Genomic DNA, 57,671 nt, shown 5'->3' on the forward strand with positions numbered 1-57,671 from the left:
GCGCCACCCCCGCAGACCATCACCCTGGAGATCCCCACCCCGGTGCCGGTTCCGCAGGAAGAAGCGCCGCCGGACCAGCAGGCACCGGGCGGTCCGCAGCCGCCCGGCCCGCCGGGGCCACCGCCCCCGCCCGGGGTGCCCGCGCCCGGTCCCGCGGCCGCCGGCGCCCGCCTCGACACCGTGTCGCCGGGCTCCTACACCGGCGGGGCTCGGGGGGTCGGAGTCGATCACACCGCGGTGCCGCCCGCGGCGCCCCCGCTGGCGCCCCCGGGCGATGCCGACGCCTTCAACGGCGTGGCCCCCGACGCCGAGCTGATCTCCATTCGTCAGTCCAGCGGTGCGTTCGCCCCCAAGGATGCGTTCGGCGACGAAGACCCCCAGGTGCGCAAGAAGGTCGACAACATGCGGACGATGGCCCGGGCCATCGTGCACGCCGCCGACCTGGGGGCACGGGTGATCAACGTGTCGATGGTGACGTGCATGGACACCCGCAACCTGATCAACGTGCCCGAACTGGGGGCGGCGGTGCAGTACGCGGCGATCGAGAAGGACTCGGTCATCGTCGTGTCCTCAGGTGACACGACGCTGACCGACTGCAAGCAGAACCCGCCGCACGATCCCCTGCAGCCCAACGACCCTCGCGATTGGAACAGTGTGAACACGGTGGTTACCCCGGCGTGGTTCGATAATCTCGTGCTGACGGTGGGAGCGGTGAACTCCGACGGTGTGCCACTGAAGGACCTCAGCGTGGCCGGGCCGTGGGTCTCGATCGCCGCGCCCGGGACCGACATCGTCGGGTTGTCCAACCGCGACGACGGCCTCGTCAACGCGATCGACGGCCCGGACAACACCCAACTGGTGCCGGCCGGACCCGCTTTCTCGGCGGCGATCGTCTCCGGCGTCGCGGCGCTGGTCCGGGCCAAGTATCCGCACCTGACCGCGCATCAGATCATCAACCGCCTGACCAGCACCGCCCGACCGCCCGCGCGCGGCGTCGACAACCAGGTCGGTTACGGCGTCGTCGACCCGGTGGCGGCGCTCACCTGGGACGTCCCCGACGGCCCGGCGCGGCCACCGGAGCGGTTGTCCGCACCGCTGGAGTTACCGCCCCCGGAGACCCCGCGCGACATGACCCCGGTGTGGGTCGCTGCGGCGGGTCTGGCCGGTGCGCTGGTGTTGGCCGGCGCCGTCCTCGGCGGCACCGCCATGGTGCGGCGGGCCGGGTGGCGCCGATGAAGGCGCAGAGCCCGCTGGGGCTGGCCCTGTCCTGGCTGCGACTGGTGGTGGTCTTCCTGCTCGCCGTGGCCGTTATGGCCGTCGTCAGCAACTGGCCGGACGCCTGGCGGCGCGACATCGCCTGGTGGAGCGGGATCGGAGTGGTCGCGGCCATCGCGGTGCTGGCCCTGATCACGTTCCGGGGCATGCCGTTGGCCACCCTGATCGCGCGGTGGTTCGGGAACTTCTTCCGGGATGCGGAGACGGAGCTGACCGCCGGACGCACCGCGGCCATCGACCATCGGCACCGGTTCGGCCATGCCACGGTCGGCGTGCGCGAGCACGACGGAATGCTGGTCGCGGCCGTGGCGGTGGGCGCGCCCGGGGAGAACACCGACGGTGCACTGCCGGTGCGGGCCATCGCCGCCGGGCTGCGCCAATTCGATGTCCGTCTCGACGGGATCGACATCGTCTCGGTCAACACCACCGCGCCGCCGGCGGTCGAGAACGGCATCGAGCACCGACCGACGACCTGGCTGGTGCTGCGCATGGACCCACAACAGAACGTCGATGCGGTCACCGTGCGGGACTCACTGGCCGCGACCATCGCCGCCGCAGCCGAACGGGTCGCCGAAGACCTCGGCCGGCGGCGCTTGGACGCGTTTCCGTTGACCGCAGCCGAGCTGGCCGAACTCGACGATGCGGTGCTGGCCGGACTGCAGCCGGACGGGCTGGTGCCACGACTGCGTTTCGCTAAGCGCTACGACGGCTCGGCTGCGGCGGGCAAACGCGCTGCCGGGACGAAACACCCCGAGGGCAAGCACGCCGAGGGCAAGCACGCCGAGACGCGGCGCGCGCGGTCGCGGCGCGCCGAGCCGGTGGCGCGTGACCGCAAGAACCCGGACGGTTACGCGACGTCGTTCTGGGTGTCGCCGAAGGACCTCGACACCGAAACCCTCGACAAGGTCTGGCAACTCGACGCCGACGCGACGGTGTTGACGGTGCGGCTCATCCCGCGTCACTACCAGGTCGAGGTCTCGGCGTGGGTGCGCTACCACACCACCGAACGGATCAGCAAAGAGCAGCGCCGGGGGCTGAACTACCTGATCGGCCGCCAGCTGCGCGCGGTGACCGCCGCACTGCCGGTGCCCGCGGTGCAGCCGGTGCTGACCGTCCCGGCCCGCGCCCTGAGCGACGACGACCCGCTCGCCGTGTCGCTGCGCCACCCCACCGAGGTGCCCGTATGACGAATGCCCAGGCCGCGGACGCCCGCAACGCCATGGTCGCGGGCCTGCTGGCCTCCGGGGTGTCGGTCAACGGCCTGCAGCCCAGCCACAATCCCAAGGTCGCGACACAGATGTTCACCACCGCGACCAGCATCGAGCCGGGAATGTGCGACGCATGGCTCGCCCGGATCCTGGCCGGTGACGACAGCATCGAGGTGGTCGCCGGTGCCTGGTCGGCTGCGAAGACGTTCGGTTGGGAGACCCGCCGGCTGGGGCTGACCGACCTGCAGTTCCGCCCCGAGGTCTCCGACGGGCTGTTCCTCAAACTGGCGGTCACCAGCGTCGAATCGCTCGCCGCCGCGTATGCGGCCGCCCTGGTCAACGCCAAGCGGTATGCCGAAGCCGCACAGCTGCTCGACGACACCGAGCCACGGCGTCCGATGGATGAGGAGTTGCTCAGGTACGTACGCGGCCTGCTGCACTTCCGCACCGGCCGCTGGCCGGATGTGCTCTCGCAGTTCCCGGCGGCCACGCCGTGGCGCAGCCCGGAGCTCAAAGCCGCCGCGGCGGCGATGGCGACGACCGCGCTGGCATCCCTTGGGGTGTTCGAGGAGGCCTCCAAGCGCGCCGAGGAGGCGATCGAAGGCGACCGGGTCCCGGCCGCGGCCAACGTCGCGCTGTACACCCAGGGCATGTGCCTGCGGCACCTGGACCGCGAGGACGAGGCGGCAGAGCTGTTGCGCCGGGTCTATTCCCGCGATTCGGGCTTCACACCGGCGCGGGAGGCGCTGGAGAACCGGGACTACCGGCTGATCCTGACCGACCCGGAGACCATCGAAGCGCGCACCGACCCGTGGGACGCCGACAGCGCACCGACCCGCGAGCAGGCGGAGGCGGCGCGCAACGCCGAGAAGGCGGCGCAATACCTCGAGGAAGGCGACGCCGAGCTCAACGAGATGCTCGGGATGGAGCAGGCCAAGCGGGAGATCCAGCTCATCAAGTCCACCACCAAGGTGAACCTGGCCCGCGCCAAGATGGGCCTCCCGGTGCCGGTGACCTCCCGCCACGCGCTGCTGCTCGGCCCGCCCGGCACCGGCAAGACATCGGTTGCGCGGGCCTTCACCAAGCAACTGTGCGGGCTCACCGTGCTGCGCAAACCGCTGGTGGTGGAGACCAGCCGCACCAAACTGCTCGGCCGGCACATGGCCGATGCGGAGAAGAACACCGAAGAGATGCTCGAAGATGCACTCGGTGGCGCGGTGTTCTTCGACGAGATGCACACCCTGCACGAGCGTGGTTACTCCCAAGGCGACCCGTACGGCAACGCGATCATCAACACCCTGCTGCTGTACATGGAGAACCACCGCGATGAGCTGGTGGTGTTCGGCGCCGGATACGCCAAAGCCATGGAGCACATGCTCGACGTCAACCCGGGACTGCGGCGACGGTTCTCCACCGTCATCGAGTTCTACAGTTACACCCCGCCGGAACTGATCGCGTTGACCCAGCTGATGGGTCAACAGAACGAGGACGTCATCACCGACGACGCCGTTTCGGTGCTGCTGCCGTCCTACACCGAGTTCTACGCCGACGAAACGTACTCCGAAGACGGTGATCTCATCCGCGGCATCGACGTGTTGGGCAACGCCGGGTTCGTCCGCAACGTCGTCGAGAAGGCCCGCGACCACCGCAACGCCCGCCTCGACGACGGCGAGCTGGATGCGATCCTGTCCAGTGACGCGACCGCCTTCGACGAAAGCCAACTGCGCAGGTTCAAGGAGCTGACCGGCGAGGATCTCGCCGCCGGACTCAGTGCCGCGGTCGCCGAGAACCGCAACCGCTGACCCGGATCGAGTTGGCCCCGCGGGCCCGCGGTTATCCGCGGTTGGAGCAAACACCCGTGGTAGGCGCGCCGAGTTGACGCGGTGGCCCGACGGTGCCACTATTGCTGGTGCATGCACCTCGCTAGGTGAGGCGTCTGCACGGACATAGGCCACTGACCCTGAACGTCGAGAGACGCCCCGGGTCAGGACAGCTCCTCCCGGCTTAAGGGTTGAGCCCAAGTGGCTTCCGGTGTCACCGGATACGCCGTGCAGTGTCAAAACTCAGACGAGAGGGGTGCGCGTCCGACCGGACCGGTCAGGTCGCTTCCTCCCCTGCTGTGCGCGCAAGACGGCACCCCCGTGTGCCCAGGCTGTGAGGAGGTGAGGGCGAGATTGAGTCCCAGCGATAGTCATTATCCGGCGTCGATGTTCAGTCCGTTCCGATCCGACCCCGGCATTCTTTCCGTCATCTGAATCAGGTTGCACCGCACCGTGTGACGCGTGTCCCGCAGTAGGGGCGCGCGGGTCGTGCTGCCTGATCGGGGCGGCGTGCCGTCGCGGATCCTGCATGTCCAGGAGATCCCATGTCCTTCATGTCTTTTGTCACCACCCAGCCCGAGTTCCTGACGGCCGCCGCCGGCGAGCTCAGCGGTATCGGCTCGGCGATCAACGCCGGCAACATGGCCGCCGCGGGCCCGACGACCGGCATCTTCCCGGCCGGTGCCGACGAGGTGTCGGCGCTGACCACCGCCCGGTTCGTCGCGCACGCACAGAGCTACCAGACGGTGGCCGCCCAGGCCGCCGCCATCCACGAGCAGTTCGTCGCACTGCTGGCCAGCAACGCCGACGCCTACGCGACCGCGGAAGCGGCCAACGCCGCAGGCGCCGCTTAAGCGGAGAGGACCCGATCATGTTCGTTGATTTCGGAGCGCGCCCGCCTGAGGTCAACGCCGCGTTGATCTACGGCGGAGACGGCGCGGCGACGATGTTGGCCGCCGCGACCGCCTGGGACGGTCTGGCGATGAATCTGTCGAGCACCGCCGCCTCCTACAAGGCGGTGATCTCGCGTCTGGTCTCCGAGGAGTGGCAGGGACCGTCGGCGATGGCCATGGCGGCCAAGGTGACTCCGCACGCGCTGTGGATGGAGACCACCGCGACGCAGGCGGAGCAGACCGCGATCCAGGCCAAGGCGGCGGCCGCGGCCTTCGACGCAGCGTTCGCCGCCACCACCCCGCCGCCGGTGATCGCCGCCAATCGGGCCCAACAGGCCACTCTGGTGGCCACCAATGTGCTGGGCCAGAACACGCCGGCGATCATGGCCACCGAGGCGCTGTACATGGAGATGTGGGCGCAGTGCGCCGCGGCGATGTACGGCTACGCGGGAGCGGCCTCGGCGGCCAGCCAGGTGGCACCGTTCTCGGCGCCGACCCAGAACCCCGACCCGGCCGGGCGGAGCTTGCAGGAGGTTGCCAAGGACAGCAACGCCGGCAACTCGGGCGGCCAGGGCGTCGTTCAGCAGGTGCTGTCGCAGCTGTTCAACTCCGGCGCGGGTGACGGCATTCTCGGCGACCCGGGCGGTGCGGGGCTCGGCCCCAACGCCAACCTGTGGAACACCATCACCTCCACCGGCATGGTCAACCCGGCCGTGGCGACCTCGATGATCGCCGACATGGCGGTGGTGCAGGAGTTCAACGAAGCGGTGCCGGGCAGGTTCGCCCCCGGCATGCTGTCGCCGGGCAGCTTCACTCCGATGGGCCCGGGCGTGGGCTCGGCGATCGGGGCGACGAGCCTGGTCAGCTCCACGGCGCCGGCCGGGCTCGCCGGAACGGCGGGCGCGAGCACGTCGTCGGTGACGGCCGGATTGGGTCGGTCGGTGCCGGTCGGCACCCTCTCGGTGCCGGCGAGCTGGTCGGCGGCCAGCCCGGCGGCCGCAACCGCCAACGTGTTGCCCGGCCACAGCCCGGCGGCCACCGCCCCGATGGGAGGGCACGGTGCCCCCGGGGTGCCGCTGGCGGGGGCTTCGCGCGGCGCCGGGGTCACCGGACCGCGCTACGGAATCCGGCCGGTCGTCATGGCGCGACCGCCCGCCGCCGGCTACGCGCCGGACATCGTTTAACCACAACAGTTTTCACGAAAGGGGAAGAGGAAAATGGCAGCTCGTTTTATGACCGATCCGCAGATGATGCGGGATATGGCGGGGCGTTTTGAGGTGCACGCTCAGACGGTGGAGGATGAGGCGCGGCGGATGTTCATGTCGTCGCAGAACATCTCCGGTGCCGGGTGGAGTGGTATCGCGGAGCGGACGTCGTTGGACACGATGGGGCAGATGCAGGCGGCGTTTCGCAACATCGTGAACATGTTGCACGGGGTGCGTGACGGGTTGATTCGTGACGCCAATGTGTATGAGCAGCAGGAAGCTGCGGCGCAGTCGAGCTTGAGCAGCTGACGACCACTTCGGTTTTGGAAGGGATAAGTAGATGACGATCAATTACCAGTTCGGTGATGTCAATGCCCATGGGGCGATGATCAGGGCGCAGGCGGCGGCGTTGGAGGCCGAGCATCAGGCGATCATTCGGGATGTGTTGATGGCGGGGGACTTTTGGGGTGGTGCCGGTTCGGCGGCGTGCCAGGAGTTCATCGCGCAGTTGGGTCGTAACTTTCAGGTGATCTACCAGCAGGCCAACGACCACGGCGCCAAGGTGCAGAACGCGGGGAATAACATGTCGTCCACCGACAGCGCGGTCGGCTCCAGCTGGCTGTAGACGCCACGGTCGCCGCCGGCGGGAACTACTCGCCGGCGGTGGCCTGTTCGCGCGCCCACCGGTAGTCGGCCTTGCCGGCCGGGCTGCGCACGATGGTGGACCGGAACACGATCGCCTTCGGCAGCTTGTATCGCGCGATCGACTGTGCCGCATGCGCGATCAGCGCGTCGGCGTCGGCGGCGGCGTTCTCGACCAGCGCGACCACCGCGACCACCTCCTGGCCCCACCGTTCGCTCGGCCGGCTGGAGACCACCACGTCGACGACGTCGGGGTGGGAGGCGATCGCCGATTCCACCTCCTCAGCGAAGATCTTCTCCCCGCCGGAGTTGATCGTCACCGAATCGCGTCCGAGCAACTCGATGGTGCCGCCCGCCAGGTGACGGGCCCGGTCGCCGGGCACCGCATGGCGCACACCGTCGATGACCGGGAACGTCGCAGCCGTTTTGGTCGCGTCGCCCTTGTAGCCGAGGGGGACATAGCCGCGCTGGGCCAGCCAGCCCAGTCCCTCGTGTTCGGCTTCCAGGATCGCGCTGAGGTCCTCGGCCACCACGCAGGTGTCCGGGCCGGCGGCGAACGTCCCGGTCGAGACCGCTCCCGAGGTCGACATGTGGTGCATCTGCGCGCCGGTCTCCGAGGAGCCGACCGCGTCGATCACCATCGCATTCGGCAACACCTCGATGACCTGCTGCTTGACCGACGGGGTCAACATCGCGCCACCGTTGGCCAGCACCATCAGCGACGACACGTCGGCGTCACCGCTGTTGATGGCGGCCACCAGCGGGCGCACCATGGCGTCGCCGACCACCGAGATCGACATCACCTTCTCGCGTTCGATGGTGCGCACCACGTCCTCGGCGTCGAAATGGTCGACCACCGACGGGAAGACCAACGTCTGGCCGCCGGTGATCGCGGTCATCACCGCCCACTGCGCCGCTCCGTGGATCAGCGGCGGCAAGATCATCAGCTTGATGCCCGGGTTCTCGGTGACCCGGGTGATGATGTCGTCGATCGAGGTGACCGGCTCCCCGGTCAGGATGTTGCGGCCCCCGAAGGACGCCATGAAGATGTCGTGCTGGCGCCACAGCACGCCCTTGGGCATGCCGGTCGTGCCGCCGGTGTAGAGCACGTAGAGGTCGTCGGGGGAGGGGGTGACCGGCGGCTCGGCGTCGGCCCCGGCGATGACCGTCTCGTAGTCCACCGCCCCGTCCAGCAGCGCGTTGCCGGAGTCGTCGGCGATCTGGATCAGCACCCGCAGACCCGGCAGTTCCGGCAGCACCTCGGCAAGCGTCGGAGCGAACGCCGCGTGATAGACCAGCGCGGTCGCCCCGGAGTCGGCGAGCAGGTAGGCGAGCTCGGCCTTGACGTAGCGGTAGTTGACGTTGAACGGCGCGACCCGGGCGCGGAAGCTGCCCAGCAGCGTCTCGACGAACTCGTTGCCGTTGTAGGCGTAGATGCCCAGCAAGTCCTGGCCGCACTCGTGGCCGCCCAGCCCGTCGCGCTCGGAGTGACAGCCCAGCCCCCGCGAGTGCAGATAGGCGGCCAGCCGGTTGGCCCGGTCGATGACCTGGCCGTAGGTGAACCGCCGGTCGCCCTGGACGATCAGCTCCCGGTCGGGGATCGCCGCGGCGATCGCGTCGACGACGGCGGGAACCGTGAATTGTGTCGGGGACGTCACCGTCGAGTCGGCGGTCTCGGACATCGTGCCTCCAGGTGCGGGTGTGAACTCGCAGTGCACGGTACCGCCTCCCCGATCCGGCGGGTCGCCGCAGGTCGGTCGGCAGCTGCGGTGAACCCGCTACGTGCGCCGGTCGCGACCCGGCGCGGCGCGACCCCAGACCAGGGTGGCGTGGCTGGTCGCCCCGGTCGGGCCGGTCATGGTCGCCGACAACGTGAGCCGATCACCCTCGAGGTGGGCGCGGCGGAACTGCGGGGCTGCCAGCAACTCCGGTGTGCTGGACATCTGCACGTCGTGGCGCAGGGTGGCGGTGTCCTCGTCGGCGGAGAACCGGCCGCCGTAGGCGAGGTATCCACTGCCGTCGCGGCGGGCCAGTTGAGCCGACATGTGGCCGTCGGCGGTATAGAGGATCAGGCCCTGCGGCTGCTCGCCCAGCGGCGTGGACACCACACCGGTTTCGGCGTCGGTGGTCGAGAACGATTCCAAGTGCCAGCCGCCCAGCACCGCACCGGCCAGTCCCATCAGCCCGTCACCGCCTTCCCCGGGGTGTGTCCCATCAGTCGACGGTAGCTGTCGATGAAGGCGCTCGGGGTGGCCCAGCCGCACCGGGCGGCCACGGTGGTGACGTCGTGGCCCTCGGCCAGCAGCAGCAGCGCGTGATGCAGGCGCAACTGGGTGCGCCACTGTGGATAGGTCAACGACAACTCCGCCCGGAACAGCCGGCTCAACGTGCGTTCGGCCACCCCGATCCGCTGCGCGATCTGCCGCAGGCCCAACGCGGTGCTGAGATCCTCGGCGACCAGCTCACAGGCTCGGCGCAGCCGATCGTCGGTGGGGGTGGGCAACCACAGCGGTGCGCCCGGATCGGCGGCGTCGAGCTGGTCGACCAGCACCGCGAGCATGCGGTGGTGCTCGGCGGATTCGACGTCGCGGCTCTGCGAGCAGGCGATGATCAGTTCGCGCAGCAGTGGCCCGACGGTGAGCACCGCGGGGGCGGCCGGTCCGCACCGGTAACGGCGCGGGTCCAAGGCGACGGCGTGGAATTGGGTATCGCCGTGGAAACGGTGCTGATGCCAGTGGCCGGCCGGAATCCAGATGGCCCGGTTGGTCGGGGTGATCCAGGTGCCGGCCGGTGTGGTCACCGACACCGCGCCGCGGGACGGGTAGACCAGCTGGTGCAGGAGGTGACGATGCCGCTCGATGTGAGCCCCGGCGGCCACCGTCAGCGACGCCGTTGCACCGTCGTGGCTGATTTTCGACATCGATCGGCAGAATATCGGAAGCCCGCTCCCCGTCGGCCGCTCTAGCCTTGAGAGCATGGCGATGAACCTGCTGCACCGCTGGCTGTGCAACTCCCGATTCTGGGCCGACGGCGTGCGCGACAACCTGCTGCCCTGGGCGCTGGCCGATGTCGACCTGGGGCCGCGCACCCTGGAGATCGGCCCCGGCTATGGGGCGACCACCCGGGTGCTGGTGGAGCGGGCCGAGGATCTCACCGCGGTCGAAGTGGACCAGACGATGGCCGAACGGCTGCAGAAGGACTTCACCGGCCGGGCCGACATCCGGCACGCCGACGGCACCGCCACCGGTCTGCCCGACGACCACTTCAGCTCGGTGGTGTGTTTCACCATGCTGCACCACATCCCGACCGCGGCGATGCAGGACCGCCTGCTCGCCGAGGCGTTCCGGGTGCTGCAACCCGGCGGGGTGTTCGCCGGCAGCGACAGCCTGACCTCGCTGCCGTTCCGGCTGATCCACCTCGGTGACATCTGTAACCCGCTGCAGCCGGAGACTCTGCGCGCGAAGCTGTCCGGCGCGGGTTTCGAGCAGATCGAGATCGAGGTGTCCGGGTCACGGCAGCGCTGGCGCGCCAGGAAGGCCGCCGCGTAGCGCGGCGCCGATCTACCGCGCTTGACGCGCGGCCCGCACCAGCCCGCCCCCGACGATCAGCCGCTGGATCTCGCTGGTGCCCTCGTAGAGCCGCAGCAGCCGGACATCCCGGTAGATCCGCTCCACCGCCACCCCGCGCATGTACCCGCTGCCGCCGTGCACCTGCACGGCCAGGTCGGCCACCCGGCCGGCCATCTCGGTGCAGAACAGCTTGGCCGCCGACGGCGCGATCCGTCGATCCTCACCGGTGACCCACCGCCGGGCGGTATCGCGCACCAGCGCCCGCCCGGCCAGCACGTCGGTCTGCTGGTCGGCGAGCATCGCTTGCACCAACTGGAATTCACCGATCGGGGTGCCGCCCTGGGTGGCGGTCGCGGCGTAAGCGACCGACTCGTCCAGGGCGCGCTGGGCAGTGCCGACCGCCAGTGCGGCGATGTGCACCCGGCCGCGCGCCAGTGAGGTCATCGCCGCCCGGTAACCGACGTCCTCGTCGCCGCCGACCAGTGCGGCGGCGCCCACCCGCACGTCGGTGAAGCCGACGTCGGCGGTCCAGGCGCCCTCCTGGCCCATCTTGCCGTCCTTGGCGCCGATCTCGACCCCGGCGGCGTCCGCGGGCACCAGGAACACGGCGATGCCGGCGCCGGCGGCGTCGGCGGGGCGGGTGCGGGCGAACACCACGAACAGGTCGGCGACCGGCGCGTTGGTGATGAATCGCTTCTGACCGGAGATCAGCCAGTCGCCGCCGTCACGAACCGCGGTGGTGCGCAGCCCGGCCGGGTTCGACCCCGCACCCGGTTCGGTCAGCGCGAACGACGCCACCACCTCACCGGTGGCGATCGGCGCCAGCCAACGCTCCTTCTGCTCATCGGTGCCGAAGCCGACCAGCACCTGCCCGGCGATGCCGTTGTTGGTGCCGAACATCGACCGCAGCGCCAGGGAGGTGTACCCCAACTCCATCGCCAACTCGACGTCCTGGGCCAGGTTCAGCCCCAGGCCGCCCCACTGCTGCGGAATCGCGTAGCCGAACAGCCCCATCGCCGCGGCCTGCGCGCGCAACTCGTCGGGGACGCGGTCGGCTTCGGCGATCTCGGCTTCCCGCGGCACCACCACCGACCGGACGAACCGGCGCACCTGGGCCAGGATCTCGGCGAAATCCTCGGCGCTGACCTCCTCGGCCGGCAGGTTCATCGGCTGGCCCCCTCTCGTGACGGAACATCATCGGTGCGGCGGAGCGGGGTGGGCACCGCCGCGGCGAGGCAGATCGTATATGAAATATGATGTCGCCGGAGTAGGAGAGAGGCGGAAGACGATGTCGTTGCTGAGCGGTCGGACCGCGGTGATCACCGGCGGGGGCCAGGGCCTCGGGCTGGCGATCGCCCGACGGTTCGTCGACGAGGGCGCCCGGGTCCTACTCGGAGACGTGGACCTCGACCGGGCCGAGCAGGCCGCCGGGGCCCTCGGGGACGCTGCCGCCGCAGTCGCCTGCGACGTCACCCGCGGGGGCGACGTCGAGACCCTGGTCGCCACCGCCGTCGAACGCTTCGGTGCGCTCGACATCATGGTCAACAACGCCGGCATTACCCGCGACGCGACGCTGCGCACGATGACCGAAGAGCAGTTCGACGACGTCATCGCGGTACATCTCAAGGGCACCTGGCACGGACTTCGTGCGGCCGCAGCGGTGATGCGGGAGGCGAAACGCGGCGCGATCGTCAACATGTCCTCGCTTTCCGGCAAGGTCGGCTTGGTCGGGCAGACCAACTACTCGGCCGCCAAGGCCGGCATCGTCGGCATGACCAAGGCCGCCGCCAAGGAACTCGCCCACCACGGGGTGCGGGTCAACGCCATCGCGCCAGGGCTCATCCGGTCGGCGATGACCGAGGCGATGCCCCAACGCATCTGGGACGCCAAGCTCGCCGAGATCCCGATGGGCCGGGCCGGTGAACCCGACGAGGTGGCCGGAGTGGCGCTGTTTCTTGCCTCCGATCTGTCCTCCTACATGACCGGCACGGTGCTCGACGTCACCGGCGGACGGTTCATGTGAACCATTCGGCGCAGCGCGAGGTCGTCATCTGCGCGCCGGTAAGGACCCCGATCGGCCGCTACGGCGGGGTCTTCGCCGGGGTGAGCGCCGTCGATCTGGCGGTCACCGCGCTGCGCGGTTTGCTGGGACGCACCGCCATTCCCGGCGACGCGATCGACGACGTCATCCTCGGGCACTGTTATCCCAGCAGCGACGCCCCCGCCATCGGGCGGGTTGTGGCACTCGACGCCGGACTGCCGGTGAGCGTCCCGGGCATGCAGGTCGACCGGCGCTGCGGCTCGGGACTGCAGGCGATCATCCAGGCCTGCCTGCAGGTCGGTGCCGGCGACGCCGACCTCGTGATCGCCGGCGGTACCGAGAGCATGAGCAATGTGCCCTTCTACTCCACCGACATGCGCTGGGGCGCAAGCCGAACCGGCGTCACCATCCACGACGGGCTGGTGCGGGGTCGACTGACCGCGGGCGGGCGACACCATCCGGTCCCCGGCGGGATGCTGGAGACCGCGGAGAACCTGCGCCGCCGCTACTCCATCTCACGGGCCGCGCAGGACGAACTCGCGGTGACCTCCCACCAGCGCGCGACCGCCGCCCAGCGCGCCGGGATGTTCACCGAGGAGATCATCCCGGTCACGGTGAGCGCCCGGGGCGGTGACCGCGTGATCGATACCGACGAGCACCCCCGGGCCGACACCACGATGGACACTTTGGCGCGACTGCGCCCGGTGCTGGGGCGCCAGGACCCCGACGCCACCGTCACCGCGGGCAATGCCAGCGGCCAGAACGATGCGGCCGCGCTGTGCGTGGTGACCACCCGCGCCCGCGCCGAGGACCTGGGCTTGACCCCGCTGGTCCGGCCGGTCTCCTGGGGGGTGGCCGGCGTGGCTCCGGACGTGATGGGCATCGGCCCGGTGCCTGCCACCGAGGTCGCGCTGCGCCGGGCCGGCCTGCGACTGAGCGACATCGACCTGATCGAACTCAACGAGGCCTTCGCCGCGCAGGCCCTCGCGGTGATGGCCGAATGGGACTTCGGCGACGGCGAACGGCAGCGCACCAACGTCCACGGCTCCGGGATCTCGCTCGGGCACCCGGTCGGCGCCACCGGCGCACGGATGGTGGGCGCCCTGGCCCGCGAACTCGTCCGCCGTGACGTCCGCCGCGGACTGGTGACCATGTGCATCGGCGGCGGACAGGGTTTGGCGGCGGTATTCGAACGGGCCGCCTGACCGGCCGGTGTGGACCAGACACAGAAGGGACGACCATGACCAGGCTCGCGCAGACCCTCGGGTTGACCGAGGACCAGACCGAGATCATCGCCACCGTGCGGCGTTTCGTCGAAAAGGACGTCATCCCCAACGCGCCGGAGTTCGAACGCACCGACACCTACCCCCAGCCGCTGGTCGACACCATGCGCGAGATGGGGTTGTTCGGCCTGATGATCCCGGAAGACTATGGCGGGCTGGGGGAGTCGCTGCTGACCTATGCGCTGTGCGTGGAGGAGTTGGCCCGCGGCTGGATGAGCATCTCCGGGGTGCTCAACACCCACTTCATCGTCGCCTACATGCTGCGCCAGCACGGCACCGACGCCCAGAAGCAGCGCTACCTGCCACGGATGGCCACCGGGGAGACCCGCGGCGCGTTCTCGATGTCCGAACCCGAACTGGGCTCCGACGTCGCCGCGATCCGCACCCACGCCACCCGCGGCGACGACGGTGACTACACGATCACCGGCCAGAAGATGTGGCTGACCAACGGCGGCAGCTCCACTCTGGTGGCCGTCCTGGTGCGCACCGATGAGGGTGCGGACAAACCGCACCGCAACCTCACCGCCTTCCTGGTCGAGAAGCCGACCGGGTTCGGCGAGGTCCTGCCCGGCGTGGTCATCCCGGGCACGATCGACAAGCTGGGCTACAAGGGCATCGACACCACCGAACTGGTCTTCGACGGCTACCGGGCCGCCGCCGACGACGTGCTGGGCGGCCAACCCGGGCGCGGCTTCTTCCAGATGATGGACGGCATCGAGGTCGGGCGGGTCAACGTCGCCGCCCGCGCCTGCGGACTGGGCGTTCGCGCGTTCGAACTCGCGGTGCGCTACGCCCAGCAGCGCGAAACCTTCGGTAAACCGATCGCGGAGCATCAGGCGATCGCCTTCCAACTCGCCGAGATGGCCACCAAAGTCGAAGCGGCCCACCTGATGATGGTCAACGCCGCCCGGCTCAAGGATTCCGGCGAACGCAACGACGTCGCCGCGGGGATGGCGAAATATCTGGCCAGCGAATACTGCACCGAGGTCACCCAGCAGAGCTTCCGCATCCACGGCGGTTACGGCTACTCCAAGGAGTACGAGATCGAACGGCTGATGCGTGACGCGCCGTTCCTGCTGATCGGTGAGGGCACCAGCGAGATCCAGAAGCAGATCATCAGCAAGCGGCTGCTCGCCGACTACCGGGTCTGACGATGACCGGCGCGGAGCTCCCGTCCCGATCCCACCTGTCCGAGCAAGTGGCACATTACGTCCGGCGACGCATCTTCGACGGGAGCTATCCGGCGGGCGCATTCGTGCGCCTGGATCAGCTGGCCGCCGAGCTGGAGATCAGTGTGACCCCGGTGCGTGAGGCGCTGGTGGGTCTGCGGGCCGAGGGCCTGCTCGACCAGCAACCGCACCGCGGCTTCGTGGTGTTGCCGCTCACCGAGCGTGACATCGGCGATGTCTCCGCGGTGCAGGCCCACATCGGCGGTGAACTGGCCGCCCGGGCGGCCGAAGGTATCGATGAGGATCGGCTCGGCGAGCTCCACCGGGTGCAGACGCAGCTCGAACAGGCCTACCGCCGCCGTGACGACGCCTCCGCGGTGCGGCTCAACCACGAGTTCCACCGGCTCATCAACGTCGCCGCCGGCTCGCCCAAACTCGCCCAGCTGATGTCGCAGATCACCCGTTACGCCCCGGAGTCGGTCTTCCCGCTGGTCGCCGGCTGGCCGGCCAGATCGCAGGGCCACCACCGGACGATCCTGGCGGCGCTGGGCCGTCGCGACCCGGAGGCCGCCCGCGCGGCGATGGCCGAGCACCTCGCCGCGGGCGCGGACCCGATGATCGCCCACCTGCGCGCCCACGGAGTCCTGTGCGCCGGGCGCCGGCACCGAGACGATTAGGTCACAACAATTAGGCCAGCCGGTCGGCCAGCGATCCTTGCTCCCCGAACAGCCGCGGAACCCACTCGTCGAGCAGCACGGTGTTGTCGTGGTCGCCGGGGTGGAATCCGACCCTGAGGTAGTCGCGCAGCCGGCGCATCACCGACCGGGTCAGGAACGGGGAGTGCCGCAGCGCGGCAATGCTTCTGGCCAGCCGGACCGGATGGTAGCTGGCCCGGTCGGCGAGCATCGACAGCGTGGTGTGCCACGTCACCGTGCCGAGGAACCCGAAGGTGGTGATCACCATCGCGGCGATGCGCATGCGCTCGGTGCCGCCGACCGCGCGGTAGGTATCGAACGCGACCGCCTTGTGCTCGGACTCCTCCAACGCATGCCAGAGCAACACCGACCGCACCTCGCTGTCGCCCAACAACTCACGGGCATCGGGATCGGTGAGCAGCGTTTCGGCGAGTGTGGCGGTGTAGTGCTCGAGCGCGGCGGTCACCGCGAGCCGGTAACGCGGGACGCTCCACCGCTCAAGACGCGCCAGCCCGTTTCGGGTGCGCCGGTCGACGCGGCCGGTGGGGTAGCGCATCTGCTGCAACCGGTCGTTGAGTTCACGGTGTTGACGGCCGTGGCTGACCTCCTGGCCGGTGAACCCGGCGATGGCCTTGCTCAACACCGGGTCGCTGATCTGGTCCGCGTAATGACGCACCGACCGCACGAAGAAGTCCTCCCCTTCGGGGAAGAGCCCCGACAACACCGCGACGACGTGGCTCATGACCAGGTCACCGTGCACATAGTGCCGTTCCAGTGGCAGGGCGTCGTAGCGGAAGCGCATCCTGCGCACCCGGATCGGCGTGGCCGGGCGGTCAGCCCCGGCGGTGGACTCAAGCGCGGGCATGGTTACCACGGTACCCCCGGTACCGGATATTTTGGAGGTCGGTTCAGGGCGCGACGTGCGGCAGCAGCATCGACGCCGGGCCGGGATCGCCGCGGCGCGTCTTCCGGGCATTGGCCACCACGCCGACCGCGGCGATCGCCCAGATCAGGTATTGGGTGAGCCACGCGGCCCGGAAGGCCTCGAAGGACCAGGCGTCGCCGGCGCCGATGATCAACCCCATCAGCTGCATGACGAGCAGGGAGGCCAGGAACCCACCCATGTTGACGGTGCCCTGCGCGGTGCCCAGCGACGCCGGCGGGTTGAAGTCCCGGGCGAAGTCGAAGGCGAGCAGCGATACCGGCTGTGCCGCCGAGATCACCACCACCAGCACCACCAGCAGCCAGGCGGGAGCCCGGACCGGCAGCACCAACACCACCGCCCACATCAGGGCGCACGCGGTGATGGTGGCCAGCACCAGTCGCGGCCGCACACCGGGGTGACGACCGCTGACCAGCCCGACCAGTACGCCGGTGACGATGAACACCACGACCGACAGGGTGAGCAGCGCGCTGGCGCCGCTGCGCGACAACCCTTGGGCCTTGGTCAGATACGGCACTCCCCACATCAGCACGAAGACGGTCAGCGGGAACTGCGTGCCCATGTGGGTGAAGAACCCCAACCGGGTGCCCGGGCGGGCCAGCACGGTGGGGACCGCGGCCAGCCGACGGCGCAGCCGCGCCGCCTCGTCATGGGTCTCCTGCCCGTGCGGGGTGTCGCGGACCAGTGCCAGCGTCAACATCAGCGACACCACGCCCAACGCCGCCACCGAGACATAAGCGACCGTCCAGCCGGAATGCAACAGCAGCGCCAGGAACGGCACCGCGGACAGGATCTGGCCGGTCTGGCCGGACAGCGCGGTCAACTGGGTGATCAGCGGCACCCGCGGTGCGCGGAACCAGTTCGGGATCAGCCGGATGACGGCGATGAACGTCAACGCGTCGCCGAGACCGACCAGGGAGTAGGCGCCGATGGCCACCGGCAGTGATCCGGTGAGTCCCATCACTAATTGGCCGACGGCCATCACGGCGGCGCCCGAAGCGATCATCCGGCGGGGGCCGTAGTGGTCCAGCAGCACCCCGGCGGGGATCTGCATCGCGGCGTAGACGACCACCTGCAGTACCACGAACCACGACAGCACCCCGGGGCCTGCGGCGAACCGGTCGGCGGCGTCGAGTCCGGACACACCGAACGTCGTGCGGTTGAGCACGGCCACGATGTAGGCGACCAACCCGGTGGACCACACAATCCAGGCGCGCACCCGTCGATTGTGCCTGCCACCGCGCCGGTGGGCATAACCGGCATTCCGCGCTACCGTCGAAGTCGGTGGTCGCCATCGGGGACAGACCCGGCTACGGGAGGACCGTGGGCACTGCCGCGCTCACCGGACAACCGTCGCAAGCGAGGAGGTCTCTTGCCGAACCCCACCGACCAGTCGACCACCACCCGCCCGGAACGGCACCGCGATCCCACCAAGGGTTATGTGGCGCTGCTGGGTTGGAGCCTGAACGCCGTCGATGCGCTGGAGCGCTTCGACCGGCGCTACGTGGTGGTCGCGCCGGATTGGGCCGAGGAGTACTGCCAGAAGCACGACATCCCCTACATCGCGTGGAACTTCGAGCGGCTCAACGAGCGGTCGATGGAGATCGCCGAGACGCTTCAGGAACGCGGTGTGGACGTGGCGATCCCGCTGTTCGAGGAGACCGTGGAGTGGGCCGGGGCGATCAACTCGGTGCTGCTGGATAACCCGCGGTTGCTGGGTCAGTCGATGTTGCTGCGGGACAAGTCGCTGATGAAGCGACGTGCCCAGCTCGGCGGGATCCGGGTCGGCATCTTCGAGGAGGCGCTGGATCGCGAGGATGTGATCCGGTTCCTCAAGCGGGTCAACCAGACCCTGCTCAAGCTCGACGGTGACCCCAACGACCCGATCCACATCAAGGCCTTCGACAAGGCGGGCTGCCTGGGGCATCGGGTGATCCGCACTCCCGACGACGTCGACGCGATCCCCGACGAGGAGTTCCCGGCGTTGATGGAATCCCACCTCGACGGCTGGGAGTTCGCCGTGGAGGCCTGGGTGCACAACGGCAAGATCCGGTTCCTCAACATCTCCGAGTACGTGACGCTGGGCTATTCGGTGTTCGTGCCGGCGTCCCCGGAGTTGGAGAAGTACCGCCCGGAGATCACCCGCCAGGTCGAGAAGCTGATCAAGGCCTTCGACATCGACTTCGGGTTCGTGCACCCGGAGTACTTCGTCACCAGCGACGGTGAGATGTACTTCGGTGAGGTGGCCTACCGGCCGCCGGGTTTCAAGGTCTTCGAGCTGCTCGAGCGGGTCTACGGGTTCAACGCCTACCAGGCGCTGGTGCTGTCGTTCGACCCGAAGACCACCGAGGAGGAACTCGAGGCGTTCTTCCCCAAGGAGGTCGTCGACGCCAAGGGCCACGCCGGGTGTTTCGGGGTGTATCCGCGGCGGCGGGTGGTCAACAAGTTGGCGATGCCCGAGGAGACCGAGGACCACGAGTACTTCGAGTCCCATGAGCTCACCGCCCCGCTGGAGGAGACGGTGACCAAACGGACCGCGTTCGGGACGCACTGGGGCCTGGTGTACTTCTTCGGTGAGGACCCCTACGAGATGCGCCGTCTGCTCAAGCGGCAGGAAGAACTCGACTTCTACATTTGATTCATGTACACCGATGTGACCGATGTGTACGTCGATCGTGGTGAGGAACCCGGGTTGGATGGCGGCGTGAGCTCAGACGGCGCGGCGCTGGAGAAACGGTTGGCGTCGCTGGACGACGGCATCCGGGTACTCGACGAGGCCGGCGAGGTCGGCAAGGTCACCCGCATCCGCCGGGTCATCGACGGGCTGCGGCTGGTCCTGCTGCAACCCGGCGGTTGCGCCGCAGTCCGGGCCCGCACCCAGGCGCTGGAACAGGCCGGGTTGTTCCTCGGCACCGATTGGGGCGCCCCCCAGACGCTGCTGCCCGCCCTGAGCGGCGGCGCGCTGCACAGCGAGAACGCCGACACCGTGGTGCTCGAGGCCGTCAACGAACTGCGGTTGCTGGCGGTGGCCAACGGCGACTACATCCACCCGCTGGTCTCGGCCGAGCAGGCCCGCCACCACCTCTCGCAGGTCCTCGCGCTCAACCTCTCGCTGCTGTTCACCCCGCCCACCGAAGCGGAACGCGAACAGCAGGGCCGGATGGCGAAGGTGACCCGCGACCTGTTCGCCTACCTCGTCGAGGAGATCGGCTACGACGGGGTGCTCGATCGGCTGGTCGACGAGATCTGGCGGATCCTGCGCCAGCGACCCATCCAGGTCGACCAGATCAAACAGATGATCACCCAGATCGCGGTCGCGATCCACGACCCCGACATCGACCTGGGCACCGCCGCACGCGGGGTGGACCGGTTGATCACCAGCCTGTACGGCACCACCGATGCCTGCCGGGAGGACCCCGGCGTCGACGTCTACCGCGCCCGACTGGAGTCGATGGACGAACCGACCCTGCAATACGAGGCGGCCGGCTTCGCCCGCTCCATGCACGACACCGGGCTGGTCTCGCCGTATCACGCGGTGCTGCTGCGCTTCCTGCTGGAGAAGGGCGACTATCTGCTGGCCGAGGCGCTGGGCCTGTCCAGCACCGGGCGTGACTGCCTGCTGTGCTACCACGACCTGGTCCATGCGCTGATCACCGCCGCGGTCCACACCGAGACCGCCCAGTGCATCTACGGGCTGGCGCTGCTGCTCGAACGCGGCATCCTCTACCAGCCGGCGGTGGCGCCGTCGCTCTGGCGCCAGCTCGCGCTGCCGCTCTCGGCATACTCACGCGAACGGCTGACGCTGGCGTTCGGAACCGAGCAGGAGCCGCTCACCTGGCTGCTGGCCGGCACCCTGTCGATGCTCGGGCTGCCACTGGGGGTCGGCCAAGGCGACAACCCCACCTGCCAGTCGGCACGCGCCTTGTCGATGTGGTCCTACAACGACCCCGACTATCTGCTGCAGACCATCGTGTGGGCGGCCCGCGACGACGAGATCGTGATGCACTTCGAGGGACAGCCGCTGTCCTCGCGGGACTCGGCGTCGGGGGTGGCGACCAAGCTGCCGGTCGACCTCGATCCGGTGTCGCTGCTGGTGGTGCCGCACCTGGACCGCATCTACGCCGAGATGGGCCGGCGCTGCGCCGGACGTGAGGGCGACCCCCACCGCTGGGTCAACCCGGAGTTCCACGGGTGGTGGGCCGGGCGCGGGTTCCGGATCAACGTCGACGTCGAGTCCGGCGACCTGGTGGACCTCGACGGCTTCCTGCGCCACTTCTACGGTGCCTACCACCCGTTCTACAACGGCAACCAACCGCTGATCCACCCGCAGCCGGCCGGGGTGGCGGTCACCGACAGCGCCGCCCGCTTCATCGGCTGGCATGCGATCGCGGTGCTGCGGGTCAGCCTCGACCCCAACGAGACTATGCGGGTCTACTTCTACAACCCCAACAACGACAGCGGTCAGGACTGGGGTGACGGCGTGGTGGTCAGCACCGCCGGGCACGGCGAACGCTTCGGGGAGGCGTCGCTGCCGTTCGAGCAGTTCGCCTCGCGGCTCTACATCTTCCACTTCGATCCGCTCGAGCCGGGCACCCCGGCGGCGGTCACCCAGGACGAGCTCGACCGGGTGGTCGGATTCATCCAGCGCAGTTGGGGCGCCGACCGGATGGCCGCAGTGGAGACCGCGGGTTGACCCGGACCGCCCACAACAGGTTATAACGATTTGATAACGATGCAGGTCTGATCGGCGTGCGTACCTTACTCCGGCGTAACCACGCGCATGCAGGACGTTTGTCCGACACGGCATCGGCCGTGGTCAGAGGCGCTGTTACCCACGGCACGGGTTACCGATGCGTAGAACTCGCGAGTAACCAATCAGGGTGTCAAACAGGGCTGATTCTTATGCCACCCTTAATGAGATGCCGCGTGGCAGCCGCCGCCCGCCGAGGCGTCGCGGAGCCGCCCGGACGGGGGATTCGACGAGGAATCCTTGCGGTCGCAGCGGACGTCGCAACCGACGCGGCCGCGATGAGAACCGACGACGAGAACCGACGAACCGACACAGCACGAATTTCGCAGCAGGGAGAGACGCAACGTGACGATCAACGAGCATGACCGGGTGTCCACCGACCGGGACGGGAGCTCCGCCGGGACGCATGCTCTGGTTGATCGACTCACCGCCGGTGAGCCCTACGCGGTGGCGTTCGGTGGACAGGGCAGCGCCTGGCTGGAGACGCTGGAGGAACTGGTCTCCTCGGCCGGGATCGAGACCGATCTGGCGACGCTGGCTGGCGAGGCCGAACTGCTGCTCGAGCCCGTCGCCCGCGAACTCGTCGTGGTCCGCCCGATCGGCTTCGAACCGCTGAGCTGGGTGCGGGCCCTCGCCGCTGAAGACCCCACCCCGTCGGCGAACCACCTCACCTCCGCCGCGGTGTCGGTGCCCGGCGTCCTGCTCACCCAGATCGCCGCGACCCGGGCCCTGGCCCGCCAGGGCCTGGACATGACCGCCACCCCGCCGGTCGCGGTCGCCGGCCACTCCCAGGGCGTGCTGGGCGTGGCGTCGTTGAAGGCCGGCGGTGCCAACGACGTGCAGCTGCTGGCCCTGGCGCAGCTCATCGGTGCGGCGGGCACCCTCGTCGCGCGCCGGCGCGGCATCACCGTCTCCGGTGACCGCCCGCCGATGGTGTCGGTCGGCAACGTCGACCCCGAACGCATCTTCCAACTCCTTGAGGAGTTCGCGCAGGACGTGCGCACCGTGCTGCCGCCGGTGCTGTCGATCCGCAACGGCCGGCGCGCGGTGGTGATCACCGGCACCCCCGAGCAGCTGTCCCGGTTCGAGCTGTACTGCGAGCAGATCGCCGAGAAGGAAGCCGCCGACCGGAAGAACAAGGTGCGCGGCGGCGCGGTCTTCGCGCCGGTCTTCGAGCCGGTGCAGGTCGAGGTCGGGTTCCACTCGCCGCGGCTGGCCGACGGCATCGAGTTGGTCGGCCGCTGGGCCGAACAGGTCGGCCTGGACGTGGAGCTGGCCCGGGAGATGACCGAGGCCATCCTGGTCCGCCAAGTCGACTGGGTCGACGAGATCGACGAACTGCACCGCGCCGGCGCCCGCTGGATCCTGGACCTGGGCCCCGGCGACATCCTGACCCGGCTCACCGCGCCGGTGATCCGCGGCCTGGGCATCGGCGTGGTCCCGGTGGCCACCCGCGGCGGGCAGCGCAACCTGTTCACCGTCGGCGCGGTGCCCGAGGTGGCGCCGCCGTGGTCGAGCTACGCCCCGACGACCGTGCGCCTGCCCGACGGCCGGATCAAACTCGACACCAAGTTCACCCGGCTCACCGGCCGGTCGCCGATCCTGCTCGCCGGGATGACCCCCACCACCGTCGACGCCCAGATCGTCGCCGCGGCGGCCAACGCCGGGCACTGGTCGGAGCTGGCCGGTGGCGGCCAGGTCACCGAGGAGATCTTCGCCGACCGCATCGAGGAGCTCACCGGGCTGCTCGAGCCGGGCCGCACCGTGCAGTTCAACACCCTGTTCCTCGACCCCTACCTGTGGAAGCTGCAGGTCGGCGGCAAGCGGCTGGTGCAGAAGGCGCGCGGCTCCGGCGCCCCGATCGACGGCGTCATCGTCAGCGCGGGCATCCCCGACCTGGAAGAGGCCGTCGAGCTCATCGACGAACTCAACGAGGTCGGCATCAGCCACGTGGTGTTCAAACCCGGCACCGTCGAGCAGATCCGCTCGGTGATCCGCATCGCCGCCGAGGTCCCCACCAAACCGGTGATCATGCACGTCGAGGGCGGCCGCGCCGGAGGCCACCACTCCTGGGAGGACCTCGACGACCTGCTGCTGACCACCTACTCCGAGCTGCGGTCCCAGCCCAACATCACCGTCTGCGTCGGCGGCGGCATCGGCACCCCGGAACGCGCGGCGGAGTACCTGACCGGACGCTGGTCGGAGGGCTACGGGTTCCCGTCGATGCCGGTCGACGGCATCCTGGTCGGTACCGCGGCCATGGCCACCAAGGAGGCCACCACCTCGCCGTCGGTCAAGCGCATGCTGGTCGAGACCGCAGGCACCGACCAGTGGATCAGCGCAGGCGGCGCCCAGGGCGGTATGGCCTCCAGCCGCAGCCAGCTCGGCGCCGACATCCACGAGATCGACAACGCCGCCTCCCGCTGCGGTCGCCTCCTCGACGAGGTGGCCGGGGACGGCGACGCCGTCGCGGCCCGTCGCGACGAGCTGATCGCGGCGATGGCCCCCACCGCCAAGCCCTACTTCGGCGACGTCGGTGAGATGACCTACGCGCAATGGCTGCGCCGCTATGTGGAACTGGCGATCGGCGACGGCGACTCCACCGCCGACACCGCCTCCCCGGACAGCCCCTGGCTGGCCGACACCTGGCGGGAGCGGTTCGGGTCGATGCTGCAGCGCGCCGAAGCCCGGCTCAACCCCGCCGACCACGGTCCGATCGAGACGCTCTTCGGCGACGAACAGCTGCTGGAGCGCCCCGCCGACGCGATCGCGACGCTGCTGGCCCGCTACCCCGACGCGGAGACCGTCGTTCTGCACCCCGCCGACGTGCCGTTCTTCACCCAGCTGTGCAAGACCCCGGGCAAGCCGGTGAACTTCGTTCCGGTCATCGACAAGGACGTGCGCCGCTGGTGGCGCAGCGACTCGCTGTGGCAGGCGCACGACGCCCGCTACACCGCCGAGCAGGTGTGCATCATCCCCGGCACCGCCGCGGTGGCCGGCATCACCCGCGTCGACGAGCCGGTCGGTGAGCTGCTCGACCGCTTCGAGCAGGCCGCCGTCGACGAGCTGCTGGCCGCCAACGGCGAGCCGCGCACGGTGCACGCCCGCCGCTCCGGCCGCACCGACATCGACGGCCCGCTGGCCGTCGCCCTGGACGCCCCCGACGTGCTGTGGGCCGGGCGCACCGTCACCAACCCGGTGCACCGGCTCGGCGGCGCCGACGAGTGGCAGATCCGCGAAGGCAGCGACAACCGCTCGGCCACCCACCCCACGACCGGGGCGCGACTGGAGGTGCAGACCGCCGACGACGGGACCGACCGGGTCGTGCTGAGCGTGCCGCTGTCGGGCACCTGGATCGAGATCCCGCTGAGCCTGTCGCCGGTGACCGTGGAGGGCGGCACCCCGGCGGTGCACACCGACGACGCCGCCACCGCCATGCGCGCCGTGCTGGCCATCGCCGCCGGTGTCGACGGGCCCGACGCGCTGCCCGCGGTCGCCGACGGCACCGCCACCGTCACCGTCGACTGGGACCCCGAGCGGGTCGCCGACCACACCGGGGTCACCGCCGTGTTCGGTGCGCCGCTGGCGGCCGGACTGACCCCGGTGCCCGACGCGCTGGTCGGTCGGTGCTGGCCCGCGGTGTTCGCCGCGATCGGCGCGGCCGCCACCGACACCGGGTTCCCGGTCGTCGAGGGCCTGCTGTCGCTGGTGCACCTCGACCACGCCGCCCGGCTGCACACCGCGCTGCCCGGCGAACCCACCGAACTCACCGTCCGCGCCACCGCCGGACAGGCCACCGACACCGAGGTCGGCCGGGTCGTCCCGGTCGAGGTGACCGTGACCACCGCCGACGGCACCGTCGTGGCAACCCTCGCCGAGCGGTTCGCGATCCGCGGCCGGACCGGACCGGCGGAGCTCACCGACCCGGCCCGGGCCGGCGGGGCCGTCTCGGACAACGCCACCGACACCCCGCGTCGCCGCCGCCGCGACGTCACCGTCGCCGCGCCGGTCGACATGCGTCCGTTCGCGGTGGTCTCCGGGGACCACAACCCGATCCACACCGACCGGGCCGCCGCCCTGCTGGCCGGGCTGGACGCGCCGATCGTGCACGGCATGTGGCTGTCGGCGGCCGCGCAGCACGCGGTGACCGCCACCGACGGACAGGCCCGCCCGCCGGCCCGGCTGGTCGGCTGGACCGCCCGATTCCTGGGCATGGTCAAGCCCGGCGACGAGGTCGACTTCCGCGTCGAGCGGGTCGGCATCGACCAGGGCGCCGAGGTCGTCGAGGTCGCCGCGCGCATCGGTTCGGAACTGGTGATGGCGGCGACCGCCCGCCTGGCCGCGCCCAAGACCGTCTACGCCTTCCCCGGGCAGGGCATCCAGCACAAGGGGATGGGCATGGAGGTCCGCGCCCGCTCCAAGGCGGCCCGCAAGGTGTGGGACTCCGCGGACAAGTTCACCCGCGAGACCCTCGGCTTCTCGGTGCTGCACGTCGTGCGCGACAACCCGACCTCGCTGATCGCCTCCGGGGTGCACTACCAGCACCCCGAAGGCGTGCTGTACCTCACCCAGTTCACCCAGGTGGCGATGGCCACCGTGGCCGCCGCCCAGGTCGCCGAGATGCGGGAGCAGGGCGCCTTCGTCGAGGACGCCATCGCCTGCGGGCACTCGGTCGGTGAATACACCGCGCTGGCCTGCGTGTCGGGTGTCTACGAGCTGGAAGCGCTGCTGGAGGTGGTGTTCCACCGCGGGTCGAAGATGCACGACATCGTGCCGCGCGACGCGCTGGGCCGCTCCAACTACCGGCTCGCCGCGATCCGGCCGTCACAGATCGACCTCGACGACGCCGACGTCACCGACTTCGTCGCCGAGATCGCCGAACGCACCGGCGAATTCCTGCAGATCGTGAACTTCAACCTGCGCGGTTCGCAGTACGCGATCGCCGGCACCGTGCGCGGTCTCGAGGAGTTGGAGGCCGAGGTCGAGCGGCGCCGGGAGCGCACCGGTGGACGCCGGTCGTTCATCATGGTGCCGGGCATCGACGTGCCGTTCCACTCCAAGGTGCTGCGGGTGGGCGTCGACGACTTCCGGCGTTCGCTGGAGCGGGTGATGCCGCGGGACCAGGACCCGAACCTGATCATCGGGCGCTACATCCCCAACCTGGTGCCCAAGCCGTTCTCGTTGGACCGCGAGTTCATCCAGGAGATCCGCGACCTGGTGCCCGCCGAGCCGCTCGACGAGATCCTGGCGGACTACGACACCTGGCGTAACGAGAAGCCGCGCGAGCTGTGCCGCAAGGTGGTCATCGAGTTGCTGGCCTGGCAGTTCGCCAGCCCGGTGCGCTGGATCGAGACCCAGGACCTGCTGTTCATCGAGGAGGCCGCCGGTGGTCTCGGGGTGGAGCGGTTCGTCGAGATCGGGGTGAAGACCGCCCCGACGGTGGCCGGGCTGGCCACCAACACCTTGAAGCTGCCCGAATACGCCCACAGCACCGTCGAGGTGCTCAACTGCGAGCGGGACGCCGGGGTGCTCTTCGCCACCGACACCGACCCCGAGCCGGAGGACGACCTGGAGCTCGACGCCGCCGCCGAGCCCGCCGCGGAGGCGGCGCCGGCGGAGGCCGCCCCGGCCGCCCCGGTCGCGCCGGCCGCCCCCTCGGGCGGCCCGCGTCCGGACGACCTGAGCTTCGACGCGGCCGACGCCACCCTGGCATTGATCGCGCTGAGCGCCAAGATGCGGCTGGACCAGATCGAGCCGCTGGACTCCATCGAGTCGATCACCGACGGGGCGTCCTCGCGCCGCAACCAGCTGCTGGTGGACCTCGGTTCGGAGCTGAACCTGGGCGCCATCGATGGCGCGGCCGAGGCCGACCTGGCCGGCCTGCGCAGCCAGGTCACCAAGCTGGCCCGCACCTACAAGCCGTTCGGCCCGGTGCTCTCCGACGCGATCAACGACCAGTTGCGCACCGTGCTCGGGCCGTCCGGCAAGCGGCCCGCCGCGATCGCCGAGCGGGTCAAGAAGACCTGGGAGCTCGGTGACGGCTGGGTCAAGCACGTCACCGTCGAGGTGGCGCTGGGCACCCGCGAGGGCAGCAGTGTGCGCGGCGGTGACCTCGGCGGCCTGCACGACGGCGCACTGGCCGACGCGGCCGCGGTGGACAAGGCCGTCGACGCGGCGGTCAGCGCGGTCGCGGCACGCCACGGCGTCGCGGTCAGCCTGCCGTCGGCCGGCGGTGGCGGCGGCGCCACCGTGGACGCCGCGGCGCTGGGTGAGTTCACCGAACAGATCACCGGACGCGACGGGGTGCTGGCCTCCGCGGCCCGGCACGTGCTCGACCAGCTGGGATTCGACCAGCCGGTCAGCGCGCCGCAGGCGGCCACCGACGCTGAGCTGATCGACCTGGTCTCCGCCGAGTTGGGGGCGGATTGGCCGCGGCTGGTGGCGCCGGTGTTCGACGGGCGCAAGGCCGTCGTCTTCGACGACCGCTGGGCCAGCGCCCGCGAGGACTTGGTCAAGCTGTGGCTCGCCGACGACGGCGAGATCGACGCCGACTGGGCGCGGTTCGCCGAGCGTTTCGAGGGTGCCGGCCACACCGTGGCCACCCAGGCCACCTGGTGGCAGGGCAAGGCGCTGGCGGCCGGGCGGCAGGCGCACGCCGCGCTGTACGGCCGGATCGCCGCCGGGGCGGAGAACCCGGGCCGCGGTGTCCACAGCGCCGAGGTGGCGGTCGTGACCGGCGCCTCGAAGGGGTCGATCGCCGCGTCGGTGGCCGGTCGGCTGCTCGACGGCGGTGCCACCGTCATCGCCACCACCTCGCGTCTCGACGACGAGCGGTTGGCGTTCTACCGCAACCTGTACCGCGACCACGCCCGGTTCGGGGCCACCCTGTGGGTGGTGCCGGCGAACATGGCCTCCTACAGCGACATCGACGCGCTGATCGACTGGGTCGGCAGCGAGCAGGTGGAGAACCTGGGGCCGGCGTCGATCCACCTGAAGGACGCGCAGACCCCCACGCTGCTGTTCCCGTTCGCCGCGCCGCGGGTGGCCGGTGACCTCTCCGAGGCCGGGTCACGGTCGGAGATGGAGATGAAGGTGCTGCTGTGGGCCGTGCAGCGGCTTATCGGTGGCCTGTCGAAGATCGGCGCCGAACGCGACATCGCGTCGCGGCTGCACGTGGTGCTGCCCGGCTCGCCCAACCGCGGCATGTTCGGCGGTGACGGCGCCTACGGCGAGGCCAAGTCGGCCCTCGACGCGGTGGTGTCCCGCTGGAACGCCGAGTCGTCGTGGGCCGAGCGGGTCAGCCTGGCGCACGCGCTGATCGGCTGGACCCGCGGCACCGGGCTGATGGGCCACAACGACGCCATCGTCACCGCGGTCGAGGAAGCCGGCGTGACCACCTACTCCACCGACGAGATGGCCGCGATGCTGGTCGGTCTCTGCGACGTCGAGTCCAAGGTGGCCGCCGCGGCAGCGCCGATCAAGGCCGACCTCACCGGCGGTCTCGCCGAGGTGGAACTGGACATGGCCGAACTGGCCGCCAAGGCCCGCGAGGAGATGACGGCCAACGCCGACGACTCCGCCGACGAGCCGGCCGAGGGCACCATCGCCGCGCTGCCCTCGCCGCCGCGCGGCCACACCCCGGCGCCGCCGCCGGCCTGGGACGACCTCGACGTCGACCCGGCCGACCTGGTGGTCATCGTCGGCGGTGCCGAACTGGGGCCGCTGGGTTCCTCGCGCACCCGTTTCGAGATGGAGGTCGACGACGAACTGTCGGCCGCCGGGGTGCTCGAACTGGCCTGGACCACCGGGCTGATCCACTGGGAGGACGACCCGACACCGGGCTGGTACGACGCCGACACCGGTGAGCTGGTCGACGAGTCGGAGCTGGTCGAGCGCTACCACGACGCGGTGGTGGACAAGGTCGGCATCCGCGAGTTCGTCGACGACGGCGCGATCGACCCCGACCACGCCTCGCCGCTGCTGGTCAGCGTCTTCCTCGACAAGGACTTCACGTTCGTGGTGTCCAGCGAGGCCGACGCCCGGGCGTTCGTCGATTTCGACCCCGAACACACCGTGGTGCGTCCGGTGCCGGACTCGTCGGACTGGCAGGTCACCCGCAAGGCCGGCACCGAGATCCGGGTCCCGCGCAAGACCAAGCTGTCGCGCACCGTCGGCGCCCAGATCCCGACCGGCTTCGACCCCACGGTGTGGGGGATCAGCCAGGACATGGCGACCTCGATCGACCGGGTGGCGCTGTGGAACATCGTCGCCACCGTGGATGCGTTCCTGTCGGCCGGGTTCACCCCGACCGAGCTGATGCGCTGGGTGCACCCGTCGCTGGTGGCCAGCACCCAGGGCACCGGCATGGGCGGCATGACCTCGATGCAGACCATGTACCACGGCAACCTGCTGGGCCGGAACAAGCCCAACGACATCCTGCAGGAGGTGCTGCCCAACGTCGTGGCCGCCCACGTCGTGCAGTCCTACATCGGCTCCTACGGCGCGATGATCCACCCGGTCGCGGCCTGCGCGACCGTGGCGGTCTCGGTCGAGGAGGGTGTCGACAAGATCCGGCTGGGCAAGGCCGAGCTGGTGGTCACCGGCGGGTTCGACGACCTGACGCTGGAGGCGATCATCGGCTTCGGTGACATGGCGGCCACCGCCGACACCGAGATGATGCGCGCCAAGGGCATCTCCGATGCGAAGTTCTCCCGCGCCAACGACCGGCGCCGGCTGGGCTTCGTCGAGGCGCAGGGCGGCGGGACGATCCTGCTGGCCCGTGGTGACCTGGCCGCCAAGATGGGCCTGCCGGTGCTGGCCGTGGTCGCCTACGCCCAGAGCTTCGGCGACGGGGTGCACACCTCGATCCCGGCGCCGGGGCTGGGCGCGCTGGCCGCCGGGCGCGGCGGGCGCGATTCGCTGCTGGCCCGGTCGCTGGCCAAGCTGAAGGTGGGTGCCGACGACATCGCGGTGGTCTCCAAGCACGACACCTCGACGTTGGCCAACGACCCCAACGAGACCGAGCTGCATGAGCGGCTCGCCGACGCGTTGGGCCGCTCGGAGGGCGCACCGCTGTTCGTGATCAGCCAGAAGACCCTCACCGGGCACGCCAAGGGCGGCGCCGCGGTCTTCCAGATCATGGGCCTGTGCCAGATCCTGCGTGACGGGGTGATCCCGCCGAACCGCAGCCTGGACTGCGTGGACGACGAGCTGGCCAGTTCCGAACACTTCGTCTGGGTGCGCGACACCCTGCGGCTGGGCGACAAGCTCCCGCTGAAGGCGGGGCTGGTCACCAGCCTGGGCTTCGGACACGTGTCGGGTCTGGTCGCGCTGGTCCACCCGCAGGCGTTCGTGGCCGCGCTGGACCCCGCGCAGCGTCGCGACTACCTGCAGCGGGCCGAGGCCCGGGTGGTGGCCGGGCAGCGACGGCTGGCGTCGGCGATCGCCGGCGGGCCGACCCTCTACGAGCGTCCGGGCAACCGGCGTTTCGACAAGGAGGTCGCCGAGAAGCCGCAGGAGGCCGCGATGTTGATCAACGCCGCCGCCCGGCTCGGCGATGGCGACGTCTACATCCGCTAGCGTTACCGGCTATGAGCGCCGAACGTGACCGCCCGGCAGGGAGAGCCGCGGTATGAGCATCGTCGGAGTCGGTATCGACCTGGTCAACATCCCGGACTTCGCCGACCAGGTCGACCAGCCGGGCACCGTGTTCGCCGAGACGTTCACCCCCGGTGAGCGCCGCGACGCCTCGGACAAGAGTTCCTCGGCGGCACGGCATCTGGCGGCCCGCTGGGCGGCGAAGGAGGCGGTGATCAAAGCCTGGTCGGGGTCGCGGTTCGCGCAACGACCGGTGCTGCCCGAGGGCATCCACCGCGACATCGAGGTGGTCACCGACATGTGGGGCCGCCCGCGGGTGCGGCTCTCCGGTGAGATCGCCCGGCACCTGGCCGACGTCACCATCCACGTCTCGCTCACCCACGAGGACGACACCGCCGCGGCCGTGGCGATCCTGGAGACCTCCTGACCGGGGCGGCCGGGCGGCGCCTAGCCTGAACCGATGAGCGATCTGGTCGCCGCGGTCCGCGCGGTCCTGCCGTCGGTGCGCTCCGACCTGGAGGCACTGGTGCGCATCGAATCGGTGTGGGCCGACCCGGACCGCAGGCCCGAAGTGCACCGCAGCGCCCGCGCGGTCGCAGATCTGTTGAGCGACGCGGGTTTTCCTGACGTGCAGGTGGTCGCCGAAGGGGGAGCTCCCGCGGTGATCGCCCGGCACCCCGCCCCGCCGGGTGCGCCGACGGTGCTGCTGTACGCCCACCACGACGTGCAACCCGAAGGCGACCGCGCCGGGTGGCGCTCCCCGCCGTTCGAGCCGACCGAACGCGACGGGCGGCTCTACGGCCGCGGCACCGCCGACGACAAGGCCGGCATCGCCGTCCACCTGGCGGCTTTCCGCGCCCACGGCGGCCGGCCACCGGTGGGCGTCACCGTCTTCGTCGAGGGCGAGGAGGAATCCGGGTCGCCGTCGCTGCCCGCGTTGCTCGCGGCGCACCGTGAGGCGCTCACCGCCGACGTCATCGTGCTCGCCGACTCCGACAACTGGAGTGTCGACGTGCCGGCGCTGACCGTCTCGCTGCGTGGCCTGGTCGACTGCGTGGTGGAGGTCGCCACCCTCGATCACGGGCTGCACTCCGGGCTGTGGGGCGGGGTGGTGCCCGATGCGCTGAGCGTGCTGGTGCGGTTGCTGGCCGGCCTGCACGACGACGACGGCAACGTGGCCGTCGCCGGGCTGCACGAAGGCGACGCTCCGGTGGTCGACTACCCGACCGAGCGGGTGCGGGCCGACACCGGCCTGCTGGACGGGGTGGCCGAGATCGGTACCGGCTCGGTGCCGCACCGGCTGTGGAACAAACCGGCGATCACCGTCATCGGCATCGACACCACCGGCGTTGCGGAATCGTCGAACACGCTGATCCCGCGGGCGCGGGCCAAGATCAGCCTGCGGGTCGCCCCCGGAGGTGACGCCCAAGCTCACCTGGATGCCCTGAAAAGCCATCTGGAGCAACACGTCCCGTGGGGTGCACAGCTGACCGTCACCCCCGGCGACGTCGGCCAGCCCTATGCGGTCGATGCCACCGGACCGGTCTACGACGCCGCGCGCGCCGCGTTCGCCCAGGCCTGGGGCGCCGAACCGGTCGACATGGGGATGGGCGGCTCGATCCCGTTCATCGCCGAGTTCGCCGCGGCCTTCCCGGACGCCACGATCCTGGTGACCGGGGTGGAAGACCCCGCGACCCAGGCACACAGCGTCAACGAGAGCCTGCACCTGGGGGTGCTGGAGCGCGCTGCGGTCGCCGAGGCGCTGCTGCTGGAGCGTCTGGGCGCGGTTTAGCTATACGGATAGGTCTCGGCGCAGTTTGGCTACGTGCCCGGTGGCCCGAACGTTGTACTGCGCGACAGCGATCCGGCCGTCCTCGTCGACCACGAACGTGGAGCGGATCACCCCCTGCACGGTCTTGCCGTACATCTTCTTCTCACCGAACGCACCCCAGGCGGCCAGCACCGCCTTGTCCGGGTCGGACAACAGCGGGAACGTCAGCTTCTCGGCATCGCGGAACTTGGCCAGCTTGGCCGGCTTATCCGGTGAGATCCCGATGACATCGAGGCCGGCCTCGTTGAGCTCGCCGAGACTGTCCCGGAAGTCGCAGGCCTGTTTGGTGCAACCCGGTGTCGACGCGGCGGGATAGAAGTACACGATGACCTTCCGGCCCCGGTAGTCGCTCAGCGACACACTGCGGCCGTCGGCATCGGGAAGGCTGAACGCGGGCGCGGTATCGCCGGGCTGCAACCGCACGGTTTCGGTCAAGTCGGGGCCTTTCTGCTCATCGGGGTCGCCCACAGCGCCGCAATCGGCGCCGGCTGTTCTAGGGTAGGGCGGACCGTCCATCAAGCGGAGCAAGCGGAGGTGACCGTGGCGGACCGTGACCCCGACGCCATCAAACAGGATATCGACCGCGCTCGCGATCAGCTGGCGTCCACGGTCGACCTGCTCGCGGAACGGACCAATCCCCGTCGCCTGGCCGACGATGCGAAGGCCAAAGCGGTCCGGCTGGTCAAAACCCCCGCCGTGACGATCTCGCTGGTCGGTGTCGGCGCGCTCACGATCGTGCTGGTCATCCGCAAGATCCGCAACCGCTGATCGCCGGGGCGACGCGCCCCGGAAACCCACCCGCATTGAGCGATCCGGCCCGACAGGCTTTATGGTCTAGCTGTGCAAGAGATGAACCGTCGCAACATGATGCTGATGTCCGGCCTCGGCCTGCTGTCCGCCGGCGCGTTGGCCGCCCCGTCCGCGCAGGCCAGCCCGACGCGCCCGCAGGCCCCCCGGGGTCCGCTGCCCGCGGAGCCGGCCGGTGCCGCCCCGGCCCTGCTGTTCTTCGACGAGTTCGACGGGGAGGCCGGTTCGGCTCCGGACCCGGCGAAGTGGCAGGTGGCCACCGCCCGGGAGACCATCAAGAACCCGGTGTTCTGGGACCGCCCGGAGAACATGGGCCAGTACCGCGACGACCGTAACCACGTCTTCGTGGACGGCAACTCCAACCTGGTGATCCGCGCGACCCGCAACGACGACGGCAAGTACGTCAGCGGCAAGGTCCAGAGCCCCTGGCGCGGCGGCATCGGCACCACCTGGGAAGCCCGGATCAAGCTCAACTGCCTGACCGCGGGCTGCTGGCCGGCGTGGTGGCTGTCCAACAACGACGACCCCAAGGTCGGCGGCGAGATCGACCTGATGGAGTGGTACGGCAACGGGGAGTGGCCGTCGGGCACCACCGTGCACGCCAACCCGTGGGGCACCTCGTACGCGACCCACCCCTACCCGGTCGACAGCGACTGGCACACCTGGCGGGTCACCTGGAACGAGCAGGGGCTGTACTTCTGGCAGGACTACGCGCCGGGCAAGAAACCCTACTTCGAGGTGCCGGCGTTCTCGATCGAGGAATGGCCGTTCAACAACCCCGGCTACACCATGTTCCCGGTGCTGAACCTGGCGGTCGCCGGGTCCGGGGGCGGGGACCCGGCCGGCGGTGACTACCCGGCGGAGATGCTCGTCGACTGGGTGCGGGTCTTCTAGCGGCGCGCCGGGCCGACAGTGACAACAATCACTTCCGGCCCGGGCCGCGCGCCCGGCACAGCAAAAATCCCCTGCCATGGTGATGGCAGGGGATTTCGCTTGTACGCCGTGAAGGGCTCGAACCTTCGACCCGCTGATTAAGAGTCAGCTGCTCTACCAACTGAGCTAACGGCGCAGGCTGTGCGAGAATAACAGGCATTCCGCCGCGCTGCGAAATCCGCCGCGTACGGCACACCCGGTCGCCGCGACAACGTTGTCGCCGCAGGGACGCTCACCCCTCTAGACTGGGGCGGGGGAATTCCGATTCGGTGTCGCTCACAGCGAGCGTGAAGGGAAAGCACGTCATGGGGCAGGTCGTTGCGGGGGCGCGTTCGCGCCGCGTTCGGTCCTGTTTGGTCACTTTGCTGATGGTCCCGGCCGTGGTGTTCGGCCTCAGTGCGTGCGGCGGTGAATCCGCTCCGGCGCCGCTGGAGATCATCGCCGACAAGGGCACCCCGTATGACGACCTGCTGATCCCGAAACTGACCGCGTCGGTGAAGGACGGCGCGGTCGGCGTCGCGGTGGACACTCCGGTGACGGTCAAAGCCGAGGACGGCGTCCTGGACTCGGTCAGCATGGTCAACGAGTACGGCAAGCAGGTCGAGGGCAAACTCAGCGACGACGGCCTGGGCTGGTCGACCACCGAGCCGCTCGGCTACAACAAGCGCTACTCGGTGAAGGCGACCGCGCTGGGTCTGGCGGGAGAGTCCAGCAAGAACCTGAGCTTCCGGACTCACTCGCCGGCGAACCTGGCGATGCCCTACGCGATGCCCAACCGCGGTGAGGTCGTCGGTGTCGGTCAGCCGGTGATCATCCGCTTCGACGAGAACATCGGGGACCGGAAGGCGGCCGAGGAGGCGGTGACGGTCACCACCGACCCACCGGTCGAAGGCGCCTTCTACTGGCTGAACAACCGGGAACTGCGCTGGCGACCGGAGAACTTCTGGAAACCGGGCACCAAGGTGACGGTGGAGGCCAAGACCTACGGCGTCGACCTCGGCGACGGCGTGTTCGGGCAGGACAGCGCGAGCACCCAGTTCACCGTCGGTGACGAGGTCGTCGCCACCGCCGACGACAAGACCAAGATGATCACGGTGCGCATCAACGGCGAGGTCGCCAAGGTGATGCCGACCTCGATGGGCAAGGACAGCACCCCCACCGACAACGGCACCTACATCATCGGCGACCGGTTCGAGCACCTGGTGATGGATTCCTCGACCTACGGTGTTCCGGTCAACTCCCCGGACGGCTACCGCACCGACGTCAACTGGGCGACCCAGATGTCCTACAGCGGCATCTACGTGCACTCCGCGCCGTGGTCGGTCGGCGCGCAGGGCAACACCAACACCAGCCACGGCTGCCTCAACGTCAGCCCGAACGACGCGCGCTGGTTCTACGACCACTTCAAGCGCGGCGACGTGGTCAAGGTGGTCAACACCGTGGGCGGCACCCTGTCTGGCACCGACGGGCTGGGGGACTGGAACATCCCCTGGTCGCAGTGGTCGGCCGGCAACGCCAACGCCTGAACGTCCCTGAAATCGACGCGGTAGCGGCGGTTTATTGCCCAAAACGGGGCTCTGAGCCCGCTGGGACGTCGATTTCAGGGATAGCAACCCGGTGAGCTCACGGTCTACCCACCGGTGACGTAATCGTATCGAAGCCGGCCGGGGCTCCACGCCGAGCTCCGGTCCGGTGCCACCGGCCGAGTGGCGCCGTCCATCCCTTCCGTACCCGCGGGCAGTTCTGCGCCGTCGAGTGCCGCACCGATTGCCTGATAATACCCCCAGGGGTATAATTCGGGTGCCGCACCGCGGTGACATGGGAAGCGCCAACTGTCGGATGGAAGGCGTTGAGGGAAGGGGTCCGCCATTCTTACCGTCCTCAAACGAGCGTGGGTGGTGGTCACCGTCGTGGCGGCTGCGATTCTCGGCGGGCTGGGTGTCCTGCACTTCCGCGGTGTCTTCGGCTCGGACGAGATCTTCATCCAGCCCACTGGCACGGAGGCGATCGTGTCGGTCAACGTCAAACACGTCGTCTACGAGATCTTCGGGCCGCCGAACACCGTCGGTGCAGTCAGCTATCTCGACGAGGGCTCCGACACTCGGCAAGCCCGGTTCGCCGGATTGCCCTGGACGCACGCACTGACCACGACGTTGCCGGTGGTTGTCGCACACCTGGTCGCCCAAGGCGACAGCGACAGCATCGGCTGTCGGATCACGGTCAACGGTGCGGTACAGGACGAGCAGAATTCCGTCGGCCACCATGCCCAAACCTTCTGCCTGGTGAAAGCCGCATGAGCAACATCGGAAAACCGCCGTCGAGGCTGATGCGCACGATGCGCGCACTGGCGCTGCCGATTCTGCTGTTCTGGGTGCTGCTGACCGTGGCGGTCAACGTGTTCGTGCCGCAGATCGAGGTGGTGGCCCGCGAGCACGCGGTGTCGATGTCACCGGACGACGCCCCGGCAGTGATCGCCGCCAAGGAGATCGGTGCCAAGTTCGAGGAATCCGATTCCGACAGCATCGTCATGATCGTCCTGGAAAGCGATACGGAACTCGGCGCGGACGCCCGACGGTACTACGACGATCTGGTGCAGCGGCTGGAAGCCGACACCCGTCACGTGCAGCATGTGCACGACCTGTGGGGGGACCTGGTCACCGCGGGCGGCGTGCAATCCGCCGACGGCAAGGCCGCCTACGTCCAACTCAACGTCGCGGGCAACCAGGGCAGCACCGAGGGCATCGCGTCGGTGGACGCGGTTCGGGAGATCGTTGCCGAGCAGTCGCCGCCTGACGGGGTCAACGTGCATGTGACCGGCCCAGCCGCGCTCACCGCGGACATGACCGAGGCCGCCGACAAGAGCATGTTCACGATGATGGGCGTCACCGGCGTGGTCATCATCATCATGTTGCTGTTCACCTACCGGTCGATCAGCACGACGTTGGTTGCTCTGGTGATGGTCGGCGTTGAAATGGGTACCGCCCGTGGCCTTGTCGCATTGCTGGGCGACATCGGCCTGTTGGGCTTCTCCACGTTCGTGGTCGCTTTGCTGTCATCGTTGGCGATCGCGGCGGGCACCGACTATGCGATCTTTCTGATCGGCCGCTACCAGGAGGCCCGCCGAGCCGGCGAGGACCCGGAGACCGCGTATTACACGATGATCCGCGGCACCTCGCACGTCATCGTCGGGTCCGGCCTGACGATCGCCGGGGCAACCGCGTGCCTGCATCTGGCCCGGCTCGATTACTTCAAGACCCTCGGCCTGCCGTCCGCACTGGGCATGCTGGTGGTAATCGCCGGGGCGATGACCGCTGGGCCGGCGGTGGTGGCCCTGGGCGCCAAATTCGGTCTGCTGGAACCCAAACGGACGATGCGCACCCGGCGCTGGCGGCGGATCGGCACCGCCAATGTGCGGTGGCCGGCGCCGGTTTTCGCCGCGTCGCTGCTGACCGTCATCGTCGGCTTCGCGATCATGCCGACCATGAAGATCAGCTTCAACGACCGCTACTACATCCCTTCGGACCTGCCGTCCAACGTCGGCTACGACGCCGCGGAGAAGCACTTTTCGGCAGCTCGGCTGAATCCCGACATCTTGATGGTCGAGTCGGACCACGACATGCGCAACCCCAGCGACATGATCGTCTTGGATCGGATCGCCAAGGAGATCTTCCGCCTGCCCGGCACCGCACGGGTGCAGAGCATCACCCGGCCGCTCGGCGGACCCATCGAACACAGCTCCATTCCGTTCCAGATCAGCATGCAGTCCATTCCGATCACGGCGAACCTGCAGTTCATGCGGGACCGGATGGGCGACATGCTCACCGTGAGCGACGACCTGGGCACCATGATCGATTCGATGGAGCGCATGCAGTCGTTGATGCGCACGACGAACGACACCGCCCAGACGATGAGCGATACGACCGGCAGCATGACCAGGAACATGGGCACGATGGCCGGCACCATTGAGGAGATGCGGGACCGGATCGCCGATTTCGACGAGTTCTGGCGTCCGGTGCGCAACTACCTGGTGTGGGAGCCGCACTGCGCCGACATCCCGCTGTGCTGGTCGACCCGCTCGGTCTTCGAAGCCTTCGACAGCGTCGACAAGTTCACCGAGGACATGGACCGGTTGATCGGCGACATGAACACGATGGACACTGTGATGCCGCAGATGGTCACCGCGATGCGGCAGATGACCGACGAGTTCGCCCCGATGATCGTGGCGGCCAAGAGCATGCGGGGCTCGCTGTTGACGCTGCACAGCAGTTTCGACGGGCTGGTCAAGCAGATGGAGCGGATGACCGATACCGCCGCGGCGATGGGCCAAGCGTTCGACGCGGCCAAAAACGACGACTACTTCTACCTGCCGCCGGAAGCCTTCGACAACCCGGACTTCCAACGTGGTCTGGAGATCTTCCTGTCGCCGGACGGCAAGGCGGCCCGATTCTTCGTCACTTTGGAACAGGAGCCGGCGACTCCGGCCGGCATCGCCGCGGTCGTACCGGAACTGGAGGCCGCCCGGCATGCCGTCAAGGGAACGCCCCTAGCCGATGCGAAGTTCTACTTGACCGGCACGGCCGCCATCTACAACGACATCCAAACCGGCTCGACCTACGACCTCCTGCTCGTCGGGTTGGCTGCGGTCACCTTGATTTTCATCGTGATGCTGGTCATCATCCGATCCCTGGTGGCCGCCCTGGTGATCGTCGGTACGGTCCTGTTGTCGCTGGGCGCAGCCTTCGGCCTCTCGGTGCTGTTCTGGCAGCACATCGTGGGACTGGAGTTGAACTGGATCACCCCGGTGTTCGGAGTGATCGTGCTGCTCGCGGTCGGCTCGGACTACAACCTGCTGCTGGTCTCCCGGTTCAAGGAGGAGATCCACGCCGGATTGAAGACCGGGATCATCCGCTCGATGGCCGGCACCGGGGGGGTGGTGACCGCCGCCGGGCTGGTGTTCGCGTTCACGATGATGTCGATGCTGGCCAGCGACCTGACCTCGATCGGCCAGGCGGGTAGCACGATCGGTATCGGTCTGTTGTTCGACACCTTGATCGTGCGCTCGCTGATGACCCCTTCGATGGCGACGTTGCTGGGCCGCTGGTTCTGGTGGCCGCAGATCGTGCGCCCTCGCCCGGCCAGCGCGATGCTGCAACCTTATGGGACGCGGTCGGCGGTGCGGCTGCTACTCGGGGAGTACAGCGGAGGATCGTTCGCCGCGGACATCGGCGATCCCGACCGAGCGGAGGAAGTGGACACCGCGCCGACGGAGTCTCCCAGCCGACCTCGGTGACCACGCCGGAGAAAACGTCACGTTCAGCGGCCGACTGGGCGACCGCGCCTATCGGGGTGGCTGACGGGGCTCGAACCCGCGACCCCCAGGATCACAACCTGGTGCTCTACCAACTGAACTACAGCCACCATCGCTGCCGACCGGCCGGTGGCAGCCCCCCGATACTAGCCGCTGAGGTTCTCGGCAGCCGAATCGGTGTGGTCGCCGCCACCCAACTCCGCCGCGACCGCGGCGATCTCGCTGGTCGACGGCCCCGGCGGGGCGACGAACGCGGTACGCCGGTAGTACTGCAGTTCACGGATCGACTCGTGGATGTCGGCCAGGGCCCGGTGCGCCAGCCCCTTGGCCGGCTGACCGAAGTAGATCCGCGGGTACCAGCGCCGGCACAGTTCCTTGATCGAGCTCACATCGATCATCCGGTAATGCAGGAACGCGTCCAGCGCCGGCATGTCACGAGCGATGAACCCGCGGTCGGTAGCGATGGAGTTGCCGGCGAGCGGAGCCGTCTTGGCCTGCTTCACATGCCGACGCAGGTAGTCGAGCACCATGTTCTCCGCCGTCGGCACGTCGACGGTGGCCGCCCGCACCTCCTCGATCAGCCCCGACCGGGTGTGCATCTCGGTGACCACGTCGATCATCGAATCCAGGGCCGCGTCTTCGGCGTGGATCACGATGTCGATGCCGTCGTCCACCGGGTTCAGGTCCCCGTCGGTGACCACGACAGCGATCTCGATCAGTTTGTCGGAGCCCAGATCGAGTCCGGTCATCTCGCAGTCGATCCACACCAGCTCATCGCGCACAGCACTCACAGTAGGCCCACGTTAGCCGCTGGCTGCCGCGCGCGGTAAGCGGCCAAGTAATCTGAGCTGCTGAACGTGGGGCTGACCCGACGCCCAGGGGCTGAGGACCCCCACCTCCGAGTTTCGAGACAGCGAAGGACACGCGGTTCCATGGGTACGAAATCGACAGACACCCCAGCGCAGGAGATCGCCGCCGGCTACAGCGTCGGCGGGCAGGCGCTGGAGTTGGGTGCCGTCGTCATCGACGGCGCCGCCGACCCGCAGGCCCAGGTCCGCATTCCGCTGGCCACCGTCAACCGGCACGGCCTCATCGCCGGCGCCACCGGCACCGGTAAGACCAAGACGCTGCAGGTCATGGCCGAGCAGCTCTCGGCGGCCGGCGTCCCGGTGTTGATGGCCGACATCAAGGGCGACCTGTCCGGGCTGGCGCGCGCCGGGACCGGCAACGACAAGATCACCGAGCGCAGCGACGACACCGGCGACTCCTGGGAGCCGACCGCCTACCCGGTGGAGTTCCTGTCGCTGGGAACCGACGGGATCGGGGTGCCGGTGCGTGCCACGATCTCCAGCTTCGGACCGATTCTGCTGTCGAAGGTGCTGGGGCTCAACGCTACTCAGGAGTCGACGCTCGGGCTGATCTTCCACTGGGCCGACCAGCAGGGGCTGGCGCTGCTGGATTTGAAAGATCTGCGCGCGGTGATCACCCACCTCACCAGCGACGAGGGCAAAGCCGACCTCAAGGCACTGGGCGCGGTGTCCACCGCCACCGCCGGAGTGATCCTGCGGGCCCTGATCAACCTCGAGGCCGAGGGGGCGGACACCTTCTTCGGGGAGCCCGAACTCGACCCCGAAGACCTGCTCCGCGTCGACGAGCAGGGCCGCGGGGTCATCACCCTGCTCGAACTCGGGGACCAGGCCGCCCGCCCGGTGCTGTTCTCCACCTTCTTGATGTGGGTGCTCGCCGACCTGTTCACCCTGTTGCCCGAGGTCGGCGATGTCGACAAACCCAAGCTGGTCTTCTTCTTCGACGAAGCGCACCTGCTGTTCAGCGACGCCTCCAAGGCGTTCCTCGACCAGGTGGAGCAGACCGTCAAGCTGATCCGCTCCAAGGGGGTGGGGGTGTTCTTCTGCACCCAGCTGCCCACCGATGTGCCCAACGCGGTGCTGTCCCAGCTCGGGGCGCGGGTGCAGCACGCGTTGCGTGCCTTCACCCCCGACGATCAGAAGGCGCTCACCAAGACGGTGCGCACCTACCCGAAGACCAAGATCTACGACCTGGAGTCGGCGTTGACCTCCCTCGGAATCGGGGAGGCGGTGGTCACGGTGCTCTCCGAGCGGGGCGCTCCCACGCCGGTCGCCTGGACGCGGCTGCGCGCCCCGCGCTCGCTGATGGACGCCATCGGGGCTGACGCGATTCGCAGTGCGGCCCAGGACAGTTCCCTGCACGCCAAGTACGGCGAGAGCATCGACCGGGAATCCGCTTACGAGATCCTGAAAGGCAAACTGGTCCAGGACGGGTCGTCGGAAGACACCCCGACGGCCGGAGAGCCGAAGAAGCCCGGCTGGTGGAAACGCTTCCTGCAGTGGTGGAAGGAGTTGCTCAGCAGCCCCGCCGCCAAGAGCTTCGCCCGGTCGGCAGGCACCGTGGTCGGACGCGAGATCACCCGCGGCATGATGGGCACCGGCAAGCGCAAGCGTTAGCTCAGTCGCCGCCCAGCTTTTTGTAGAAGCTGCCCACGATCGGTGCGACGATCGCCCGCGGCGCGTACTGGCTGGCCACCGACATCGCCTTCGACGTCACCCCGGGGACGACGCGCATCTTGTTGCGTTCCAAGGCATCCAGGGACAGCTTCGCGGTGTGCTCCACCGAGATCCACAGGAAATCCGGGACCAGCTTGTCGACCAGTGACGCCTCGGCGGGATCGGGTGTCTCGGCGCGCACCGGGCCGGGCGCCAGCACCGTGACGTGCACCCCGGACCGGCGCACCTCGCCGCGCAACGATTCGCTGAACGTGTTGGCGAACGCCTTGGTCGCCGCGTAGGTGGCGTTGTTGGGGATCGGGGAGTTTCCCGCCGCGGACCCGGAGATCAAGATTCCACCCGCCCGACGCTCAAGCATCCCGGGCAGCACCGCCAACACCAAGTCGTGCACCGCCACCGCGTTGAGCTGGACCTGACCCCGCTCCTCGGCCGGATCCTGTTTGGACACCGGACCGAACGTCGCGGTGCCCGCGTTGGCGCACAGGATCGAGATGTTGCGGTCGGCCAGTTCGTCGACGAACGGGGCGCGGGCGGCCGGATCGGCCAGATCGACCGGGCGCACCTCGACTTCCACGCCGTATCGGTCGGTGAGGCGGGCGGCCAGCGCCGTCAGCACCTCGCCGCGGCGGGCGGTGATGATCAGATGGTGACCGCGTGCGGCCAATTCGGTGGCCAGCGCCTCGCCGATACCTTGGGAGGCGCCGGTGACCACGGCGCGGGCGTCGGGGCTGGGAGCGGGAACGGGCATGCGCCAATCGTAGACAGCGTTTACAGTGCCCATCGTGGGCAGCCCGGGATCACCGCCGGACCGACCGGGCCGGTCGCGGACAACGGGCGGTGCGCTGCGTTCACGGGTACTGGCCTGGATGCTGTGGGACTGCGGTGCCGCCGGCCTCAACGCGATCGTGGTGACGTTCGTCTTCTCGGTCTACCTGACCGGAACCGTCGGTGCGGTCGACCCGGGCGCCACCGCCTCGGCCAGCTGGCTGGGCCGGGCGATGGCGATCGGTGGACTCTCGGTGGCGCTGCTGGCACCGGTCATCGGGGTCTGGGTCGAGGCGCCGCAGCGGCGCCGGCCGGCGCTGGCGGTGCTCACCGGCCTGGCCGCGGCCCTGACGTGCACGATGAGCCTTATCCGCGACGACCCGCGCTACCTGGTGCCGGGGCTGGCGCTGCTGGCGATGACCGCGGCGTGCGTGGATCTGGCCGGGGTGCCCTACAACGCCATGCTGCGGCAGGTCTCCACCCCGCTCACCGCGGGGCGGGTGTCCGGGTTCGGGTGGGCCGCCGGCTATGCCGGTGCGGTGGTGTTGATGCTGCTCGTCTATCTGGGCTTCTTCGCCGGGGACGGGGCGACCCGCGGCCTGCTGCGGCTGTCACCGCACGACGGCCACAACGTGCGGATGGCGATGGTGCTGGCCGCCGGCTGGCTGGTGGCGTTCGCGCTGCCGCTGCTGGCCGGCCGGCACTGGCCCCGCTCCACCGGCGCGCCGGTGCCTCGCTACGGGCTGTTCGGCGGCTACCGCAAGCTCTGGGCCGACCTGCGCGGGGAGTGGCGTCGCGACCGCAACCTGGTCTACTTCCTGCTGGCCAGCGCGGTCTACCGGGATGGGCTGGTCGGTGTGTTCGCGTTCGGCGCGGTACTCGGGGTCAACGTGTACGGCATCTCCTCGGCGGACGTGCTGCTCTTCGGCGGAAGCGCCGCGGTGGTGGCGGCCATCGGGGCGGTGCTCGGCGGCCTGCTCGACGACCGGGTGGGCTCCAAGCCCATCATCGTCGGGTCATTGGCGGTGATGATCGCGGTCGGCCTGGCCCTGCTCGCACTCTCCGGGCCGGTCGTGTTCTGGGTGTGCGGGCTGGTGCTGTGTTTGTTCATCGGGCCGGCCCAATCCGCGTCGCGGACGCTGCTGCTGCGAATGGCGCCCGACGGCATGGAGGGGGTGGCCTTCGGGCTCTACACGATGACCGGTCGCGCGGTGACGTTTCTGGCGCCGTGGCTGTTCTCGGTGTTCGTCGATGTCTTCCACGCCGACCGGGCCGGTCTGGCGGGATTGTGCCTGGTGCTGGCGGCCGGCTTGGGGGGCCTGCTTCGGGTGCGGGCCCCGTCGGCGCGGATCAACCGGCGTTCGCGCAGATCGTGACGAACGCCCCGCTGCGCTGCTGAACCTGGGCGCCGTCGACGGTGAGGGTGCAGGTGGCCCCGTTGCCCGCGGTGATGATCGTCACCATGGCGGTCTTGGCGACCGAGGAGTCCAGTGCGACCTCGGTGCTCCACGGCAGCGTCACGCTGAACTCGGTGCGCAGCACGCCGCCGGGCCCGACGTAGGCGATGCTGATCGCGCGACCCTCCCCGCCGACCTGGTAGCCCACCGTCGATGTCGCCCCGGGAGCGGTCGGCGTGGGTGCCTCGGTGGTGGTGCCCGGTGTCGGCGCGGGGGAGCGCGACGGGGACGGGGTTCGGGGCCGTGGGGGCGCCGGGGGTGCGGGCAGACGCGGTGAGGGCGTCAGTGTCGGGGCCGCCGTCGCCGGCCCGGACTGTCCGGTTCGGGAGTCGTTGCTGATCAGCACCGCGATCACCAACGCCACCACCAGCAGGACCGCGGCGCCGGTCAACAGCCACAGGCCCCGCGACGGCCGGGACGGCCGGGGCGGTTCCGGCGCGGGTGGCTGTTCGGGTGGTTGGCGGGGCAACTGCCGGGTGGGGTCGGGACCCGGCGGTGAATAGCCACCGGCGTAGGGGTTGTGGACGTTGTGCTGACCGGCGTAGGCCGGGTCGGGGTAGAGCGGGTAATCGGCGGCAGTGGGCTCGGACCCGTACGGCGAGCGGCGGGCCCAGGCGTCGTCATCGCCCCAACGCGGATCGCTCATGCCCACCTCATGGGGGGCAGACTACCCGCGCGGCCGCGCCGGCCGACCGTAGCCGCTGCGCAAGGCCGCGAGCGTCATCGCGCGCATCAGCGGTCGGGCGCCCTGGCCGCCGGACGGGGAACCGCCCGGCGCCTTCATGCTGTGCGGGGTCGAGTTCAGCAGGCCGAACGCGGCATGCGCCATGAGGCGGGCCTCGGACTCGGCGACCGCGGGCTGCAACTCGCGCAACACCGCGACCCAGATCTCGACGTAGTGGCGCTGCGCGCGCCGGACCTGGCGGTGGGCGGGTGCGGGCAGGTTGGCCAGATCGCGGTCCTGGATGCGGATGAGGTCAGGCTCGGAGAACACGAAATCGAGATGGAAGTCGACCAGGCCTTCCAGGGTCGTGGCCGGGCTCGCGCCGCGCGCGACGACCGCGCGGGCACCGTCGAGCAGGCGGGTGCTGATCCCGACCAACAACTCCACCAGCAGCGCTTCCTTGTTGGGGAAGTGGCGGTAGATCGCCGGTCCGCTCACCCCGGCGGCCGCCCCGATGTCCTCTAGGCGCACCGACAGATAACCGCGCTCGGCGATGAGTCGCTCGGCGGCGGCCAGCAGCGTGGTGCGGCGGTCGGGCTTCGGTGGCGTGCGCCGACCCGCCTTGGCCGCCCCGGCGCGGCGGCCGGGCGGTGCGGAGGCAGCCATCGCGACTCCTAGACACGTCAGTTAATGATGGCTAACATACCACCAGTTAGTCGTTGTTAACCCGCGAGGAGAGCGTGACGTTGGACAAGGTGGTGGCTTCGGCGGCGGAGGCGGTCGCCGACGTGCCCGACGGTGCATCGTTGGCCGTCGGCGGGTTCGGACTCTGCGGAATCCCCGAGGCGTTGATCACCGCACTGCTGGAAGCCGGGGTCACCGACCTGGAAACCGTGTCGAACAACTGCGGTGTCGACGGCGCAGGACTGGGATTGTTGTTGGAAGCCGGGCGGATCCGTCGCACCGTCAGTTCCTATGTCGGGGAGAACAAGGAATTCGCGCGACAGTTCCTGGCCGGCGAACTGGAAGTGGAGCTGACCCCGCAGGGCACGCTGGCCGAACGGCTGCGCGCAGGTGGCGCCGGGATCCCCGCCTTCTACACGCCCAGCGGGGTGGGGACTCAGATCGCCGACGGCGGATTGCCCTGGCGCTACGACGGATCGGGCGGTGTCGCGCTCGCCTCCCCGCCCAAGGAGACCCGCGAATTCGACGGCCGCACCTATGTTCTCGAACACGCGATCCGCACCGACTTCGCGCTGGTACACGCGTATCTCGGTGACCGCCACGGCAACCTGGTCTATCGGGCGGCGGCCGCCAACTTCAACCCGGACTGCGCCACCGCGGGCCGGATCACCATCGCCGAGGTCGAGCACCTGGTCGAGCCCGGCGAGATCGACCCGGCCCGCGTGCACACCCCCGGCATTTTCGTCGACCGGGTCGTGCACGTAGTCGATCCGGTCAAACGCATCGAGCGCGAGACGGTGCGCTCATGACAGCGACCGACGTGACCGGGTTCGGAAGGAGGTGGCGCCGTGGCATGGAGCCGCGATGAACTCGCCGCCCGGGTGGCCGCGGAATTCACCGACGGACAGTACGTCAACCTCGGTATCGGATTGCCCACCTTGGTGCCCAACCACATCCCCGACGGGATGACCGTGGTACTGCATTCGGAGAACGGAATCCTGGGCGTCGGGCCCTACCCGCGGCCCGACGAGGTCGACGCCGACCTGATCAACGCCGGCAAGGAGACGGTCACGGTCGGTGCGGGCGCCGCGTTCTTCGGTTCCTCGGCTTCCTTCGGCATCATCCGCGGCGGCCACCTCGACGTCGCTGTGCTCGGCGGCATGCAGGTGTCGCAGACCGGTGACCTGGCCAACTGGATGATCCCGGGCAAGATGGTCAAGGGCATGGGCGGGGCGATGGATCTGGTGCACGGCGCCCGCCGGGTGATCGTCATGATGGAGCATCTCACCAACACCGGGGACCCGAAGATCGTCCGCCGGTGCACCATGCCGCTCACCGGAGCCGGCTGTGTGCACCGCATCATCACCGACCTGGCGGTCATCGACGTCACCGACACCGGACTGACCCTGGTCGAGACGGCACCCGGGGTGACCGCCGAGGAGGTTGCCGCGAAAACGGAGCCGCCACTGCACATCGCGGTCCCGTCATGACCGGCGCGGCGACCCCCGCGGACGAACACCGCCGGCTGGTCGACGAACTCGCCGGCAAGCTGGCGGCCGTCGCCCGCGGCGGCAGCGACCGCGCCCGCGAGCGCCACATCGCCCGCGGCAAACTGCTTCCGCGCGACCGCGTCGATCGGCTGCTGGATCCGGGCAGCCCGTTTCTGGAACTGTCGCCGCTGGCCGCCGACGGCATGTACGACGACGAATGCCCCGGGGCCGGGATCATCACCGGCATCGGCCGGGTCTCCGGACGCGAATGCGTCATCGTCGCCAACGACGCGACCGTCAAAGGTGGTACCTACTACCCGATCACGGTGAAAAAGCACCTGCGCGCGCAGGAGGTGGCGCTGCACAACCACCTGCCGTGTCTGTACCTGGTCGACTCCGGCGGGGCGTTCCTGCCCCGCCAGGACGAGGTCTTCCCCGACCGGGAACACTTCGGCCGCATCTTCTACAACCAGGCGACGATGAGTGCCCGCGGCATCCCGCAGATCGCCGCGGTGCTCGGCTCCTGCACCGCCGGGGGCGCCTACGTCCCGGCGATGAGCGACGAAGCCGTCATCGTCCGTGACCAGGGCACGATCTTCCTGGGCGGTCCGCCCCTGGTCAAGGCCGCGACCGGGGAGATCGTCACCGCCGAGGAACTCGGCGGCGGCGAGATGCACTCCCGGATCTCCGGTGTCACCGACCATCTCGCCGACGACGACGAACACGCCCTGCGGATCGTGCGCTCGATCGTCTCCTCGTTCGGCCCCCGTCTGCCCGCCCCGTGGGAGGTCCACGACACGGTCGAACCCGACCACCCGCCCACCGAGCTCTACGACGTCGTCCCGCTGGACTCCCGGGTCCCCTATGACGTGCACGAGGTGATCACCCGACTGGTCGACGCCAGCCGGTTCCACGAGTTCAAAGCCGAGTACGGCAAGACCCTGGTGACCGGCTTCGCGCGGATCCACGGCCATCCGGTGGGCATCATCGCCAACAACGGCGTGCTCTTCGGCGAATCCGCGGTCAAGGGAGCGCATTTCATCGAATTGTGCGACAAACGCAGCACCCCGCTGCTGTTCCTGCAGAACATCGCCGGGTTCATGGTCGGCCGCGACTACGAAGCCGGCGGCATCGCCAAACACGGCGCCAAGATGGTCACCGCGGTCGCCTGCGCCCGCGTCCCCAAACTCACCGTCGTCATCGGCGGCTCCTACGGCGCGGGCAATTATTCGATGTGCGGGCGCGCCTATTCCCCGCGCTTCCTGTGGATGTGGCCGAACGCGAGGATCTCGGTGATGGGCGGCGAGCAGGCGGCGTCGGTGCTGGCCACCGTGCGCGGCGACCAACTCGAGGCCGCCGGAACCCCGTGGGGGCCCGCGGACGAGGAGGCGTTCAAGGCCCCCATCCGCGATCAGTACGAAGCCCAGGGCAACCCGTACTACTCGACCGCACGCCTCTGGGACGACGGTGTCATCGACCCCGCCCAGACCCGGACAGTCCTCGGACTCGCACTCGGCGTGTGCGCCAACGCCCCGCTGGATCCGATCTCCTACGGCGTATTTCGGATGTGAGCCCGATGTTCGACACCGTCCTCGTGGCCAACCGCGGTGAGATCGCGGTCCGGGTGATCCGTACCCTGCGGCGGTTGGGAATCCGCTCGGTCGCCGTCTACAGCGACGCCGACGCCGCCGCCCGGCACGTCCGGGAGGCCGACACCGCCGTCCACCTCGGACCGGCGCCGGCACGTCACAGCTACCTCGACGTCGCGCGGGTGATCGACGCCGCGGCCGCCACCGGTGCGCAGGCGATCCATCCGGGTTACGGATTCCTCTCGGAAAATCCGCATTTCGCGACGGCCTGCGTTGACGCCGGCCTGGTGTTCGTCGGACCTCCGGTCCGCGCCATCGAGATCATGGGTGACAAGATCGCAGCCAAGACCACGGTCGACGGTTACGGGGTCCCGACGGTCCCCGGCGTAGCCCGCCCCGGGCTCAGCGACGCGGACCTGATCGCCGCAGCAACCGAGATCGGCTACCCGGTGCTGGTGAAGCCCTCGGCGGGTGGCGGCGGTAAGGGCATGCGACTGGTGGCCGAAGCCGATCAGTTGCCCGACGCCCTCGTCGGGGCGCGACGGGAGTCGGCGGCGGCGTTCGGTGACGACACCCTGTTCCTGGAACGGTTCGTGCTGCGACCCCGGCACATCGAGGTCCAGGTCTTGGCCGACGGCCACGGCAGCGTGATCCACCTCGGTGAACGCGAATGCAGTCTGCAGCGGCGCCACCAGAAGGTCATCGAGGAGGCGCCCTCACCGCTGCTCGACGCGGCCACCCGCGCGCGCATCGGTGCGGCCGCCTGCGACACCGCACGCAGCGTCGACTACCTGGGCGCCGGCACGGTGGAGTTCATCGTCTCGGCCGACCGCCCCGACGACTTCTTCTTCATGGAGATGAACACCCGTCTGCAGGTCGAGCACCCGGTCACCGAGGCCGTCACCGGCCTGGACCTCGTCGAGTGGCAACTGCGGGTCGCCGCCGGTGAGAAGATCACGCTGGCCCAGCAGGACATCGAGCTACGCGGCCACGCCATCGAGGCGCGCGTCTACGCCGAAGACCCCGCCCGGGGGTTCCTGCCCACCGGCGGCCGGGTGCTCGACGTCACCGAACCGGATGGGCCCGGCGTCCGGGTCGACTCGTCGCTGAGCCCGGGCACCGTGGTCGGCAGCGACTATGACCCGATGCTGAGCAAGATCATCGCCCACGGCGCCGACCGCGACCAGGCGCTCGCCCGACTCGACCGGGCGTTGAGCCAGACCCGCGTCCTCGGGATTCAGACCAACGTCGAGTTCCTGCGGTTCCTGCTGGCCGATGAGCGCGTCGCCGCCGGCGACCTCGACACCGGATTGCTCGACCGGAGGCTGGTCGACTTCGAACCGGCGCCGGCACCCGATGACGTGTTCGCCGCCGCCGCGCTCTACCGGCACACCCGGTTGCTGCGGCGGGCGGGAGACGATCTGTGGACCCAGCCCACCGGGTGGCGGCTGACGGACCGGGCCCCGGTGCGCACCCGGCTGCAGACCCCGTTGCGTTCGGAGACCGTCGCGGTCTGGGGGCTTCCCGATTCGGCTCGCGTCCAGGTCGGGGACACCGAGATCCACTGTGCCGCCGCGGTCGCCGACGCCGACGGATTCAGCGTGGCGTGGGCGGGGATGCGACGGCATTACCGGGTGGGCGCCACCGACGATCGGCTGTGGATCGCCGACGAGCGCGGCACCTGGATGGTCCGGGAAGCCGAAGCCGTGCGGATTCAGCGCGACACCGGCCCCCGACAGGCCGAGATCGTCAGCCCGATGCCGGGCAGCGTCATCGCCGTCCACACCGAAAGCGGTGCGGAACTCGACGAAGGCACACCGGTCATCGTGGTGGAGGCGATGAAGATGGAACACACGCTGACCGCGCCGCTGGCGGGCCGGGTGGAGGTACTGGCCGCCGTCGGCGACCAGGTCGGCGTGGACCAGGTGCTCGCCCGGGTGACACCGGAGGAGAACGCCGAACCCGTGGGAGCAGTAGAGAACTCGGACAGTGAGGACGAAGGCTGATGACGACCGACGCGATGGCAGCCGAACTGCCTGACGAATACCGTGAACTCCGGGACACCGTCGCCGAATTCGCCCGCGGCGAGGTGGCCCCGGTCGCCGCACAACACGACGCCGACCACAGCTTCCCCTACGACATCGTCGCCAAGATGGGCGCGATGGGCCTGTTCGGCTTGCCCTTCCCCGAGGAGTACGGCGGGATGGGCGGCGACTACTTCGCCCTGGCCATCGCGCTCGAGGAACTGGGCAAGATCGATCAATCCGTGGCGATCACGCTCGAGGCGGCGGTCGGACTGGGGGCGATGCCGATCTACCGCTTCGGCACCGAGGAGCAGAAACAGCACTGGCTGCCCGACCTGCTGGCCGGCCGGCGACTGGTCGGCTTCGGTCTCACCGAACCGGGCGCGGGCTCCGACGCCGGCAGCACCCGCACCACCGCACGGCTGGACGGTGATGAGTGGATCATCAACGGCAGCAAGCAGTTCATCACCAACTCCGGGACCGACATCACCGCCGCGGTGACCGTCACCGCGGTCACCGGCAGCCGCGAGGGCGGAAAGAAGGAGATCTCCACGATCATCGTGCCCAACGGCACACCCGGATTCATCGTCGAACCCGCCTACGACAAGGTCGGCTGGAACGCCTCCGATACCCACCCGTTGACCTTCGACGACGCACGAGTTCCGGCGGAGAACCTGCTCGGCGAGCGCGGCAGCGGCTACGCCAACTTCCTGTCCATCCTCGACGAGGGACGGATCGCGATCGCCGCACTGGCCACCGGCGTCGCGCAGGGCTGCGTCGATGAGAGCGTCAAGTACGCAGGTGAACGCCACTCGTTCGGGCAACCGCTCGGGTCCTATCAGGCGATCAGCTTCAAGATCGCCCGCATGGAGGCGCGCGCCCACGTGGCCCGCACGGCCTACTACGACGCGGCCGCCAAGATGTTGGCCGGCAAGCCGTTCAAGAAGGAAGCCGCGATCGCGAAGATGGTCAGTTCCGAGGCGGCCATGGACAACGCCCGCGACGCCACCCAGATCCACGGCGGCTACGGCTTCATGAACGAATACCCGGTGGCGCGGCACTACCGGGACAGCAAGATCCTCGAGATCGGCGAGGGCACCACCGAGGTGCAGTTGATGCTCATCGCCCGCGCCCTGGGCCTGCCCTGAGCCCGGCCGGCCCGGCCGCCTCGGCGCGGCACCCGGTTCTGTCCGGCCTCGACGGCATAATGGACTGTGCGCCGGTGCTGCGGCGATCCGAACGGAACGCGCAGCTCAGGCCCGGGATGTAAGCGGTTCCGGAGCTGCGCTGACCCGCCGTCGCCGGCGCCGAGGGCGAAGGAGGCGGTCGTGGGCGGTAACGCGGAGGCAACCGTCGAAGTGACCCCGGTGCAGCTGATCGGCCCGGCCGGCAACCCGGCCAGCGGACCGGCCGCCGAGCGCTACCGGTGCACGGTGCCGGACACGACGCTGCTGCGGCTCTACGAGCTGATGGCCGTCACCCGCGACGTCGACACCGAACTGGTCAACCTGCAACGGCAGGGCGAGTTGGCGCTGGTGGCGCCGTGCCGCGGCCAGGAGGCCGCACAGGTCGGGGCCGCCGCCGCGCTGCGCGACACCGACTGGCTGTTCCCGCAATACCGCGAACTCGGGGTGTTCTTGACCCGAGGCTTCGAGGCGCACGAGCTGATCCCGGTGTTCCGCGGCAGTTGGACCGGCGGCAGCGGATTCGCCGAACGGCGCTGCGCGCCGGTGGCCATCCCGATCGCCACCCAGGCGCTGCACGCGGTGGGCGCGGCGATGGGCGCCCAGCGACTGGGGGAGGACTCGGCCACAGTCGCTTTCCTCGGCGACGGCGCCACCAGCCAAGGCGACACCCACGCGGCACTGAACATGGCGTCGGTCTACGGCGCCGGCTGCGTGTTCTACGTCCAGAACAATCAGTGGGCGATCTCGGTGCCGGTCGATCGTCAGGTCGGTGGACCGTCGATCGCGCACCGGGCCATCGGCTACGGCATGCCCGGGGTTCGCGTCGACGGCAACGACGTGCTGGCCTGTTACGCGGTGATGACCGAGGCGGCCGAACGGGCCCGCCGCGGGGAGGGGCCCACGCTGATCGAGGCGGTCACCTACCGGCTCGGCCCGCACACCACCTCCGACGACCCGACCCGCTACCGCACCCGATCGGAGGTCGAGCGGTGGAACGCGCGGGATCCGCTGCCGCGCTACCGCACCTACCTGCAGGGCCGCGGGCTGTGGACCGAGCAATTCCAGACGCGGGTGACGGAGCGGTCGGCGGCGTTGCGCACCGAACTGCGCGACGCGGTGGTCGGCGCGCCGGACCCGCCGGTCACCGACGTCTTCGATGCCGTCTACGCGGAGATCACCCCCGAGTTGGCGCGCCAACGCGCCGAGTTGATCGAGGAGCTGGCACGGGAGGTCCGGACATGACCCAGACCGTGGAACGCTCCACGCACACCGGCGGACCGGACCCGGCGGCCACCGTGACCATGGTCGCCGCGATCAACCGGGCCCTTTGCGACGCGATGAGCGCCGACCAGAGGGTGCTGGTCTTCGGTGAGGACGTCGGCACCCTCGGCGGGGTCTTCCGGGTCACCGACGGGCTGGCCGAGACCTTCGGCGAACAACGCTGTTTCGACACCCCGCTGTCGGAGTCCGGGATCATCGGCATCGCGCTCGGGCTGGCGATCCGCGGTTTCATCCCGGTGCCGGAGTTGCAGTTCGACGGGTTCTCCTACCCGGCGTTCGACCAGATCGTCAGTCACCTGGCCAAATACCGGATGCGTACCCGCGGTGAGCTGCCGATGCCGGTGACGGTGCGCATCCCGTCCTTCGGCGGGATCGGCGCCGTCGAACACCACTCGGAATCCACCGAAACCTACTGGGTGCACACCGCCGGGCTGACGGTGGTGACCCCGTCGACCCCCTCGGACGCCTACTGGCTGCTGCGCCACGCGATCGAGTTCCCCGACCCGGTGATCTACCTGGAGCCCAAACGCCGGTACTGGTCCACCGGGGTCGTCGACACCACTGTGCCGGGCCCGCCGATCGGGCGCGCGGTGATCCGTCGGGCCGGCGCCGACGTCACGGTGCTGACCTACGGCGGGCTCGTGGCCACCGCGCTGGCCGCCGCCGACATCGCCGAACGCGGGGACGGGCCCAGCCTGGAGGTCGTCGACCTGCGCAGCTTGAGTCCGCTGGACTTCGAGACGGTGGTGGCCTCGGTACGCAAGACCGGACGAGCCGTGGTGCTGCACGAGGGGCCGCGCACACTGGGCTACGGCGCCGAGTTGGCGGCACGGCTCTCCGAGGAACTGTTCTACGAACTGGAGTCACCGGTGTTGCGCGCCACCGGTTTCGACACCCCCTACCCGCCGGCCCGACTGGAGAAACTGTGGCTTCCGGGCGTGGACCGGCTGCTCGACTGCGCCCAGCGCGCGATGGACCAGCCGTGACCGACCGGGAGTTCCTCGTCCCCGATCTCGGCGAAGGGCTGACCGACGTCACCATCACCTCGTGGGACGTCGCGGTCGGAGACGACGTCGACCTCAACCAACCGCTGTGCACGGTGGAGACCGCGAAGGCCGAGGTGGAGATCCCCAGCCCGTACGCCGGTCGGATCACCGAGTTGCGCGGCGCGCCGGGGGAGGTGCTCGAGGTCGGAACCCTGTTGGCCCGCATCGAGGTTCCCGACGATCCGGACACCACCGAGGGCGCCGGAGCGGGCACCGCCGAGGCTGCGCCCCGCCGCCCGGTGCTGGTGGGTTACGGCACCGATGACAGCTTCGATACCAGCAGACGCACCGTCGCGACCGGCGACCACCGCGCCAAAGCCAAACCGGCCGTTCGCAAACTGGCCGCCGATCTGGGGGTCGATCTCGCGGCGGTCCCGCCCGGGCCGGCCGGCGTGGTCACCCGGGAAGCCGTGCTGGCCGCCGCCGACCGGCAGCCCGGCGACGACCGTGAGGGGTTGCCGGTGCGCGGCGTGCACGCCGTGATGGCCGAGCGGATGGCCAGGGCGCACCGGGAGATCCCGGATGCGGCCGCGAGCCTGCAGGTCGACGGCACCCGGCTACTGGCGGTCTGCCGGGAACTGAACGACGACGGCATGACCATCACCCCGTTCGCGCTCACGCTGCGCCTGACCGTGCTCGCGCTGGGCCGGCATCCCGCCGTCAACGCCACGTGGGTCGAATCCGCCGGCGGTGCGCAGGTGCGCCGGCACCGGGCCGTGCATCTGGGTATCGCGGTGGCCGCGCCGCGCGGCCTGCTGGTACCGGTGCTCACCGACGCCCAGGACAAGTCCACCCGCGAGCTGGCCGATGCGCTGGACCGGCTGGTCGGCGACGCCCGCGCCGGTGCGCTCGCGCCAGCGCAGCTGAGCGGATCGACGTTCACGGTCAGCAACTTCGGGGCACTCGGTGTCGACAGCGGCATACCGCTGATCAACCCGCCCGAGGCGGCGATCCTGGGTGTCGGGAGCCTCAAGCCGCGCCCGGCCGTCGTCGACGGGGCGGTGGTGGCGCGGCCGCAGATGACCGTGACGTGTGTCTTCGACCACCGGGTGCTCGACGGGGCGCAGGCGGCCGGCTTCCTGACCGAACTGGCCGGGCTCATCGAGACGGCCGACGCCGCGCTCGACGATCTGCGGAGCTAACGGCGGCGCGCGGCGGCCAACCGCTCGGCGAACTCCGGCGAACGCGCCGAGGTCGCCTGTGGTCCCAACTCGGTGCGCATCGCCGTGCTGTGGGCGTCGGTGTCGACCGATCCGGGGTTGGCGGTCACCCGCATGGTGGCCTTGGTCGCCACCACCACCTCCCGCGGCGCCGAGGCGGGTCCCGCCGCCAACTCCAGCGCCGCGGCCACCGGGTCCTCGCCGACGCTCAACGCCAACCCGTGCCGCACGGCGGCCTCGGCGTCGAAGGCCATCCCGAACAGCAGCGCCGCACGGGCGACCTGCGGCCCGACGGCACGCTGGAGCATCCAGGTCGCCCCACCGCCGGGGTGCAGGCCCAACTGCTGGAAGCGGGCGTCGAATCGGGCATACGGTCCGGCGACACGCACGTCGGCGGCCAGCGCCAGGTTCAGCCCCGCGCCGACCGCAGCGCCGTTCACCGCGGCGATGGTCGGCAGGGTGCAGGCGCCGACCGCCATGAACCCGTCGTAGAGCGCCAGCAGTCCTTCTTCGGCTGCCTCACCCAACGCCGACAGGTCCGCGCCCGCGCAGAACGCCTTGCCCGCCCCGGTCACCACCACCGCGTGCACACCCGGATCGGCCTCGGCGCGTTCCACCGCGGCCCGCAACTGTGCGGACATGGCGCCGGTGACCGCGTTACGCCGATCCGGATCGTTGACGGTGACCAACGCGACGCGGTCGGTTACCGAGTACAGCACCAGATCTGACCGGCTCATCGGACCATCCTTCATCGTCGGTGCTTGGCGGTTTCGTGGTCGGCAACCGAAGTGGCCTGCGCCTGGTGGCACCCCCGGCAGGACTCGAACCTGCGACCACGAGATTAGAAGTCACGCGCTCTATCCAGCTGAGCTACGGGGGCAAGGCGCAGGTCAGTGTATCCAACGGAGCCGCCGTCCAATCGGTTCCGTGCCGACCGGCCGCCGACGCTCGGCGCGGGGGCTTCGAGGCGTGCCACACCCGCGCCGGAGCGGCCAATCGGCTCCCGTGGCCGGCCCGATCCGGCTAGCGTTGGAGGCGTACTGGGTCACGGACGGGAGGGTGTCGATGTCGATGGTGGCGGATCGGTTCGCCGGGGCGGGGCGCTGACGAGGTGATCGATCATGGCTGACTCGGTCAACGCCGCGGGGCTGCCCGACCAACTGAGCGCGGTGGACTATCTGCTGCACCGCGGGGAGGCCAACCCGCGCACCCGGTCGGGCATCTTGAGCCTGGAGATCCTCGACACCACGCCCGACTGGGAACGCTTCCGTGCCACCTTCGAAGCGGCGTCCCGCAAGGCGCTGCGCCTGAGGGAGAAGGTGGTGGTGCCCACCCTGCCGACCGCCGCGCCGCGCTGGGTCGTCGACCCGGACTTCACCATCGACTACCACGTGCGGCGGATCCGGGTACCCGAACCGGGCACGCTGCGGGAAGTTCTCGATCAGGCCGAACTGCTGTTGCAGGCCCCGTTGGACATCTCCCGGCCGTTGTGGACGGCGACTCTGGTGGAGGGGCTCGCCGACGGTCGGGCCGCCACACTGATCCACCTCAGCCACGCGGTCACCGACGGTGTCGGCGGTGTCGAGATGTTCTCCCAGCTCTATGACCTCGAACGTGACCCGCCGCCGAAGCCGTTGGCGCCGATGCCGATTCCGCGCGACCTGTCCGCCGACGACCTGATGCGCGAAGGCATCAACCGGCTGCCGCTGACCGTCGCGGGTGGGGTGTTCGGCACCGTCTCCAACGCCATGCGCATCGCCGGACGGATCGCCGGGGACCCGGTCTCGGCGGCGTCGGGTGCGTTCGACTACG

Annotated in this window: 45 protein-coding genes, 3 tRNA genes and 1 riboswitch (1 of these 49 running past the window's edge); of the genes, 33 read left to right on the plus strand and 15 right to left on the minus strand. The window is 69.7% G+C overall.

The window, feature by feature from the left end; all coding sequences use genetic code 11:
- The 7 genes from AWC30_RS03330 to AWC30_RS03360 form a co-directional block, all read left to right on the plus strand.
- Positions 1-1,236, plus strand: a 1,236-nt coding sequence (locus AWC30_RS03330; protein ID WP_109561908.1) for a S8 family serine peptidase, incomplete at its 5' end; no start/stop codon positions are given.
- Entirely contained in the window at positions 1,233-2,462 is a 1,230-nt protein-coding gene (gene eccE / locus AWC30_RS03335; RefSeq protein ID WP_133053646.1) for a type VII secretion protein EccE, read from the plus strand. The genes AWC30_RS03330 and eccE, both read left to right, overlap by 4 nt.
- Entirely contained in the window at positions 2,459-4,285 is a 1,827-nt protein-coding gene (gene eccA / locus AWC30_RS03340) for a type VII secretion AAA-ATPase EccA (RefSeq protein WP_085108770.1), read from the plus strand. The genes eccE and eccA overlap by 4 nt, the downstream gene beginning before the upstream one ends.
- Positions 4,286-4,395: 110 nt before the next feature.
- A riboswitch (M-box (ykoK) riboswitch) is annotated at positions 4,396-4,566 on the plus strand.
- Positions 4,567-4,857: 291 nt separating this feature from the next.
- Positions 4,858-5,157 carry a PE family protein gene (locus AWC30_RS03345; protein ID WP_085108956.1) on the plus strand — a complete coding sequence of 100 codons (300 nt, stop codon included), beginning with the start codon at positions 4,858-4,860 and terminating at the stop codon, positions 5,155-5,157.
- A 17-nt stretch (positions 5,158-5,174) separates the two neighbouring features.
- On the plus strand, positions 5,175-6,380 hold the full coding sequence (locus tag AWC30_RS03350; RefSeq protein ID WP_085108771.1) for a PPE family protein: 1,206 nt from the start codon (positions 5,175-5,177) through the stop codon (positions 6,378-6,380).
- Between the two features lie 33 nt (positions 6,381-6,413).
- Complete coding sequence (locus AWC30_RS03355) at positions 6,414-6,710, plus strand: WXG100 family type VII secretion target (protein WP_085108022.1); 297 nt, start codon at positions 6,414-6,416, stop codon at positions 6,708-6,710.
- 31 nt (positions 6,711-6,741) lie between these two features.
- On the plus strand, positions 6,742-7,026 hold the full coding sequence (locus tag AWC30_RS03360) for a WXG100 family type VII secretion target (RefSeq protein WP_085107177.1): 285 nt from the start codon (positions 6,742-6,744) through the stop codon (positions 7,024-7,026).
- A 25-nt stretch (positions 7,027-7,051) separates the two neighbouring features.
- Here the strand turns inward: AWC30_RS03360 and AWC30_RS03365 are convergent, their stop codons facing one another.
- The 3 genes from AWC30_RS03365 to AWC30_RS03375 form a co-directional block, all read right to left on the minus strand.
- The gene (locus AWC30_RS03365) at positions 7,052-8,725 is read right to left on the minus strand and encodes a medium-chain acyl-CoA ligase Mig (protein WP_085108773.1); all 1,674 of its coding nucleotides are present in this window, start codon (positions 8,723-8,725) and stop codon (positions 7,052-7,054) included.
- A 96-nt stretch (positions 8,726-8,821) separates the two neighbouring features.
- Entirely contained in the window at positions 8,822-9,223 is a 402-nt protein-coding gene (locus tag AWC30_RS03370) for a lipocalin-like domain-containing protein (protein ID WP_085108775.1), read from the minus strand.
- Positions 9,223-9,963: a helix-turn-helix domain-containing protein gene (locus AWC30_RS03375; protein ID WP_085108777.1), complete on the minus strand. Its 741-nt coding sequence runs from the start codon at positions 9,961-9,963 to the stop codon at positions 9,223-9,225. Before AWC30_RS03375 ends, AWC30_RS03370 begins: the two co-directional genes overlap by 1 nt.
- Positions 9,964-10,018: 55 nt before the next feature.
- On the opposite strand from AWC30_RS03375, the gene AWC30_RS03380 reads away from it, so the two are divergent.
- The gene (locus AWC30_RS03380; protein ID WP_085108779.1) at positions 10,019-10,591 is read left to right on the plus strand and encodes a class I SAM-dependent methyltransferase; all 573 of its coding nucleotides are present in this window, start codon (positions 10,019-10,021) and stop codon (positions 10,589-10,591) included.
- Between the two features lie 12 nt (positions 10,592-10,603).
- Here the strand turns inward: AWC30_RS03380 and AWC30_RS03385 are convergent, their stop codons facing one another.
- Positions 10,604-11,779: an acyl-CoA dehydrogenase family protein gene (locus tag AWC30_RS03385; RefSeq protein WP_085108781.1), complete on the minus strand. Its 1,176-nt coding sequence runs from the start codon at positions 11,777-11,779 to the stop codon at positions 10,604-10,606.
- A gap of 121 nt (positions 11,780-11,900) precedes the next feature.
- Here AWC30_RS03385 and fabG point away from each other — a divergent pair, with 121 nt between their 5' ends.
- From fabG to AWC30_RS03405, 4 genes are read left to right on the plus strand one after another with little or no spacing between them, the layout of a single operon-like run.
- Positions 11,901-12,635 carry a 3-oxoacyl-ACP reductase FabG gene (gene fabG, locus AWC30_RS03390; RefSeq protein ID WP_085108783.1) on the plus strand — a complete coding sequence of 245 codons (735 nt, stop codon included), beginning with the start codon at positions 11,901-11,903 and terminating at the stop codon, positions 12,633-12,635.
- The gene (locus AWC30_RS03395) at positions 12,632-13,858 is read left to right on the plus strand and encodes an acetyl-CoA C-acetyltransferase (RefSeq protein ID WP_085108785.1); all 1,227 of its coding nucleotides are present in this window, start codon (positions 12,632-12,634) and stop codon (positions 13,856-13,858) included. The genes fabG and AWC30_RS03395 overlap by 4 nt, the downstream gene beginning before the upstream one ends.
- A gap of 35 nt (positions 13,859-13,893) precedes the next feature.
- Positions 13,894-15,087 carry an acyl-CoA dehydrogenase family protein gene (locus tag AWC30_RS03400; protein ID WP_085108787.1) on the plus strand — a complete coding sequence of 398 codons (1,194 nt, stop codon included), beginning with the start codon at positions 13,894-13,896 and terminating at the stop codon, positions 15,085-15,087.
- A 2-nt stretch (positions 15,088-15,089) separates the two neighbouring features.
- Positions 15,090-15,782, plus strand: coding sequence for a GntR family transcriptional regulator (locus AWC30_RS03405; RefSeq protein WP_085108789.1), 693 nt, complete (start codon positions 15,090-15,092; stop codon positions 15,780-15,782).
- Positions 15,783-15,792: 10 nt separating this feature from the next.
- On the opposite strand, the gene AWC30_RS03410 is transcribed toward AWC30_RS03405, so the two are convergent.
- Positions 15,793-16,665 carry a metal-dependent hydrolase gene (locus AWC30_RS03410; RefSeq protein WP_085108791.1) on the minus strand — a complete coding sequence of 291 codons (873 nt, stop codon included), beginning with the start codon at positions 16,663-16,665 and terminating at the stop codon, positions 15,793-15,795.
- Between the two features lie 43 nt (positions 16,666-16,708).
- Positions 16,709-17,962, minus strand: a complete 1,254-nt coding sequence (locus tag AWC30_RS03415; RefSeq protein WP_085108793.1) for an MFS transporter — start codon at positions 17,960-17,962, stop codon at positions 16,709-16,711.
- Positions 17,963-18,340: 378 nt separating this feature from the next.
- Here AWC30_RS03415 and AWC30_RS03420 point away from each other — a divergent pair, with 378 nt between their 5' ends.
- From AWC30_RS03420 to AWC30_RS03440, 5 genes are all read left to right on the plus strand, one after another.
- The gene (locus AWC30_RS03420; protein WP_234807929.1) at positions 18,341-19,381 is read left to right on the plus strand and encodes an ATP-grasp domain-containing protein; all 1,041 of its coding nucleotides are present in this window, start codon (positions 18,341-18,343) and stop codon (positions 19,379-19,381) included.
- Positions 19,382-19,384: 3 nt separating this feature from the next.
- On the plus strand, positions 19,385-21,436 hold the full coding sequence (locus AWC30_RS03425; protein ID WP_234807921.1) for a hypothetical protein: 2,052 nt from the start codon (positions 19,385-19,387) through the stop codon (positions 21,434-21,436).
- A gap of 402 nt (positions 21,437-21,838) precedes the next feature.
- Entirely contained in the window at positions 21,839-31,072 is a 9,234-nt protein-coding gene (locus AWC30_RS03430) for a type I polyketide synthase (RefSeq protein WP_085108797.1), read from the plus strand.
- A gap of 52 nt (positions 31,073-31,124) precedes the next feature.
- The gene (acpS, locus tag AWC30_RS03435; protein ID WP_085108799.1) at positions 31,125-31,517 is read left to right on the plus strand and encodes a holo-ACP synthase AcpS; all 393 of its coding nucleotides are present in this window, start codon (positions 31,125-31,127) and stop codon (positions 31,515-31,517) included.
- 33 nt (positions 31,518-31,550) lie between these two features.
- A complete protein-coding gene (locus AWC30_RS03440; RefSeq protein ID WP_085108801.1) occupies positions 31,551-32,882 on the plus strand; it encodes a dipeptidase in 1,332 nt (443 codons plus the stop codon).
- Here the strand turns inward: AWC30_RS03440 and bcp are convergent, their stop codons facing one another.
- Positions 32,883-33,356 carry a thioredoxin-dependent thiol peroxidase gene (bcp, locus tag AWC30_RS03445; protein ID WP_085108958.1) on the minus strand — a complete coding sequence of 158 codons (474 nt, stop codon included), beginning with the start codon at positions 33,354-33,356 and terminating at the stop codon, positions 32,883-32,885.
- A 105-nt stretch (positions 33,357-33,461) separates the two neighbouring features.
- Between bcp and AWC30_RS03450 the strand changes: the two genes are divergently transcribed.
- Together AWC30_RS03450 and AWC30_RS03455 are read left to right on the plus strand one after the other, a co-directional pair.
- Positions 33,462-33,689, plus strand: a complete 228-nt coding sequence (locus AWC30_RS03450) for a DUF3618 domain-containing protein (RefSeq protein ID WP_085108959.1) — start codon at positions 33,462-33,464, stop codon at positions 33,687-33,689.
- Positions 33,690-33,770: 81 nt separating this feature from the next.
- A complete protein-coding gene (locus tag AWC30_RS03455; RefSeq protein ID WP_207568391.1) occupies positions 33,771-34,622 on the plus strand; it encodes a glycoside hydrolase family 16 protein in 852 nt (283 codons plus the stop codon).
- A gap of 102 nt (positions 34,623-34,724) precedes the next feature.
- On the opposite strand, the gene AWC30_RS03460 is transcribed toward AWC30_RS03455, so the two are convergent.
- A tRNA-Lys gene (locus AWC30_RS03460) sits at positions 34,725-34,797 on the minus strand.
- A gap of 169 nt (positions 34,798-34,966) precedes the next feature.
- Here AWC30_RS03460 and AWC30_RS03465 point away from each other — a divergent pair.
- From AWC30_RS03465 to AWC30_RS03475, 3 genes are all read left to right on the plus strand, one after another.
- Positions 34,967-36,187: a L,D-transpeptidase gene (locus AWC30_RS03465; protein ID WP_085108803.1), complete on the plus strand. Its 1,221-nt coding sequence runs from the start codon at positions 34,967-34,969 to the stop codon at positions 36,185-36,187.
- A gap of 342 nt (positions 36,188-36,529) precedes the next feature.
- The gene (locus AWC30_RS03470) at positions 36,530-36,958 is read left to right on the plus strand and encodes an MmpS family transport accessory protein (protein WP_085108805.1); all 429 of its coding nucleotides are present in this window, start codon (positions 36,530-36,532) and stop codon (positions 36,956-36,958) included.
- A complete protein-coding gene (locus AWC30_RS03475) occupies positions 36,955-39,951 on the plus strand; it encodes an MMPL/RND family transporter (protein ID WP_234807922.1) in 2,997 nt (998 codons plus the stop codon). The genes AWC30_RS03470 and AWC30_RS03475 overlap by 4 nt, the downstream gene beginning before the upstream one ends.
- A gap of 55 nt (positions 39,952-40,006) precedes the next feature.
- Here the strand turns inward: AWC30_RS03475 and AWC30_RS03480 are convergent.
- A tRNA-His gene (locus AWC30_RS03480) sits at positions 40,007-40,079 on the minus strand.
- Between the two features lie 36 nt (positions 40,080-40,115).
- The gene (gene orn / locus AWC30_RS03485) at positions 40,116-40,751 is read right to left on the minus strand and encodes an oligoribonuclease (protein WP_085108809.1); all 636 of its coding nucleotides are present in this window, start codon (positions 40,749-40,751) and stop codon (positions 40,116-40,118) included.
- A gap of 150 nt (positions 40,752-40,901) precedes the next feature.
- Here orn and AWC30_RS03490 point away from each other — a divergent pair, with 150 nt between their 5' ends.
- Positions 40,902-42,452, plus strand: coding sequence for a helicase HerA-like domain-containing protein (locus tag AWC30_RS03490; RefSeq protein ID WP_085108811.1), 1,551 nt, complete (start codon positions 40,902-40,904; stop codon positions 42,450-42,452).
- Between the two features lies 1 nt (position 42,453).
- On the opposite strand, the gene cmrA is transcribed toward AWC30_RS03490, so the two are convergent.
- Complete coding sequence (gene cmrA, locus AWC30_RS03495; protein ID WP_085108813.1) at positions 42,454-43,260, minus strand: mycolate reductase; 807 nt, start codon at positions 43,258-43,260, stop codon at positions 42,454-42,456.
- A 118-nt stretch (positions 43,261-43,378) separates the two neighbouring features.
- On the opposite strand from cmrA, the gene AWC30_RS03500 reads away from it, so the two are divergent.
- Positions 43,379-44,653 carry an MFS transporter gene (locus AWC30_RS03500; RefSeq protein ID WP_085108815.1) on the plus strand — a complete coding sequence of 425 codons (1,275 nt, stop codon included), beginning with the start codon at positions 43,379-43,381 and terminating at the stop codon, positions 44,651-44,653.
- Here the strand turns inward: AWC30_RS03500 and AWC30_RS03505 are convergent.
- Together AWC30_RS03505 and AWC30_RS03510 are read right to left on the minus strand one after the other, a co-directional pair.
- Positions 44,628-45,380 carry a hypothetical protein gene (locus tag AWC30_RS03505; protein ID WP_085108961.1) on the minus strand — a complete coding sequence of 251 codons (753 nt, stop codon included), beginning with the start codon at positions 45,378-45,380 and terminating at the stop codon, positions 44,628-44,630. The genes AWC30_RS03500 and AWC30_RS03505 overlap by 26 nt on opposite strands.
- A gap of 21 nt (positions 45,381-45,401) precedes the next feature.
- Positions 45,402-46,064 (minus strand): SACE_7040 family transcriptional regulator, encoded by a 663-nt coding sequence (locus tag AWC30_RS03510; protein WP_085108817.1) that lies wholly within the window; start codon positions 46,062-46,064, stop codon positions 45,402-45,404.
- An 80-nt stretch (positions 46,065-46,144) separates the two neighbouring features.
- Between AWC30_RS03510 and AWC30_RS03515 the strand changes: the two genes are divergently transcribed.
- The 8 genes from AWC30_RS03515 (at position 46,145) to AWC30_RS03550 (ending at position 55,841) form a co-directional block, all read left to right on the plus strand.
- Complete coding sequence (locus AWC30_RS03515) at positions 46,145-46,891, plus strand: CoA transferase subunit A (RefSeq protein WP_085108962.1); 747 nt, start codon at positions 46,145-46,147, stop codon at positions 46,889-46,891.
- Positions 46,892-46,930: 39 nt separating this feature from the next.
- Positions 46,931-47,572, plus strand: coding sequence for a CoA transferase subunit B (locus AWC30_RS03520; protein ID WP_085108819.1), 642 nt, complete (start codon positions 46,931-46,933; stop codon positions 47,570-47,572).
- Positions 47,569-49,143, plus strand: a complete 1,575-nt coding sequence (locus tag AWC30_RS03525; RefSeq protein WP_085108820.1) for a carboxyl transferase domain-containing protein — start codon at positions 47,569-47,571, stop codon at positions 49,141-49,143. The genes AWC30_RS03520 and AWC30_RS03525 overlap by 4 nt, the downstream gene beginning before the upstream one ends.
- A gap of 5 nt (positions 49,144-49,148) precedes the next feature.
- Positions 49,149-51,167, plus strand: a complete 2,019-nt coding sequence (locus AWC30_RS03530) for an acetyl-CoA carboxylase biotin carboxylase subunit (protein ID WP_085108963.1) — start codon at positions 49,149-49,151, stop codon at positions 51,165-51,167.
- A complete protein-coding gene (locus tag AWC30_RS03535; RefSeq protein ID WP_085108821.1) occupies positions 51,167-52,333 on the plus strand; it encodes an acyl-CoA dehydrogenase family protein in 1,167 nt (388 codons plus the stop codon). The genes AWC30_RS03530 and AWC30_RS03535 overlap by 1 nt, the downstream gene beginning before the upstream one ends.
- A 180-nt stretch (positions 52,334-52,513) precedes the next feature.
- A complete protein-coding gene (pdhA, locus tag AWC30_RS03540) occupies positions 52,514-53,614 on the plus strand; it encodes a pyruvate dehydrogenase (acetyl-transferring) E1 component subunit alpha (RefSeq protein WP_085108822.1) in 1,101 nt (366 codons plus the stop codon).
- Entirely contained in the window at positions 53,611-54,639 is a 1,029-nt protein-coding gene (locus AWC30_RS03545) for an alpha-ketoacid dehydrogenase subunit beta (RefSeq protein WP_085108823.1), read from the plus strand. Before pdhA ends, AWC30_RS03545 begins: the two co-directional genes overlap by 4 nt.
- Positions 54,636-55,841, plus strand: a complete 1,206-nt coding sequence (locus tag AWC30_RS03550; RefSeq protein ID WP_085108824.1) for a dihydrolipoamide acetyltransferase family protein — start codon at positions 54,636-54,638, stop codon at positions 55,839-55,841. The genes AWC30_RS03545 and AWC30_RS03550 overlap by 4 nt, the downstream gene beginning before the upstream one ends.
- Here the strand turns inward: AWC30_RS03550 and AWC30_RS03555 are convergent.
- Both AWC30_RS03555 and AWC30_RS03560 read right to left on the minus strand, forming a co-directional pair.
- Complete coding sequence (locus tag AWC30_RS03555) at positions 55,838-56,596, minus strand: enoyl-CoA hydratase (RefSeq protein ID WP_085108825.1); 759 nt, start codon at positions 56,594-56,596, stop codon at positions 55,838-55,840. The genes AWC30_RS03550 and AWC30_RS03555 overlap by 4 nt on opposite strands.
- A 66-nt stretch (positions 56,597-56,662) precedes the next feature.
- Positions 56,663-56,739: transfer RNA gene (locus tag AWC30_RS03560), tRNA-Arg, on the minus strand.
- A 241-nt stretch (positions 56,740-56,980) separates the two neighbouring features.
- Here AWC30_RS03560 and AWC30_RS03565 point away from each other — a divergent pair.
- A protein-coding gene (locus tag AWC30_RS03565) for a wax ester/triacylglycerol synthase family O-acyltransferase (RefSeq protein WP_085108826.1) crosses the window boundary here: on the plus strand, positions 56,981-57,671 show its 5' end (the start). It continues 767 nt past the right edge of the window; 691 of the gene's 1,458 nt are visible here — the first part of the coding sequence; it begins with the start codon at positions 56,981-56,983; its stop codon lies beyond the right edge, outside the window.

The organism is Mycolicibacillus trivialis, assembly GCF_002102395.1.
GTDB lineage: Bacteria > Actinomycetota > Actinomycetes > Mycobacteriales > Mycobacteriaceae > Mycobacterium > Mycobacterium triviale.

Excerpts from the sequence above, each read along its gene's own strand:
- AWC30_RS03535 (WP_085108821.1), top strand. The coding sequence starts at position 51,167 with ATGACGACCGACGCGATGGCAGCCGAACTGCCTGACGAATACCGTGAA.
- AWC30_RS03465 (WP_085108803.1), top strand. The coding sequence starts at position 34,967 with ATGGGGCAGGTCGTTGCGGGGGCGCGTTCGCGCCGCGTTCGGTCCTGT.
- AWC30_RS03475 (WP_234807922.1), top strand. The coding sequence starts at position 36,955 with ATGAGCAACATCGGAAAACCGCCGTCGAGGCTGATGCGCACGATGCGC.
- AWC30_RS03455 (WP_207568391.1), top strand. The coding sequence starts at position 33,771 with ATGAACCGTCGCAACATGATGCTGATGTCCGGCCTCGGCCTGCTGTCC.
- AWC30_RS03420 (WP_234807929.1), top strand. The coding sequence starts at position 18,341 with ATGGAGATCGCCGAGACGCTTCAGGAACGCGGTGTGGACGTGGCGATC.
- AWC30_RS03375 (WP_085108777.1), bottom strand. The coding sequence starts at position 9,963 with ATGTCGAAAATCAGCCACGACGGTGCAACGGCGTCGCTGACGGTGGCC.
- eccA (WP_085108770.1), top strand. The coding sequence starts at position 2,459 with ATGACGAATGCCCAGGCCGCGGACGCCCGCAACGCCATGGTCGCGGGC.
- AWC30_RS03400 (WP_085108787.1), top strand. The coding sequence starts at position 13,894 with ATGACCAGGCTCGCGCAGACCCTCGGGTTGACCGAGGACCAGACCGAG.
- AWC30_RS03365 (WP_085108773.1), bottom strand. The coding sequence starts at position 8,725 with ATGTCCGAGACCGCCGACTCGACGGTGACGTCCCCGACACAATTCACG.
- AWC30_RS03530 (WP_085108963.1), top strand. The coding sequence starts at position 49,149 with ATGTTCGACACCGTCCTCGTGGCCAACCGCGGTGAGATCGCGGTCCGG.
- AWC30_RS03410 (WP_085108791.1), bottom strand. The coding sequence starts at position 16,665 with ATGCCCGCGCTTGAGTCCACCGCCGGGGCTGACCGCCCGGCCACGCCG.
- AWC30_RS03405 (WP_085108789.1), top strand. The coding sequence starts at position 15,090 with ATGACCGGCGCGGAGCTCCCGTCCCGATCCCACCTGTCCGAGCAAGTG.
- AWC30_RS03510 (WP_085108817.1), bottom strand. The coding sequence starts at position 46,064 with ATGGCTGCCTCCGCACCGCCCGGCCGCCGCGCCGGGGCGGCCAAGGCG.
- AWC30_RS03545 (WP_085108823.1), top strand. The coding sequence starts at position 53,611 with ATGACCCAGACCGTGGAACGCTCCACGCACACCGGCGGACCGGACCCG.
- AWC30_RS03345 (WP_085108956.1), top strand. The coding sequence starts at position 4,858 with ATGTCTTTTGTCACCACCCAGCCCGAGTTCCTGACGGCCGCCGCCGGC.
- AWC30_RS03490 (WP_085108811.1), top strand. The coding sequence starts at position 40,902 with ATGGGTACGAAATCGACAGACACCCCAGCGCAGGAGATCGCCGCCGGC.
- AWC30_RS03380 (WP_085108779.1), top strand. The coding sequence starts at position 10,019 with ATGGCGATGAACCTGCTGCACCGCTGGCTGTGCAACTCCCGATTCTGG.
- AWC30_RS03505 (WP_085108961.1), bottom strand. The coding sequence starts at position 45,380 with ATGAGCGATCCGCGTTGGGGCGATGACGACGCCTGGGCCCGCCGCTCG.
- AWC30_RS03500 (WP_085108815.1), top strand. The coding sequence starts at position 43,379 with ATGCTGTGGGACTGCGGTGCCGCCGGCCTCAACGCGATCGTGGTGACG.
- acpS (WP_085108799.1), top strand. The coding sequence starts at position 31,125 with ATGAGCATCGTCGGAGTCGGTATCGACCTGGTCAACATCCCGGACTTC.
- AWC30_RS03525 (WP_085108820.1), top strand. The coding sequence starts at position 47,569 with ATGACCGGCGCGGCGACCCCCGCGGACGAACACCGCCGGCTGGTCGAC.
- AWC30_RS03360 (WP_085107177.1), top strand. The coding sequence starts at position 6,742 with ATGACGATCAATTACCAGTTCGGTGATGTCAATGCCCATGGGGCGATG.
- AWC30_RS03440 (WP_085108801.1), top strand. The coding sequence starts at position 31,551 with ATGAGCGATCTGGTCGCCGCGGTCCGCGCGGTCCTGCCGTCGGTGCGC.
- AWC30_RS03425 (WP_234807921.1), top strand. The coding sequence starts at position 19,385 with ATGTACACCGATGTGACCGATGTGTACGTCGATCGTGGTGAGGAACCC.
- AWC30_RS03350 (WP_085108771.1), top strand. The coding sequence starts at position 5,175 with ATGTTCGTTGATTTCGGAGCGCGCCCGCCTGAGGTCAACGCCGCGTTG.
- AWC30_RS03555 (WP_085108825.1), bottom strand. The coding sequence starts at position 56,596 with ATGAGCCGGTCAGATCTGGTGCTGTACTCGGTAACCGACCGCGTCGCG.
- eccE (WP_133053646.1), top strand. The coding sequence starts at position 1,233 with ATGAAGGCGCAGAGCCCGCTGGGGCTGGCCCTGTCCTGGCTGCGACTG.
- AWC30_RS03370 (WP_085108775.1), bottom strand. The coding sequence starts at position 9,223 with ATGGGACTGGCCGGTGCGGTGCTGGGCGGCTGGCACTTGGAATCGTTC.
- fabG (WP_085108783.1), top strand. The coding sequence starts at position 11,901 with ATGTCGTTGCTGAGCGGTCGGACCGCGGTGATCACCGGCGGGGGCCAG.
- AWC30_RS03385 (WP_085108781.1), bottom strand. The coding sequence starts at position 11,779 with ATGAACCTGCCGGCCGAGGAGGTCAGCGCCGAGGATTTCGCCGAGATC.
- cmrA (WP_085108813.1), bottom strand. The coding sequence starts at position 43,260 with ATGCCCGTTCCCGCTCCCAGCCCCGACGCCCGCGCCGTGGTCACCGGC.
- AWC30_RS03355 (WP_085108022.1), top strand. The coding sequence starts at position 6,414 with ATGGCAGCTCGTTTTATGACCGATCCGCAGATGATGCGGGATATGGCG.